The following is a 42,495-nucleotide window of genomic DNA, read 5'->3' on the forward strand; positions in this document are numbered from 1 at the left end:
GTACGCGGCTGCCCGTGTCTCCCACGGAATCCTTCTCGCCACGACTGCACCCCTTCATCCAGGGGTGTTGCATTGGCCTTCTGAATCCAAGCCGGGGACCGACGACGAAAACTGCACAACGGATTCACTCGTGTGTGATCGACGGTTCCTCGGACGGTGACGATACCGCGAGTCCCTGCGCGGCCGCGGCGGTGCGGACCGCGTCGATCACCAACTGCAGCGGCCGTCGTTGTGCGTCGGCGCCGCGATGGGCGATGGAGATCGTGCGCATCAGCGGGTCGGTCAGCGCGACCACTTCTATCCCGGGTGGAGGCAGGGTCAGCCCGAGGTCGGAGACGAGGGTGACGCCCAGGCCCGCAGCGACCATCGCGAGTGCCGTCGCCTGCTCGCCGACCTCGTGGTTGATCCTGGGCTCGAACCCGGAGCGTTGACACGCCATGCGCACCGCTCGGCCGAAATGTGAGGTGGGTCCGGCCAGCACCCACGGATGCTCGGCGAGATCCGCCAACGTCATGGTCTCGGCCGGTGCCGTCCCGGGAGGCATCACGGCGTGCAATCGCTCCACCGCGATGACCACCCGGGTCAACGCGGGATCCCACGGCATCGGATAGTTGGAGTAATCGATCACGAACGAGAAATCCAACGTCCCGACCTGGACGGCACCCGCGGTGTCCTCCGGCGCGAGCTCCTTCGTGCGGACCTCGATGCCGGGATGCTCGACCGCGAGCAACGTCAGCGCCTTCGGCAGCAGACTCGACGCGACCGACGCCCACACGCCCCCGAGCAATCGTGCGGTGACTCCGTCCTGGGTGCGTTCGAGAGCGGTCGTGGCGCGTTCCACCGAGCGGAGGATCTCCTCGGCGTGTTCGGCGAGGACGAGGCCGGCGTCGGTGAGCTGCACCCGGCGGCCATGTCGCACGAAAAGAGTTGCGCCGACGTCTCGTTCGAGTAACGCGAGCTGTTGGGAGACGGCCGAGGTGGTGTAATGCAATGCCGCGGCAGCCGCGGTCACGGTGCCTCGGCGATGTAATTCCCGAAGCATCCGTAGCCGGCGCAGGGACAGCTCCATACCGCCAGGGTAAGGGCTGTGTAGGAACCGTGAACGCAATCATTCATGTTTCGTAACTGGACGCGGGGTCGTGGATGAATGCACGCTGGCGTTGTCAGCCGATTACTCGTGGCGACGAAAATTTACTGCGGATGATTGGGGTGGCTCACTATGACCTCGACGATGGAGCGTGCGTTCGGGCAAGGACCGGACAACAGAGAACAAGGTCCCCGTGAGCCTCTCTTGAGAATGACCTGGACCGACCCGGTCACCGGAGCGCACGGCTATCTCGTCGTGCACACCTCGGTGTCCGGGCTTTCCACCGGCGGCACCCGAATGAGGGCGGGTTGCACGGTGTCGGAGGTCGAGGATCTGGCCCGCGGGATGGCGGCGAAGACCGCAGTGTTCGACCTGCCGGTCGGCGGCGCGAAGGGTGGCATCGACTTCGACCCGAAGGATCCCCGTGCGGTCGGTGTCCTGGAGCGGTTCTGCCACGCGATGCGTCCGTGGCTGGACACACATTGGGTCACCGCGGAGGATCTGGGGGTGCCTCAGCATCTGATCGACGACGTCTTCGCGCGGCTCGGACTCCAGCAGTCCTACCACGCGGCGATCGGGCGCGCCCCGGATCCGGAACGGACGCTGCAGCGCGTCCGGACGGCGCTGAACGCGCCGGTGACCGGCGGTTTCCTGCTAGGAGATGTGGTCGGTGGGTACGGCGTCGCGCAGGCGTGCATCGGCACCATGCACGCGCACGAATGGGCATTGGCCGACACGACCGTCGCCATCCAGGGCATCGGCACCATGGGAGGTGGTGCCGCATGGTATCTGCATGAGGCCGGCGTTCGCGTGATCGCTGTCGCCGATGCCGCAGGCACGCTGTACTGTGCCGACGGACTCGACATTCCGGCTCTACTGGAAATGCGTGACGCCTACGGGGAGATCGACCGCACGCGGGTCCCGGCGCACGTTCAACAGTTGCCGCGCGCGGCCGTGGTCGGTGTCGCGGCAGACATCTTCGTCCCCGCCGCGATCTCGTATGCGATCACGACGGACAACGTCGACCAGGTCGCTGCGAAGGTTGTGGTCGAGGCCGCGAATGCTGCGACGACCCCGGAGGCCGAGGTGGCACTGATCGGCCGAGGTATTCCGGTGGTTCCGGATTTCGTTGCCAATGCTGGGGCTGTCGCCTGGGCGTGGTGGGTGCTGCTCGGTCAGGTCGGCGACGATCCGGAGGATTCGTTCCTGCGGTTGCGTACCGAGATGCTGGCCAAGGTCGCGCTGCTGGTCGAGCGATGGTTGCTCGATCGGGTGCCGCCGCGACAGACCGCGGACGAGTTGGTCGCTGCTCACCACCGTGCGTCGGCGCTGGTGGATCCTGGTGCGGTGCCGGTACTGGTGATTCCGTAAACGTTCCTTCCGCCGTGCGGGTTTCCTCACGAACATGACCATCGGAAACCCGCACGACGCGAGGAAAGTCTTTCTCGTACCTGACAGGTCGTCATCGCGGATCGGTGCTCCGAGTGCACACGAGCATCGCGTTGGCACCGGCTTGGAACTCGTAATCGACGCTACGAATGTCAGTGGTGATGCCATCGTCGGCGAGACGCTGTCGCAGGGCGTCGAGATGCGGATACTCGGTCTGATCCAGAGTGACGAGAGGGAAGATGCGCACCTCGGCGGCGGCGACCCTCATGAGTTCACACACAGCATCGTGGTGGAACGACAGATCGAGCCGATCCGCGTAGCTGAACAGCAGGTGAGAGCTGAGCACCAAGTCGAACGCTTTGTCGTCGAACGGCAATCGGGGGAGTCCGCCTGCGATGTAGCGCTCGGGATGTGCGCGGCGGTCGTCCGAGAACCGACGGCCGGCTTCGCTGCGTGAGAAGGCGTGATCGTCCGGATCTGAGAAGAATGTCCATACATAATCGTCCGCATGACTGCGGCAGTACCGGTTGCCCCGATCGGATTCCCGCTGAGCCATAGTTGCCAGGTCAATGGTCGTGTACTGCCCATAGACCGGATCACACGCGGCGACGTCGCCGCCGGCGGCACACACTTCGGCAGTGAAACTTGCAGTACCGCCGGGACAGTCGAGGGTCCGTCGACGCAGGTCGTCTTCGGTGAGGGTGAACATCGTTCGGTACTCCGCCAGTGACCGTGAACTGACGAGGATGTCGCCGATCGTGGTGGGTGGATCGGATTCTGTCGGCATCGAAGGCTCCATCGAATCGGGGCCGCCTGCACTGACGTCGTCGTCCGCCTCTCAGAGCCGAGCCGCCAGCGGAAGGCGACTCGGGACACGTGTAATGGTCACGACCGCCGGAGCGGCCGCCACCAGGTACGCGCAGTGGACAACATACGGATACCGTAGCGGAAGCGGCCTTCGATTGCGGAGCCGGAACTGAGCGTCCCACCGGTTGCGGGGTTTCCGAGGGTCGCGTGTGGGAAAACCCACACGGCGGGAGGGAAGTTCACGATGTATGTCTTGGCTGTCGCCTCGCCCGACACTCTCAAATGAGATCTTTGCTCAGTGCTGCCGGTGGAACCTGCGTGTGATGTTGGAGATCGACACGCCGCGCGCCGCACGCGTCGCAGAGGACGTAGAGCACTCGACCCATCGACGTAGAGTGACTCGACTCGACTGCCCATCCGTGTTCGTGGGTGCGGCTCTGCGTATCGACGGACGTGGGATCGTTGTAGATTTCCCGTGTGATCATGCCTACCACCATGATGTAATGCCGTTATGCATCTCAACCCTTACGGCGAGTATGCAGTCGTCCTCGCCGCGTCACTGGCCAATGACTGGCCCGCCACGCGCGCTGAGATCGAGGCGCGAACCCGGGACGTCGGGATGACGATGAAATTCGACGAGGCGCCGGACGACCATGCACTCACCCGGATGGTCATCGACGAGTGGTTGACCGTGGTCGACGCGTCCGACCCGCAGGAACGCGCACGCCTGCTCAATGCGCAGATGGCGAGTGCTTCGGCGTATCCGCGGCTGACCGATCACGACGGCGAGGGGTGGCATCTGCACTACCGCGCCGAAGAGAAATCGTTACCCGACGTGCTCCGATCCGTCATCAGCGTCGGTACAGCGCTGCATCTCACCACCCGCGGGATGCACCGTCTCGGACGGTGCGCCGCGGGCCGGGTTCCGGGCGATCCGTGCTCGGCCGTCGTCGTCGACATCACCCGCAACGGTCGTCAGCGGTACTGCTCTGTGCGCTGCGCGAACCGCGATGCCGTCCGTCGACACCGGGCGAAGGCCGAACCCGGTCGCTGAGTCGAGGCAGAATCAGGAACGAGTCGCCTCGGCGAGTTCGGCGAGTCGGTCCACTGAGGCCGCAAGCTTGTCCGATGTGGTGGCACGTGCGCGTTCGAGCCGCGACTCGTCGGTCAGTTCGGTCCAGTCGTAGGTGTGCGTGACGCGGACGTGATTCTCGTCGACCGGGTCGAGCTCCCAGCGCCACAGGTGTCCGGGTGGGCGCCCGCCCTGCGGTGACGGCCGCCAGGCGATCAGACGGCCTTCCTCGTACTCCACGACGTGATTGTCCCGGATCTTGCCGTTGTTGAGGGTCATGGTGAACACGTCGCCGACCGCCTGCACTCGTTGGCCGGGTGCTGCCTGGGCGAGGTTGTCGTTGCCGTCCCAGCGTGGCTGCTGCGTCGGGTCGGCGATCAGTTCGAATACAACTTCGGGCCGGGCCACGATGACTCGGCCGGCGCTGACGACGGTGGCGATGTCGTTGTCCTCGGTCATGGTTCGATCCAACCACAGCCGCCTCGCCCCGTTCTTACTTCGGAGTAAGGTAACGGCATGGAATCTGCCCTGACATCGACATATCGAAGCTGGTTGAAGCTGCCCCGCAATGCCGTGGGTTCCGCGCTCTTCTCGGTAGGCATGTGCGTGCGCGTGCCTTTCTTCGCAACGGTGCTGCCCCGCGTCACTCAGCTCGAGCCTGGCCGCTGCGAGGTGCGAGCCCCGAAATGGTGGGGCGTCCACAACCATCTCGGTACCTTCCATGCAATCGCCGCGTGCAACCTCGCCGAAGCGGCCATGGGGATGCTCGCCGAGGCGACAGTGCCCTCGACGCATCGATGGATTCCGAAGGCGATGTCCACCCAGTACCTCGCCAAGGCAGAATCCGGTCTTCGCGCGGTGGCCGAACTCGGCTCGCTCCCGGACTTCGCATCGGTTCCCGAAGGTCTGGAACTGGTTGTCCCGGTGTGTGTCTACGACACTGCCGGAACCGAGGTCGTGCACGCGGACATCACGATCTGGGTCACTCCCCGCGGGCAGTGAGACTGGGCCGCATCTGGCTGTCCGGAATTCGACGACGGGGACAAGGTTCGCGCGCGCGTGTCGGCTTCCTGCTCCCGCGATTGCGCGCGCGGCAACACCAGGGTGGTTGCGGGAAATGGAATGCTCACATCCATGGGCCTTGACCTCGAGTGGACTCGAGGTTGCACCGTGGAGTTGTGGTTCAACACTGACAACGAGGAGCAACAACGATGCGTCAAGTACTGCCTGACCTGTGGGAAACACAACAAGACAATCCGTTCCCCGGCCTGACTACCCATGCCTACCTGTGGACCGGAAACACCAACGTGCTGTTCTACTCGGTCGCCGGCGAGGCCGACTTCGCCGCATTGGAACGACGAGGCGGATTCACTGATCAGTATCTGTCTCATCAGGACGAAGCGGGGCCGATGCTCGGAAGGATCACCGACCGGTTCGGTGCGAAGTTGCATGCACCCGCTGCCGAGGCCGACGCGATCGGCCGGCACGCACGCATCGACGTCCCGCTGGTGGAGCGGCACACCGATCACAATGGAGTGGAAGTGATTCCGACACCCGGGCACACCATCGGCAGTGTCTGCTATCTCGTTCCGGGCGCGGACGGAGCCCGCTACCTGTTCACCGGCGACACTCTGTTCGTCGGTGCGTCAGGAGAGTGGACGGCCGGCTACATCGAAAGCTTCAGCGACGCCCGTACCCTGGCCGACAGTCTGCGGCTGTTGGGCACGCTGACACCGGATGTGGTGATCTCCAGTGCTTTCCCCAGTGAGTCGGCGGTGCACAGAATCGACTCACAGCAATGGACTGCCCACGTCGACCAGGCCCTGGCCGGGCTGTCTGGTGCCGTGACGCGCTGAGGTTGTCAGACCGGGTTGAGCATGGCGGCTGCTGTGGTGAGGTCGGCTTCTGCTTGGGTGGTCAGGGCGTAGAGGGCGTATCCGATGGGGGAGGCGTCCCACAGATGTGCGGCCTGGGCTGCGAGCCCGGGGTACGTGCGCCCTCCGGCAGCAGCGTAGGAGTCGATGGTGGCGTGCAGCATCTCCTCACCGACGGCGCCGTACTGGGCGGACATGTCGCGGGCCGGGTCGTCGACACGGGCGGTGGTCCAGTCGAGGATCCCGGTGATCGCGCCGTTCTCGCCGAGCAGGACATGCGCGGGGTAGATCTCACCGTGTGTCATGACTGTCTCTTCCGGCCAGCAGCTCTCGTCCTCGAGCCAGGTCTGCCATGCCCGGCTCAGGGACGGGGCGACGGTGAAAGCCGCACTCACTCGCTCGATGTCGTCTCGCCATGACTGGCGTACCTGGGCGGGGCTGCGTACCTCGACGCCCGCGGCTTCTGCCTGCTGCGCGCCGATGGAGTGCAGGCGGGCCAATAGGTGTCCCAGGCGCCGGGCGTAGTCGGGGCTGGCAGGGTCCATGTGCCAGACAGGTTCTCCGGTGTCGGTGAGGGTCAATCCGGGCGCGCCGGGTAAGGCAGGATAGGCGATCAGCTCCGGGGCGCGGATCTGCCAGTGTGGGACGGCGATACCGGCCTCTGCCAGGACGGGGGAGACCAGGTCGAGGATGCGCATTTCGGTGGCCATGCCCGCAGAGACGTCGTCGCGGCGTGGTACGCGCAGTACCCAGCGTTGCCCCGTGTCGTCGGAAGCCATGACTACGCGGTAGTCCAGGCCGGCTTCGTTCACTGTGGCGTCCTCCACGGACAGGTGCACGCCGTGCGCAGCGGCGAGCGAGATGGCGTCGGAGGCGGCGAAGGAGGTCATGCCCCTCACGATTTCACCTATGTGAAGGCGCGGTCCAACGGTTTACTCGAATACGGTCGAGACCGCGTTTTCGGCGAGCGTCCGCTCTCTCGGCACCAACCCGATGCGAGTGCGACGATCGAGCACGTCGTCGACGTCGAGCGCACCTTCGTGGCTCACAGCGAACTCCACTTCCGCTCTCGTGATGTCGATTCCGGGTGCAATGGGCTCCATCCGGGTGAGATCGGCCGCAAGCAGCGCCGCCTCGGTTCCGTATCGCTGCACCAGTGAATGCGGCGCCGTCAGCATGCCGAGCACTGCGGAGTTCGCAGCGCCGACCACCGGCAGTTGCCGGGTGCGGCACTGCCGCGCAGTCAGGCCGGCCACTTCGATGGCCGCGTCGACGGCGTCCTCGGCCATCTTTCGGTAGGTGGTGAGCTTGCCGCCGACGATGCCGATCGGCCCGCCCTCCGTCCTGATGACCGCGTGTTTGCGCGACAGGTCGGCTGTCGAACCCCCGGTGTCGGACGCGGTGGTGTCGAGCAGTGGGCGTAATCCGGCGAATGTTCCCAGCACGTCGTCGCGCGTCAGTGGTGTCGCGAGTGCCGTATTGACCGTGTCGAGCAGGAAACCGATCTCACCGTCGCTGGCCTGGGGCACGTCCGGCAGCTCACCAGGCGCTTCCTCGTCGGTCAATCCGAGGTAGACGCGGCCGAGTTGGGCAGGTAGGGCGAACACGAACCGGTTGCGCTCGCCCGGGATCGGCACTGTGAGCGCGGCGGTCGGGTTCCCGAGCGTCGCCGCATCGAGCACGAGGTGGGTACCGCGGCTGGGTCGCAACCGGATGGTGGGATCGACACGACCGGCCCACACCCCGGCGGCATTCACGACGGCGCGGGCACGGACATCCAGGTCCGTGCCGGTGAGGGTGTCGTGGAGGGTGGCGCCGTCGCCGGTGACATCGCGGGCTTCGACGCGGGTGAGGATCCGCGCCCCGTACGCGGCGGCCGTGCGGGCGAGAGCGACGACGAACCGGGCGTCGTCGACGAGCTGACCGTCGTAGGCGAGGAGGCCACCGCGTAGCCCGGCCCTTCGAACGGCCGGGGCGAGCGCTGCGGTACGTGTCGCGTCGAGGCGCCGGGATCGCGGAAGAACGGTGGCCGGTGTTGCTGCGCTGGCGCGCAGCGCGTCTCCGGCGAGGAAGCCGGCGCGGACCAGCGCGGCTTCGGCGGCGCCCACGGACGGCAGGAGCGGCACGAGTTGAGGAAGAGGTCGGACGAGATGAGGCGCGGTACGCATCATGATGATGTTGCGCTCGACGGCGCTCTCACGGGCAATGCCGATGTTTCCCGAGGCGAGGTAACGCAATCCGCCGTGTACGAGTTTCGAGCTCCAGCGACTGGTGCCGAACGCGAGATCGTGGCGTTCGGCGAGCACGACGCTCAACCCTCGGCTGGCGGCATCGAGAGCGACACCTGCGCCGGTGACGCCACCGCCGATGACGAGGAGGTCGACGACGGTGTGCTCGCCGAGTTCCTCGAGCTCGCGGGTGCGGCGGGTGGCGTTCAGGGCGCTCGACCCGGTGGGGGTCATCATCAGTGCCTTTCGGTGGGGGCGAGGTAGGAATCGATGGCATGGCCGAGCTCGTCGAGTAGGGCTCGGTGGTCGACGATTTCGCTGATCATGCGGACGGATTGCACCGTCGATTGCGCGGTGAGCAGGATGAACGCTGCGAGCGCGTGCGGATTGCCGGCGCGGATGGAGCCATCGCTCTGGCCCTGTTCGATGGCAGTGACGAGGACATCGAGGATGACGCGCTGGCTGGTGCCGAGGCGGTCGACGATGTACGTGATGAACACTTCCGGATCGGTGCGCAACACCTTCTCGAAGATCGGGTGCGCGCCGATGTCGTAGGCGGCGGCGACGACCGCCGACACCAGAAGCGTGCGGGTGGGCCCGACACCGCGTGTGTCGGGAAGCGCGGCACGGATTTCCCTGGTGAGCAGGTCGGCGAGGACCGAGTCCGTATCTGGCCATCGACGGTAGACGGTAGGTCGGCTGACGCCTGCGCGTCGAGCGATCTCGGCGAGGGTGGTGCGTCGTAATCCGAAGTCGACCAGGCAGGAGCGGGCAGCGTCGAGAATTTTGTCCTCGATGCTGTCGCCGGGTCGCTCGGAATCGGGTGACAGCGGGTGCTGCGGGGACACCGCATCACCGAATGTGTCGTTACGAACTGGCTTCATGTGTAAAACTGTAACGCATGACTGAGAGTTTTAGTCCCCAACGACCCGATCAGCTCGCTCCGGAGATGGAGTGGGACGCATGGGGGACGGCCGAACATCGAACCGAACTGGGCCCCGAGGTGCACACCCTGCTCGAGCAGGCACTCGGAGTCCACCGCCAGCGGGCCCCGCTCGCCGAATCCGACGTCCGACTCGCCCCTACCCGACTCGCCCCGGAGTATCGAGCCGAGCTCGTTCGCCTCCTCGGTGCCGAGCACGTCCTCGACGACGACGCCACGCGCCTCCGTCGCGCCGGCGGCAAAAGCACTCTGGACCTGTTGCATCGGCAGGGCTCTGATCCGCAGGCGGCGCCGGACGCGGTGGTTCTGCCCGCCGATCACGGCGAGGTCCTAGGCCTCCTCGAATACTGTGCAGCACAGTCGATTGCGGTTGTCCCATTCGGCGGAGGTACCAGTGTCGTCGGGGGAGTCGATCCTGATTCCGGCCGCTTGTCCGCAGTGATCGCTGTGGATCTCCGCCGATTGAACGCACTCACCGACCTCGACCCCATCTCACGTATCGCCACCGTGCAGGCCGGTGCCACCGGGCCTCAGGCCGAAGAGTTGCTCGGCAGCCACGGATTCTCGCTCGGCCACTACCCTCAGAGTTTTCGGCACGCAACCATCGGCGGGTTCGCAGCCACTCGGTCTTCCGGTCAGGCCTCTGCTGGATACGGGAGGTTCGACGACCTGGTCGAACACATGACGGTGGCCACACCACGCGGCGCCATCCGGGTCGGTCACCCGCCGGCCTCCGCAGCCGGCCCGGATCTGCGACAACTCTTCCTCGGCTCCGAGGGGACTTTCGGAATCATCACCGAGGTCGGTGTACGCATCCATCCCATTCCCGCCGTGGTCGAGCACCGGGCATGGAGCTTCCCGGATTTCACTACCGGCGCGGACGCACTTCGAACTCTCGTCCAGGGCGGCCTGCCGCCGACCGTGCTCCGGCTCTCGGACGAGGCCGAAACCGGCCTCAACCTCGCACTGCACAAGGACATCGGGCGCACATCTCCTGGCGGATGTCTCGCGGTGACCACCATCGAGGGCGACGAGCGATACGTGCGCGACCGTGCGGCGGCAGTGCAGGAAATCCTCAGCGCAGCAGGAGGGGTCGACCTCGGAGCGGAGCCTGCTCGCCAATGGGAACACGGACGATTCGGCGCACCACACCTGAGGGACGCGCTGCTACAGGCGGGTGCCCTCGCGGAGACGCTCGAAACCGCGACCACCTGGTCGAATTTGTCGCGGCTGCGTGCAGCGGTGACCGAGGCGCTCACCGCCACACTCCGCGAGGGCGGCACGCCACCGCTGGTGATGTGCCACATCTCGCACACGTATCCGGCCGGCGCGTCACTGTATTTCACAATCGTGTGCGCGCAGACCGAAGACACGGTGGCGCAATGGACCGCGGCGAAGCAGGCGGCCACCGCGGCGATGGTCGCTGCCGGCGGAACCATCACCCATCATCACGCCGTCGGACGAGACCACCTGCCGTGGATGACGGACGAGATAGGGGACTGCGGCGTGGAAGTGCTCCGTGCCATCAAGAACACTCTCGATCCGCACCACATCCTCAATCCCGGAAAGCTGATCCCGTGACTGCCGGATCGATTGTCGTGCTGAGCAATCCGGCTGCCGACAAGGATGCTCATCACACGCTCGCGGTCGCCAGCGCGCGACTACGCGAACACGGGCTGCGCATCGCCCACATCGCCGCCGATTCCGTCGAGGAATCGATCGCACTCACCCGCCACGCAGTCGAGGACGGCATCGACGCGGTCGTCGCTGTCGGCGGCGACGGCATCGTCTGGCAGGCATGGCAGGCAGCCGCCACCACCGGCACGCCCGTCGGGATCGTCCCTGCCGGAACGGGAAACGATCTCGCCCGCGTCCTCGGCATTCCCGACGACCCGGCAGCAGCAGCCGATGTGGTCGCCACGGGCCGGCGACGAACCATCGATCTGGGCCGAGTTTCCTCGACCGAGGGGCCGGCCCAGTGGTTCGGCACTGTGCTCGCGGGAGGATTCGACGCTCTCGTCACCGATCGCGCCAACCGCATGAAGTGGCCGCGCGGCCGACTGAGGTACAACGCCGCCACAGTCGTCGAACTGGTGAACCTGCGACTGCTCCCGTACCGGATCACCTTCGACGACGAACCGGCCATCGAACTCGACGCAACATTGGTGGCCGTAGGCAACGCCTCCACTTACGGGGGCGGCATGCGAATCGCACCGGGTGCGCTGCTCGACGACGGTCTGCTCGACGTGGTGGTCGCCACCTCGGCGAACCGTTCTCGCCTCCTGCGCCTGTTCCCGACCGTATACCGGGGTACCCACGTCGACCTGCCCGAGGTGATGGTGCGCCGCGCACGACGGGTGCGGCTCGAGTGCCCGGGCATCACCGTCTACGCCGACGGAGAACCCCTCCGATCGCTGCCGGTCGACGTGGAGGCGGTGCGCGGCGCCGGGACAGTGCTGGTGCCGGCTGTTTGACGCGACAGAGCACCGATATCGGTACGGGCACTACCCTTCGAGACTCCTATCTCAAGCGAAGATGTCCTGGTGGAAGCGGCCTTCGGACTCGAGACGGCGTAGCGCGGTCTCGCCGTCGGCGCCGGTCCGTCCGGTAAGGATCTGTGCAAGTGCCCGTCGTACGGCCGGCGCCATGTGCAGCCCGTCTCCGCACACGTAGATGTGTGCTCCTCGCTCGAGCAGTTCCCGGATTCGGTCGGCTTCGGTGACGAGGGCCTGCTGGACGAATCGGTCCGGGTGGTCGGGCAGCGCGGAGTACGCCGTGTGCACCCGCACCAGACCGGCTGCATGCCACGTGTCGAGATCGTCGGCGTAGAGACGGTCGTGCTCGGGGTGGCGACATCCGGTGAAGAGCTCGACCGGTCCTGTGGACGCGGTGTTGGCCCGTTCTTCCAGGAATCCTCTCAAGGGGGCGATGCCGGTACCCGGCCCGATCAGGATGACCGGTGTGTCCGGGTCGTCGGGCAGTCGGAAAGCCGGTACGGGGGTGCGAACGTGGCCGTAGAAGACGTCGCCCGGGGCGAGGTCGGCCAGGTAGGCAGAGCAGGTTCCGCGATACCGGCCGGAACCCGACCATGAGGGCCCGTCGACGAGCCCGACCGTGAGCCGGACATGTTTCGGTGAAGCCAGGGGCGAAGACGAGATGGAGTAGTAGCGCGGCCGGATCGGGCCCGCTGTCTCCAGGAAGACCGCCAGTGGCAGCGTGATCGCGGTGAACCGTTCGAGCAGGTCGAGCACGCACACGCGTTTGGTCAGGATCTCCTCTGTGTAGGAGTCTGCGAGCGTTGCGAGTTGTCGGAGTGTGTCCGGGCAGCGGGTGTGGGCGGCGAGCGTTTCGAGGTCGGCGCGGGTGGCCGGCTCCTGCAGTTCGGAGAATTCGGTCAGCAGCAGTGCGGATGTGACCGGCGTGTCCACGGGGAGATGTGTGGTTCCTCGGGTGCGCAGCCGGATGACCTGGTTGTGGGAGGTTCGGAGCAGGTGCAGTGCCCGTCGGACCTGTTCGGGTTCGTTCCTGGCGAAGACGGCGAGGTGGTCGCCGGCGGCATAGGGAACGTCGTCGGGAAGTTCGGCCACGATCGAACGAACGCCGGGGCGGGGAGCTTCGAGGCTGAAGTCCCACAGTCCGGACGGATCGCCGGTGAGTTCCCGGTTCTCGACCACAGTCAGCGGGACGGCGGTCGCGGAGAGCACGTCGGGTCGAATGTCGGCTTCGGTGAGGACTTCCATGCGGTAGCGGGAACCGCGGTCCGCAGCGGTCGCGCCGTACGCCGCAGCCAACGTTTTCCACAGAGCCGAGGTCCATGCGCTGACACCACCGTCGAAGTCGCCGGCTGCATCGGCCTCGCCACGGTCGATCAGTGGAACCGCCCCGGCTGCGGTGAGTTTCGCGTAGGCGCGACGGGGAAAGGCCTGGTAGGTGGGCCATTGCGTGTCGCCGCACCCCAGCAGCGCCAATCGCACTCCCTCCAGCGACGGCATCTCGTCGAGGGAGTCGAAGAGTTGGGCGTTGTCGGGTGCTCGCCCGTTGTAGCTGGACGTGATCACTGCGAGCATCCCATCTCGAGGTGGCTCCGCGGCGAGTTCGTCGAGGGTCGTCAGGTGCACCGCGAAGCCGGATCGTCCGGCCCGCTCGGCGAGCCGTTCGGCGATGTCGGTACAGGTGCCCAGATTGGATCCGTAGGCGACAGTGAGTGCGGTGCCGGCGGTCACCGCGCCGACGGGTTCCTCATGGGTCTTCGGGTCGGTGGCCGGGGCGGGCATGGTTGCCCGCTCGTGGGGACGACGTTCGCGGACACGGATGGTGAAACCCTCGGGCTTGAGGGTGAGTGTCTGCTTCACCTGCATTCGGTAGGCGTGGGGATCGCTGATCGCGAATTTCTGCAGGATCATCGCGAGGGCCAGGCGTGCTTCGGTGAGGGCGAACTGGCGCCCGATGCAGGCACGTTCACCGTTCCCGAACGGTTTGTACCCGGCACGATGGTGCTCGTCCCTGCGCTCGGGGAGCCATCTGTCGATGTCGAATTCGTCGGGGCGGTCCCACGCCTTGGTGTGCCGATGCAGGGCGGGCAACAGCACGAAGATCTGTTGACCCGCGAGGACGCGGTATTGCCCGATCGTGGTATCGGCGAAAGGCTTGAGGATGATCCCAGGGATGGGCGACCAGATCCGCAGCGTCTCCTCGAGCACACGAGGGATCACGTCGAGTCTCATGATTGTCTCGTAGCTCGGAACGCTCCCGTCGGGAAGGAAGCGGTCCACCTCCCGATAGGCCTGCGCGAGCACATGGGGGTTGCGGAGCAGGTTGTACAGCGCGAAAGACAGCAATCCGCTGGTCGTTTCATGGCCTGCGATGAGGAATGTCAGCACTTGATTGCGTATGTTCTCCTCGGGCAACGGATCCCCGGTGCGGGGGTCTGCTGCTTCGAGCATCAGGCCGAGAAGGTCTGTCCCACCGTCATGACCGTGGCCGCGGCGCTGGTGTATGACGTCGTCCACCAACTCCTGCATGGCGTGGATGTCGGCCCGGTAGGCCTCTTCCCGCCGCGCACGCATGCGGGTGACCATCAGAGGCTGCCTGGCGCGAACCATGGCCTCGGTCAAGGCATTGCCCATTGCCTGTAGGAACGGGTGCAGTTGCGGGGAGGAGAAGGAGTCGAATCGGTATCCGAAGCCGGTGAGGGCGATGGTGTCCAGGGTCAGGCGGGTCATATCGTCTGCGACGGCAAGATCCTCGCTCTGCCGAGCCGCCCACGAGGTGGCCAGGGCTTCGGCGACCTCGAGCATCTGGGGGAAGTAGGTTTTCATGGATCGTTGCCCGAATGCGGGCATCAGGATTCGGTGGGCCTGGCCCCAGACCGGTTCGTTGCCGCGGGCGGTGAACAGGCCGTCGCCGGCGAAGTCGCGCACGATCGACAGTGGGGGCGCGACGCTCTTGTAGAACCGCGTCTCGTCGCAGACCTCGTCGACCAGGTCGGGGTCGTAGACGAACAGCGCCTGACGACCGAGGATATCCACCCGATAGATCCCTTCGGGGTGCTTGTCCGCTGCCTCGACCAGGAACTCCGTGGGCACATCGCCGGACAGTTGCAGGGCATTGCCGAGGAACGGCACCCCGCGCAGCGCGGGGATGGATCGGGTCGCAGTCATCGAGAGCTCCTTGTCGCCCGAGGCCGGTGACCGCTCACAGTCACCAGCCATACACTGTATGGCGATCGCTAGCATACGGCGTATGGCTGTGAGCGCGCATCGGGGCGCACCTCTTACCCCGGACGAGATCTATTCGACAGCTCTGCGCCTCGTCGATGCGGGCGGCGTGGAGGGCCTGTCCATGCGCAAGCTGGCAGTCGAACTGGACGTCAACCCGATGTCGCTCTATCACCATGTCGACAACAAGACCGCGCTACTCCAGAGAGTGTGCGCCCTGGTGGCCCTCCAACTGGACGTGCCCGAGGACGAGGCCCCCTGGGGGGAGCAGTTGCGTGCACTCGGCTACGCATGCCGCGCCAGCGCTCGCCGACACCCCTCCCTGTGGCTCTACGCGCTGTCGCACCCGGAAGTCACCGGAGGCGACCATCTCCTCTGGCGAGCGCTCGACCGGATCCTCTCCCGTGCCGGCGTCGACGAGGCCGAACTCGTCTACGCCCGCAAGACTCTGTTCGCCCTCCTGTCTGGGTTCATTCTCGGCGAGACGACCGGATCGTTGAACGAGCAAGGTGGAGCCGCGGATCCGGAGAGGACGTTCGAGGCCTTCCTCAACTTTGCTGTTGCGGGGCTCTCGGCATTCTGAATTCGGAGTCCGTGCTCATCACCGATGCCCGCTTCGCGACGCGTGCACGACGCGCGGCGTTCACGTTCGATGGTTCTCCTGGCCGTCGGCGGTTCATACTGGGTCTATGCGAGCATCCACCGTCGCCCACAGAACCCGTCCGTCCCAACAGCCTCGAGCGCTGTCCCCGGCCGTCCGGAGGTACGCCGCGCATGCTCAACGCGTGTCGGTCACCGGTGATCTCGTGACCGCAGACGGATTTCGACTCGGACGTTGGGTGGAGCGGCAACGGATTGCGCGCGCGACCCGAACGCTTCCTTCTCAGCGTGAACGAGAGCTCGATGCGGTCGGCTTCGACTGGCGGGTCGAGCCGATTCCTCGGGTCGATGCCAAGCGGCTACGCATGCTCACCGAACTGGCCGCGTACCGTGAAGTGCATGGCACCGCGGAGGTGCCTGTCCACTACACCACCGATGACGGTGAGCGACTCGGAGAGTGGCTGTATCGGCAGATCAAACGCTGGCGCACCGGTACGCTCGCCGGCGACGAGCAAGCCGTCCTCGAGTTGTTCGGGGTGACGCCGAATGCTCGTCGACGTGGCCCCAGGCCAGGTGTATCTGCTGTGCCAGAACACCATTCGAACGGAGGGCGCTGATACCGGTAGATCGGCGGCGCATGCGATGCGCGACACCGACCAGCCTCAGTGGTCGCCCCGGGGAAGCGGTGTGAAGGCGTTGGCGGCCGCTACGGCTGCGTCAACATCGAGTCTTCGGGCCCCGAACACCGAGTCGGCCGTGCTGCGATCGAGGGTGTGACCTCGATAGAGCAGGGAGGCGACGGTGTGAGAGGTAGCGCGGTCGTGGGGCTTCCAAGAATTCAGCAGGTCGGCGATACGCCGGCTGCAGGTGGCGTCACTCGAGAAGGGGAGACCGAGTGCGTCGAACCCGTCGGGTTCGGTGTAGTCGGCTCGACTCCACCGGTAGCCGTCGAAGCCGTAGACGAAGCCGATCCACTCACCGGTTCGACGCTGGCGTTCGATGTAACCGGACGCCGCATGTCTCCACCACGACGGAACACCAGCGAACAGATCTGTTTCGCTGCGGTCGAAATAGTCGGCCGCGGCGTCGAAGTAGGTTTCGGAGTATTCGTGGTCGTAACCGATCAAGACAGCTTCCGACCTGCTGTGCCAGCGCAGATCTGCCCAATTCCCGCCACCGTCGTCGAAATGCCAAGTCGCCCCACGCGCGTAGCATCCTTCGGCCCACCGGCTCCCCCGGGCGGCCGATACGGCAGCGTAAGAAGCCCAGCGAGGACGCATCTTCTCGGGGGAGGGAATCGCGAGAGTGCGCACGAGTCGTGATGGTACCGCCGTCGTCGCCCTGGCCGAGCAGTCCGAGCGCGTCACGTGATCGGCGCGTTCGTCGTCTAGCAGGTCCCCGATGGGCCTGTGACCGCCTGTCGCGAGCTCTGAGCGCGTCGAGAATCGTCGTGAATCACCCTTCCCGTCGGCGATATCGGCCGCCTGCTGATTGTCCCAGCGCTCGACCAATTCATCGGGTGTCATTGCGCCACACCCAGTTCGCGAAGGCCGGTGGCGAGCTGCTCGATTCCTCCGATGTTGCGGATGGACGGATCCATGGTGGTGCCTTCGAGGATGATGTAGCGCTTGTTCTGCACCGCGGTCAGACGACTGGCCACCGGATCCGATTCGAGGAAACTGATCTTCTCCTCGGCGCTGTCGCCGTCACTGCCACGGGTGAGATCGGCCAAGACGAGGACGGTGGGATCACGATCGAGGATGCTCTCCCATCCCACCTCGGGCCACAATTGTCGACTGTCGCCGAACGCGTTCTGCGCCCCGACCTCGCGCGTCATGATTCCTGGAGCACCGCAGCATCCGGCAATGTACGGACTGGCAGTTCCCGCATACCACCATGCGAGTCTCACCTCGGAGGCGTCGATACTTCCAGCAGCCGTCTCGGCCCGCCCACGCAGATCGCCGACCAGGTCATCGCCGCGTTCGCGGACACCGAACAGCGTGGATACGTCCAGGATCTCGGAGTACAGGTCGTCGAGAGTGAGCTCGGAATCCTGCACGGCGTCCTGCCCCGTGCATTCGCTCGGAGACTGATACGTCGAGATTCCCATTTCGGTGAACCGGTCGCGATCCGCAATTCCCTCATCGGTGAATGTGTAGTCGAAAGTGGTGTAGACGAAATCCGGCTCACGATCCAGCACCGATTCGAACGAGGGGAACTCCGTGTCGAATGCGTACACCTCGGAAGCCGCAGGTTCGAGCTCCGGCAGAAGCCGGTCGTCACCGAGCGCGATCCCGGAAAGCCGATCTGTCAGTCCGAGACTGAGCAGCAGCTCGACGGCCGGCTGGTTGACGGCCACTGCCCGTTCGATGGGACCGCTCGGTGAAACCGTGATCCCGCAATTGATCACACCGCGAGCGTCTACGGTATCGGCCGGGTCGTCGCTATCGGTAGAGGTGCCACACCCGGCCGCGCCCAACACCACGACGGTCGCAGCGGCGACCACTGACTTTCGAATTCTTCGGTGCATTACCCATCGAGCTTCCTGTAGCCACTGCACGCGAGCGGACCACACATCATTACCGGGTACGGCGAGCCGCCACCGGTCCAGCAGGGTATCGGGCTCGGGGTTGTTCGCCCCTCACCGTTGCGCGTCAGCTCCGGATTCCCACCGGATTCCACCTGACCCCATTGACGGGGCTACCTGGCGTGACGAATCTAGCAAAGAAGGCCGTACATCCGAATTGGACCTATCTGCCGATTCGTTCACCGACAGCGAATTCTCCGACGGCGGCTTCGCCGGTTTCCGGCGCCGCGGCGCCGCCCGGGCGGGCGATCACCATCTTGGCAAGGGATCGGGGATCTGGGTCCACTTGTCGGGTCCGAGAAGGAATTCGTCGTCGTCGAGTGTGCACTCGTCAACATCGTGATCGTGCGGGGGATGTCGAGATCGATACCGAAGAACGCGATGTCCTGACCGAACGTCAGCGGTTCGGGAGAACGGTCTTCGGTGCGGGGTCCGCCGAGCCCGATCTCGGTTCCACAGTGGTCCCACAGGATCGTCGTGTGTGGCCGGGATGCCAGCCGGCAGAAACCGGCCGAGCGGATCACCCGGCCGCCGGAATCGCCGTCGAACCCACTGCCGAGGACAGCGGTGAGTCGGTCGGGGTGGAATGGCCGGAAGTTCTGATACCGGAACGCCTGCACGCGGTGGTGCGTGACCCGCGGGGAGAATGCGTCGCTCAGCAGGTGGATCCAGCCGGGCCGGTTCAGCGTCACCGCTGCGATGTCGGTGGCGTGACCGTGTGGGCCGAGTGGCGCTTGCGGACCGAGAAGGGCAAGTGTGGCTGTGGGATTGAGGTGTCCGAGCAGAGCCACGAGTGGATGCAGGTCGGAGGGCTCCATCGAGTCCCAACCGGTCAGTACGAGCGACGACGCGTGCTCGATGTGTGCCGCCAGCGTCACGGGTGACTCGGGTGCGCCGAGATGTGGCCGTCCGAGCAGGGTTCGGGCGGTCCTGTCGGCGTCGAGGGTGGTGATGACCGAGGCCAGATCGGCCCGGAGTTCCGAGCGGCGTCGCGCGGAGTCGAATTCGGAGACGATGTGCTGCGCGTCGGTGTCGGGGCTGCACCGGACAAGGATGAAGGTCCGTTCGTCGCTGAAGTCGTTGAAGAACCAGCCGGGTTCGCAGGTCGTCCGCCGGCGCGGGCGGATCTACGGGATCAACAAGCAGAACCCGCGCTTCAAGGCGCGGCAGGGATAAACGGCCGCAGTCGGTGTCGGTCCGTGTCCGGCTGGTGATGGCCGCTCTACGTGCGCACCGAACAAGGCGGTGCTATGTGGTCGGCAGTGTCGCATCGACCAGTCGGACTTTTTCGTATGCTGAGCCCATTGTCGCCAGGGGCTTCCGTGCTCCGGGTTGAATCAGGTCCCGTTGGTTTGTTGCTCCACGCGGACCTCTCGCGGTGAGCCCCCGGTTCCGCGCATTTCCCGGATCCACAGTAGGACACCGCATGCGGGAAAGAATGCGCCGAGTACACACACGGCTCTCCACCCGCCGGTGAAGTAGGCGACGGTGGACAACACGCTCCCGAGTGACCCGGCAAGGAAGTAGCAGGTCATGTATGCGGTGTTCAGGCGGCTCCGTGCGTCCGGGCGCAACGGGTAGATCAAGCTCTGGTTACTGATGTGGGTTCCCTGGATCCCGAGATCGAGCAGGGCGACACCGACGGCCAGTGCGATGACATGGTGTTCTCCGACACCGAGCAGGAGGAAACTCGCAGCAGTGACGGCGACGAACACCCCGGTTTGCCGGCGGGAATATCCGCGATCGGCCAGAGATCCCGCCACGCGGGCAGCCAGTGCGCCGGCGACACCGAAGAGGGTGAAGACTCCGATTTGCGCCTGGGACCATTCGTAATTGGGGCCGGCAAGTAGGAATCCGATGGTGGTCCAGAATACCCCGAAAGACACGTATGTCAGTGCACCGTAAGCGATTCGCTGTCGCAATACCGGTTCGGTGGTCACCAGTCGTACCACCGAGGACAGCAGCGCCCGGTAATCGGAGTCGGTGGTAGGAGCCGATCGCGGGAGCGTATGGATCAAGCATACGGTGATCAGCATCAGAACGGCCGCGCACACGAACACCGCTCGCCAGCCGGCGATCTCGGCGATCAACCCGGCAACTACCCTGGACAGGAGGATGCCGAGCAGCAGACCGGTCATCACGTTGCCTATGACCCGCCCGCGTTCGTCGTCGTGAGCAAGCGTAGCTGCGAAGGGCACCAGGATCTGGCCCACAACCGAACCGGTGCTGACCAGGATCGCGGAGGCTGCAAGGGTTTGCCAGGTCGGGGACCAGGCCATCACCAGCAGCGCAGCGGCGGTGGCCACCAGCATCCAGCGCAGGAGCCGCCGCCGCTCGACCATGTCTCCTACCGGTACCAACAATGCGAGTCCGAGTGCGTAGCCGACCTGCCCCGCGGTGACGACGAGGCCCACCTCGGACGTCGAAGCGTCGAAGCTCTCGGCGATCGCGCCCACGAGCGGCTGGGCGTAATAACTGTTGGCTACCACCAGGCCGGACGCGAGCGCCATCACAGCGACGAGACGTCGATCCAATCGGGGGGACGTAGTGGGGGTGCGGACCATGATGTCGATCGTGGAGTCATCTCGGCTATCTGTCCAACAGGACATTTTCATCGGATTGAGAAGTAGAATCGGTTAATGGAGCTTCGTCAGATTCGACATTTCGTGGCTGTGGCCGAGCACGCCCATTTCACCCGCGCCGCCGAGTCGATGCACCTGTCCCAATCGGCCCTCAGTTCCTCTGTCCGGGCGCTCGAAGGTGAACTCGGCTCGGCTTTGTTCGAGCGCACGACTCGATCCGTGCTTCTCACAGCGGCCGGCCAGGTGTTCTTCCCCTATGCGAAGCGGATGCTCCGAGAGGCAGCGGACGCCGGCGCGGCTGTCGGCCGCCTCCGGACCGGAGAGGCAGGCACGTTGGCGTTGGGGACGGTGCAGACTTTCACCGCGGTGGATCTCCCCGCGTTGCTCGCTCGGCTGCATTCCGGATATCCGGGGATCGAGGTGACGCTTCGGGAAGCGACCACTGCAGAACTGTTCGAGGCTGTGGCCGCCGGCGAACTGGACTTGGCATTCGTCGCTCTCGACGCGCGACCGCTTCCCGCCGGGCTCACCGCACTGCGTAGCTATACCGAGGAACTGGCCGTTGTGGTGGCCCCGAGCCATCCGCTCTCGGCATCGGACGACATCGACCTGGCAGGCCTGCAGGCGTACCCCTTCGTCGACTTCCAGGCCGGAACAGGTCTGCAGACCACCATCGAATCGTTGTTCGTCGCCGCAGGGGTGAACCGACGGATCACGTTCCGTGTGAGCGACATCGATCGAGTGCTCGAGCTGGTCCGGCACGGCCTCGGCGTCGCGATCGTCCCGGACACGATCGCACGGCGCAGCGGTCTGCGACGGATTCGGGTGCGCCCGAATCATCCCCGGCGGATTCTGGCTCTGGTCGGCCGGGTACCGGCCCCCACAACAGTGGCCGCAGAGCATTTTCTCGAGCTCCTCGCCGCGAGTTCGTCGGCTGTTCCCACGGGCGGGCAGACAGGTGAATGAAACCAAAACTGTATGTCGGGAGATCGGGCGCCGAGGATGGCACTTCGAACACGGCCTCCCACTGCTGTCCGGACCACACAGCATCGGCAGTGTCACCGGGAACGCCGTGGCATCGTGGATACATGACCATCGCAGTTCGAGCGGCCTCAGTGTTCGAGGATGTCCGTACCCTGCTCGGTCCGAAGTCACCCGGAGCCAACGTGTGCTGGTGCTTGAGTTACCGGGTTTCCTCCAAGCTCAACAACGAGCTTCGCGGACCGGCCCGCGGCGAATATGTCGCCGAACTGTGCCGTGCGACGCCCGCTCCGGGGGTCCTCGCCTACGACGGTGACGAACCGGTCGGCTGGGCCGCAGTGGCGCCGCGCTCGGACACGTCCTTCGCGCGCAGCCGTAGGATCCCGCATGTCGACGACCTGCCGGTCTGGTCGCTGTGGTGTATCCGTGTTCGTCCCGGTCATCGCAAGCAGGGGATCTCACATGCTCTGATCGCCGGCGCGATCGAGTTCGCCCGTGCGCACGGCGCACCGGCGATCGAGGCGTACCCGCTCGACAGTGGTGAGGACAAGGTCGATATGACGATGGCCTACGCCGGGATCCGAAAGAACTTCGAGCGCGCCGGGTTCACCCACGCTGCCGACACCACCTCTGTTTTGGCCGGCCATCCCCGAGTTCTGATGCGGCTCGACTTGCGCTGACGGTGTTGGCCGGTGTCGTAATGCGGCGGTGGTCATCGGCAACGGGCCGATGCGTCCCCGGATACGTCCGCATCGGCGGATGCGTCATTCGAGATCGCATCCGGGGCAGCCGGGGGTTGCGGGCCGAGGCCTGACCGGCCGGCTTCAGTCTCGAATCGGACTCGTACGGCCGCGACATACGTGTGAGAAGCGGGATTCGGGAGGGCTATCGGGCCCGCCGCCGCTTCTTGCGCGTCTTCCGCTTCTTTCGGCTCTTGGTGTTCTTGGGAGACGGTGAGGGGGTGGGCTCGTCCACGGACTCGTCCTCGGACACTGGGGGCGCGACCATCTGTTCTTGAACCGACCGCTCCATCTCTCGACGCAGACTTGCCATCAACTCGGGGGAACGCAGGAGGAAGGAAGCCTCCTGCAGAGCGAGGTACCGCGCCTTCGAGATCAACACCGCGGTGTCGCGTTTACCGTCGATCTCGACCGCGACCGTATCGCTGTTGACCCTCCGAACCAGATCCCTCAGTTGCGCGCGGGCTGCCTTCACTGTGATTGATGGCACCCGCGTGAACTCCCTTCGTCTGCTCGACCGACCCCGCGCATCATCCCATCGTCGGGCCGATTTCGGGCACAAACGCGACCCGCGTGTCAGCGCGCGTTACGGCAAGCGGTCTCGGTCTCATGCGCGCCGACTCTGTCGGCGGTGTGAGCCTGACGAGACGGTCGAACACGCATCGTGAGGGTTTCGCGTCGAACGTGTCAGAGCAATGACCGGACCGAAGCGGGTACCGGCACGGTGGAATCGGTCAGCGGTGACGGTTCAGGAATGCCGGCGACAGTGCGCAGCGGCACCACTCCGGCCCACGCCGACCGATTCTCGCCGTCGTCCGGATCCTCGCCGGGACCGGCTGCACGCATCTTGACGCTGACCTCGGCCAACGGGATCTCCAGCACGCTCGTCCCAGCGAGCTCCTTGGCGGTGAGCGGGCGAACCTCGTCCCATCGCCCCGGCATGAGGTGCTCGGTGACCGCGCAGGGCATTCTCCTTGTCGGCTTCGGGCACCGGCGTCGCGAGGCCGAAAATCACTGCGCTGCGGTAATTCATGGTGCTGTCGAATGTCGAACGGGCGAACACGAGACCGTCGAGGAGAGTGACGGCGACCGATACCTCCAGCCCGGTACGTGACGCGAGGAAGGTGCCGGCGCCCGTGGAGCCGTGCAGAAACAACCTGTTGCCGTACCGGCCGAACGCCATGGGCAACACCACCGGATAGTTGCGCCGTATGAATGCCACGTGAGCGGCCCGCGCCTCGTCGAGGAGACGATGGAGCACCCGCCGCACGGCTCCAGGGGCAGGAGGTCGCGATCCGCTCTAGTGTCGTGGCTTCGTCCGGCGCAGAGCGCGGAACGGCGCTGGGGAGATGTCATCAGTGCACGTCAGGCCCTACCTCGTCGCGGATCGCGATGCGGTTTTGAGCGACGCAGTACAGAACATCGGCTCGATCAACACCGACGGTCTCGGACAACTCGGATCGAAAGCGGTGTTCGAGCGCTGCGCGGGCATCGTGCGACAGCACATCGAGTTGTTCTGTGTACATTCGTTCATGCACGGCCCAGGCGCTCCCGAGATCGGTAGGGGTGAAGTGCACCTGTTCTTCGTGTATCTCGACGATGCGGAGACCGGCACGTTCGATATGTTCGCGGCACGCACCGGGTGTGCCGAGTGGTGCGCTGGGATCATCGATCATGATGCCAGTATCGGCGGTGAGGCGGCGGAAGAGTTCGGCAGCGGGTGGGTTTCCGGTCGCCATCGACGAGAACGCAATCCGGCCACCTGCGCTCAGGACTGAGGACCAGTTCGACAGTGCTTCTGTGATCGGTAAATACAGCAGGCCGGCCGAACACACGATAAGGTCCACATCGCCTTCGGTGATGACATCGGAGAGAGATGTGGCGTCGCCATGGACGAATCGAATATTCGTCAGGGATTGATGGACGGTCTCGTGGCGTGCACGGTCGAGCATCTTCTGGGACATATCGACTCCGACTACGCGGATCGTCGGGTCGAGGCGGGCGATCGCGCGCGCTGCCATGCCGGTGCCGGTGCAGGCATCGATGACCGTCGTATGCGCGGTGACGTCGGCGATCTGCACGAGCCGTTCGGCGTAGTCACGGTGCCAGTTGCTGTGGCGATAGGTGTCTGCGCGGTCGTTGAATGCGTGTTCGACGAACTCCGGTTGGTGGGCTGACATCGTGTGGCCTCCGGTTCCTTTGGTTGTAGCGGTTCGACTCACCGCAACCATGACAGTCGCGGGGCCGTGTCATCATTCAAGGCTGGAACGGTGTCGGCAGCTCGTCGTACGCGTACGCGTTGAGTACCCGGCGGGACAGAGACGACCTGCCCGAACGTCGGTTCGCTGCCCTCGGCTTGGTCAACAGGATCTGGCGATCACGCGGGCGGCTCTATCGCGATGGCTTTTCGTGTGCGGCTGCATCGGGTGACGTAGGGCAGGGCGATCTCGTCGCGGCCGGCGAGGTCGGGATGCCTGTCGACGAGAGCGTCGATACGCGCGAGCACCTTCGCGCGTGACACCGGATCCATCGTGATGATGTAGCTGCGCGAGGCGACCAGATCGAGCAATCCCGAGCGGGTGAGGCGGAAGGTCCATTCGAAGTCTGCGCGTTCGAGTTCGGCGAACGGGGGACCTACGTTGGGGCGATCGGTGCGCATGTCGATCTCGTCGCCGGTGCGCATGATCTGGCCCAGTTCGGCGACCCAGTCCACGCGCTCGTCACGGATGTTCCAGAGTAGGCCGAGTTGCCCACCACTTCGTAGGACCCGAGCCACTTCCGGTACTGCGAGAACAGGGTCGACCCAATGCCATGCTTGGGCGACCAGCACAGCATCGACGGACTCGTCGTCGAGTGGGATGCGTTCTGCGGATCCGGCATGCACCGGAGTATCAGGAAGGGCGAGTGTGAACTCCTCCCGCATGCCGACGGATGGTTCCACGGCTACGACGTTCGGAATGTGCTCGATGAGGCTTCGGGTGAGCTGACCGGATCCGGCGCCGAGATCGAGCACCCGGTCGGCCCCCGTCGGCAGTAGCCATTGCACCGCGTCCGCCGGGTATGGGGGCCGTCCTGCCCGGTATATGGATGCCGCCGCACCGAAGGAATGTGCCTGCGCCACCGAGTTCACACCGGTCTCCGTTTGCTCCATGTTGACGAGTATCCACTGGCCGCTCAGGTCAACGTTGCTGCGGTACCGTGCTTCTGGGTGCCCACGGACTGGTTGAATCGACGCGAGTCGAAGGGCCGCCCGGTGATCGTTCCGGCCGCACTGAATATGGTGGTCGACCATGGCACCGCAGAAGCGTTCGACCTCACGGGTTCTTCTCGTCGATGACTGCGATCGGCTGCTGTTGTTGTGTGGCCGCGATCCACGTACACCGGGGGCGCGGTGGTGGTTCACGGTCGGGGGCGGTGTCGAAGCAGGTGAAGATCACAGACAGGCCGCTGTCCGGGAGGTCTGGGAGGAGACTCGGTTGACGATTCCGGCGTCGCGTCTGGGTCCGGTGGTGTGGACTCGGCAGACGCTGTACAGCGTCGATGGTCTCCGCTTCGACCAGTATGAGGAATATCGACTTGGCCGTGTCACTGCAGCTGAGGTTGCTCGGATGCAGATCGACACCACGGAAGCGCGGTACGGTCACCGTTGGTGGACGGTGGACGAGCTGGCCGGTACAGGTGAGACTGTGCGGCCGAAGATGATGGCGCAGTTGCTGCCCGAGGTTCTCACCGACGGCGGCAGAAGTTGTGTGGCTGTGCATCTGGGCGACTTCAACGAGGACACCGACCTCGATTAGCAGCGAATTGCGGTTGTAGATGCTCGCCCGGCCGCGGTGCCTCCGAGGCGGCGCCCTGCCCGGGCGTTGTGTGTCGCTGGTGCCCGCTACCGTGGGCGAGTGAACGATCGCTTTCAGGTGGTGCCGGCCGTCTATGTGCTGTTCCTTCGTGAGTACGGCGATCGTGAGCAGGTCCTGCTCCAGTTGCGGGAGGGAACGGGCTACCTGGACGGGTATTGGGCTCATGCAGCGGCGGGACATGTCGAGCGGGGTGAGTCGGTTTTCGACGCTGCTGTTCGTGAGTGTGCCGAGGAACTCGGAATCGCGGTCGATCCGGGTGACCTCGTGGCGCTGACCACGTTGCATCGACAGCAGCGTCCCGGTCTCTCTTACAAGGACCACCGGGCGGACTTCTTTGTCGAGTGCCGGCACTGGTCATCCGAGCCGAGACTGATGGAACCGGAAAAGGCAGCAGCTTTACAGTGGTTCGATGTGGAAGACCTTCCGACTCCGATGGTCCCGCATGAAGCGTTCGTGCTCGAAGGGCTGCTCGAAGGACGGTTGGCGCCGATTCACTCCATCGGCTTCTGAATCGACAGCCGCGATGCCGTCCGGCGACCTTGCCGCAGGGTAGGTGATATGTCATATTTCGCAGTTCACCGTGCGTTCTCGAGGTCCGGGGTGTGTCCGAACGCTGATCAGGTGGAGGGCCGCAATGTCGTCGAGCGGAACAAGCTCCTGTAGTGGCGCGGGATCGCGATGCGCAATGAGAAGCTCGCGCGCAGCTACCACGCTGGGCGCTGCCTCGCTCCCACATTCCACTGGCAAAGGGTGGGATCGCGCAGTCCTACAGTGGACTGCGTGTCATCGATCAGGAACATCTCGGTAGGGCTGGCCATCCGCTCGGGGCGTGTTCTCGTGCTCGATGGTGTGGACCGGGTGACGGGCGAGGCGTTTCACCGCGCGATCGGGGGCGGCATCGAATTCGGTGAGACTGCCGAGGCGGCGCTGAGACGGGAGTTCACTGAGGAACTGGGCGTCACACTCGGAGCTGTCGAACTACTGGTAGTGGTGGAGAACATCTTCGAGTACGAGGGCAACCCGGGACACGAGATCGCCCACGTTTTCGCGGTCGAGTCACCCGAGATCGATGCGATTCCTCTGGATGCGCGGTTACGGGTGCTCGACGAAGGCAGCCCGGTCCGATGGGTCTCGATAGGTGACGCGCACGGTCCCTTCTATCCGACCGGCGTCGCGGAGATCCTGGACACGCTTGTGGGTCGGGCCGATCGGACGGCAACGGTGTCGAGCAGCACGTCCGAGGGTGTGTAGCAATGGGTGAGACCGTCATGATCATCGCAGAGAAGATCCTGCGGGCTTTCCCTCTGGTTGAGCGTTCATCGCGGTCGATGGCGTCGATGGGAGCGGTAAGAACGTCTTCTCGGCACTGCTCGTGCATCAGCTGCATCCGCGGCTCGCCGTCGTGTTGCATGCCGATGACTTTCTCAATCCCGCGTTGAGGGCGTACGCCCTCGATCGGCTGCGGCCTGATGGTGATGGTTGGTACCGCCCGGCCTCGTACGATTCGGAAGCCGACACGGTCACCTGCCCGATGCCGCTGTATGCCCCTGTTGACGCGCCCGTGCTGGTCGACGGTCTGTTTCTTCATCGCGACGAACTCGTGGACTTGTGGGACATGTCGATCTTTCTGGACGTGCCGTTCGCCAGGCAGGCGCGCGCGAGAACGAGGCCCGGACTGCCGCGCTGAGTATGTCGGGTATTTCGGACATGTATTCGGTGGCGAATGTCGAACTCGGGTGCTCGTCGACATCCACGGTGGGGTGATGTAGAGGCGGCGAAGGCGTTCGCGCGGGGATCCGGTTGTTCGGCGCCTTGGCGTTCATCGCCGAAGCACTCGGAGCTGCGCTCCCGAAAGAACTTCGCGTCGCCTACGATTTCTTCGTCGACGACAGTGCCACGAGGTTGCTGCTCGACTCCGGGCGGACCCAGCTCGCTCCCGATCCCATGCAGAGGTCGGCTGATGATGTTGTCGTCCGCTGCGGTGCGCCTGTGCTTGCCGCGATCGTCGGCGGTCGTATCGATATCGCCGACGCGACACGCGACGACCACGTGCACGTCGAGGGCGAGCCCGTCGCTGCGCAGGCTCTTCTGTCGCTGATCCAGTCGAGGTAGGTCCGCCGCGGTAGCAGCACATCCCGCATTGCGGACTTGCACGGGTACCCGTGCGACACGGCGAACGGCTTGGATTTCTTCGCTACAACACGCACGCCCATCCAGCAGTATCGCTCTCACTCGGGATTGCCATGATCGCATGCCCCACAAACACGAGAACATCGAACCAGTGCGCCTCGGCAGGACTGAGGGGCCATGCGGATTCGTATCCGGCGCGCAGCATGTGTCTTGCCGCTGGCGGTATCGGCCGCCAGTTGGTGAATCGTGTCCCGAGGTAGACGCTGGCCTTGGCCAGGTCGCTCACGCGGTGCTCACATGCCACTTCGTCGAAATCGAGCACCCCGACAACCTGGGAATGCCGTATCAGGATGTTGGCTGCGCGAAAATCGTTGTGCACCAGCTGAGGCTCGTCCTCGAGCTCGAGAAGCCCCGACAGGAGAGTCTCGAGTCGGCGTGATGCGTCCGGTGCATATCCGCGATCCTGGGTGGCGAGCCACTCCTCGATCCGCTCCCTTATAATCGCGGGGTGCGGCGACGCCAGTGCAGGGTCGTGCTGAACGCTACCGAGTACTCGATGGATGTGGGCCAGGCATGCTCCCGCCGAATGGACCGCGCTCTGGTCGTTGATGTCCAACCGGTCTCCGGACAGTTCCGGAACGACGGTGACCGATAGTGCACCTGTCGGACCGTCGAGATCCAGTTTTTGGCTGCGGCGAAGCTGTCGAACCCGAATCGTGTCCGGAGCGCGGTCTGCGGGTCGGCCGTTTCCCACAGCATCGACAATCCTGGTGGCAGCATCGTTCGACTGTGACCAGGCGCGTCGGCGCCGTCCGCGCGGAGAACGATCTACTCGAAGTCCGCGCCGCAGGCCCAATCAACAAGAGACCGCGATCCGCTCCACGTTCGCGACCGCATCCGGTGCAGTCGGAAATCGGCGGCAGCCAGGACGTGTCATCAGCGCAGATCAACCCCTGAACTCTCGCCGGTGCTCCTGGGTCGTCCGTGGCCACGGCTATCGTTCGTGGTGTATCTGCGACGACGGAGGTCCGATCGTGTGTGGCCGCTATGCAAGCACCAGTACCCGAGCTCATCTGCTCGCCGCCTACGACGCCGTCGAGACGGTGGGGGAGGAGTTGCCGCCGGCGTACAACATCGCCCGACCCAGCACGTGAACGTGGTGCTCGAACGCGCGCCGCGCACCGCACCGGACGCGGATCAGGTGCGGATGGTGTCGTCTCAGGTCAAATGGGGTTGGTGCCGTCGTGGGCGAAGGACCCGAAGATCGGGTCGCGGATGATCAACGCGCGGTCGGAGACGATCACGAGCAAACCGGCGTTCAAGGCGGCCGCGGCCCGCCGACGCTGCGTGTTGCCGGCGGACGGGTACTTCGAGTGGATGAAGAACGACGGCGGCAAGAAGATTCCGTTCTTCCTCCACGGTGACGGGCCGGTGTCGATGGCCGGCCTGTACGAATTGTGGCCGAATCCGGATCTGCCCAAGGATGATCCCGATCGGTGGTTGTGGACGTGCACGGTGCTCACGCGGCCGGCGACCGACGTTGCCGGCCAGGTGCACGACCGGTCGCCGGTGATCCTTCCGGATACGTTCGTCGGTCCGTGGCTTGATCCGGCGTTGATCGATCGTGACGATGTGGATGCGTTGCTGAATTCGGTTCCGGAGCCGCATCTGGATCTGTATGAGGTGAGTACGGCGGTGAACTCGCCGCGCAACAACGACCCGGAGTTGTTGCGTCCTGTGCACCGGTGAGTGCATAGGGGATATGTCATCTGACCAGGTGAGCATGAAACTGCTTCAGAAGCCATCCGGGAACCGCGTAGACAAGGCGATGAAGAGCCTCGAAAGCGAGGCAGAGGCGGCGCGTTTCGAGCTCGGGTGAGGTGCACGCCGATCCGGACGGCCCGCTCGGCGTATCTGCGCCCGGCCGCCGATCGGGCCTCGGATGAGAAGGGCAGGAACGTTGTCGGGGGTGACGAACAGGCTGAGCCGCGAGGTGATGGCGCTGACGTCGGCGAGGAATCACCTCGACGATGTGCGCCGCACTGTGTGACAGGTCCCCGGCCGGAGATATTGTCAAGATCTGTGGATCGCCCATCATCGCTCGCGGTGGATTCCGTGCTTTGTGGTGAGGTTTTGGGATACTGCGGGTATGGCGTTTCGTGACGATCCCGGTGGTGACCAGTTCTTTGCGCTGCGCACGTTCCGACGAGACGGTTCGGCGAGGACGACGCCGGTGTGGCTGGCATCTGCCGGTGGCCGCTGGTATGGGTATACGCCCGCTCGCTCGTGGAAGGTCGAACGGATCCGGCGCAACCCTCGGGTTGAGATCGCGTCGTCGACCTTCGATGGAACCCCGACAGGACCGTGGCGGTCGGGCTCGGCGCGAGTGCTGCCCGCGCATGAGTTACGCAACGCGAAGCGGGCGATGACCGCGAAATATGGCAATAAGTTCCGTGTATTCGTGATCACCACGCTGTTCGGCAGCCCTCGGAAACACGGTGGACGGGCGGTTGGGTTGGAAATCAGCCTCGACGCCGGGCCGTCGGCCATGCCTGCGACATGAGGTGCGCCGGGTCGTTCCGGTCGCCGATCAACCTGAGGTCGCCTGGCGGATGAAGTGTGACCGCAGTACGTCCTTCTTCTCGCAACTCGTTGGTGCGAGTGCGACGAGCGTGGTGATTCGCAAGTACGTCCCGTAGCTCGATGAGGCAATCGAGGAGACGGCATGGTCTTTTGTGCTCTGTGTGCTGCTTTGCAGATTGGATATTGCTGTGGCCTTCACTGACGGTGAGATTCCCTTGTTCCGGCTTGCCGGGTAGATCCAGCCCGGATTCGCAGCTCGACGCTCACTCCGCCGTTGGCTACCGATCACACCTACGCTCAGTGCATGGTACGTAGCGCGTTGTTCGACCCGACCGACCACGACCTGTTCAGCGAGCAGCGACAACGCTTCGACTGGAGTTTGCTGCAGAACGGCAACGTCTTTCGGTACGACACTTTCTTCGAGCTCGATAGCGCCTGCGGTCGGCTCACTGGCCTGGGGTATCTCGTGCATCGTATCGACGCACACGCCTGGACCTCGGTCGAGGACATGTACGACGCCTTTGCCGAAGCAATGTCCTACCGCCGTTCCTACGGCGGTGGCCTTGGGGCGTTCAGCGATGTGTTCGCAGACGTCGGTACCTACGTCTTCGGCAGTGATCCCGAGACCACCGGCACGGTGTTGGCGATCGCCGGGTTCGACACGCTGATGGGTGTCGATGCCCGCACTGCTCGCGTGATCCTGGATGTGTTCGCCCGGGAGGCGAGGTTGGCGGGCTTGTACGGTCACCCGATGCTGTGTCTCGTCGAATCGACTGCCACCGACCTCGGACCGGTCGGAGGAACGGACGTCTACCGCGGCAGCGTCTGGGTCGTCGAACCGGATCCACCAGACCCTTTTCGCCTCGATGATCTGGTCGAGCACACACTTCTCGTGTTCGTCACCGACCCTGCCGACTACCTCGCCGATCTCCGTCCGCTGCTGACCGATCTTCTCACCCCTATCGGACGGTGGCAGGTCCTCGAGCCGGTCCTGATTACCGACCCGACCGCGGTGAGCAATGGCGGGCGCAATGCCCGGCATCGTCCCGAACCGCTGCCTCAGGACGCGGGGTTGTGGCAGTTCTCCATCGGGATCAGAGGGGAAGGCGATCACAATGAGCTGGGCGACCAGTTGGTACGCGCTCACCATGACGCGGGGTTGCACTTCGAGGGAATGTTCTCCCGGTTCTACGCGGCCGGCACCGAGGAACACGGCCACGCGCTCGACAAGTACTCCGAACTTCGCGACGGAACCGGCATTTGAGGAATGTTCACGGTAAGCGGCCGCTCCGATTGGGTGGGGAGGCGGCGAGGCGCATCGACGGTCTTGGGTTGCGTGACGCTATCTGTCAAGCGCCTCGGGCTCCGGTAACTGGGCGACGGCGTCGGTATCGACATCGGTCAGGACTTCGAGTGCATCGGCTCGCGCGGATGGTTCGAGGTAATTGCTGTCATTGTCACCGTACCGATGATCATCGGGCCGGCTCCATCATGGGAGCGTGACCATCTGGTTGCATCCCCGCACCGTGCTCGAGCGTGCCGACACGACCACCTACGATTCTTCGGTGACCGATTACCACGACTTCGACATGTTCGGCGGCCTCGATCCCTCCACGCTGCCACTCCGCCAGCAGCGGATTCTGGCAACGATCCGGGATTGGGTGGCTGCACACGGATGCGCTCCCAGCACCCGTCAGATCGGGGACGCGGTGGGCCTGCGGTCGGCGTCGTCGGTGTCCAAGCATCTGAAGAGCCTCGAGGAGAAGGGCTTTCTCCGAAGGGGTACTTCCATGGCCCGTCAACTGGATGTGCGCCCGTTCCTCGCAGGCACCGAGCACGGCCGTTCGAACGACAACAATGTGGCAGTGCCGGTGGTCGGCGACATCGCGGCCGGTGCACCGATCCTCGCCGAGGAGTATGTCGACGAGACGCTGACGCTTCCGCGCGAGCTCGTCGGGTCCGGCACGGTGTTCGCGCTGCGGGTATGCGGTGAGTCGATGATCGACGCCGCGATCTGCGACGGCGACGTTGTGGTGGTGCGTCGCCAGGACGAAGCGCATTCCGGCGAGATCGTCGCCGCGATGATCGACGGCGAGGCCACGGTGAAGGTGCTGCGGCGCCGCAACGGTCACGTCGTCCTCGAGCCACGCAACCCCGCCTACGCCGAGATCAACGGCGACGACGCGGTCGTCCTGGGCAAAGTGGTTTCGGTCATGCGCCGGATCTGACGACGTATCGAGTCCACGAGAATGTCGTCCTCGACTATCGACGGAGATGCTCCAACAGTACCGGGATCAAGCGCTCCTCCATCACGGCCCTTCCCGACGTCTCCAGTGCCTGCGCGAGTTCGGGATCCCACGGCGACTCGGCTCGCGTATCGGTCGACTTCAACATCTCGGAGTCGCCTCGGTCGAGCGCCTCACGATACGTAGCCGCATCCATCAGCCAGGGCAGTGCGCCGAACTCGGTACATGCGCGACCGGTGGTGCGTAGTCCGGTCCAATCGAAATCACCGCGCCAATGCACGGCGCCGCGGGCTGTACGGAGCAACTGACGGACGGCCTCGGACGGCACTCCCTCTGTGCACAGCAACGGCCTGCACCGGGCTCCGAGCTCACGTTCGGCCGCCTCGACGACAGTCGGGTTCTCGCACACATATACCTCGCCCGCAGCCAACGTCGCTGTCCATGCGCGCAACTGAGCGAGCGTCCACACCTGATGAACGCCGGCGTCCGCCGCCGCTCCGGAAATCGTGGCGGCCGCGGGATGTCCCTCGAGGCGCACGCCGAGTGTCAGCACGCGGCTGGCCAGCCCACTGTCGATCACCCCGAATTGCTCCCACATCGCGGCGCGCTCGGCACCGGTGGACGGTTCGTCGACACCCACCGCTGCCGCGAGGAGGCGTAGAACCCATCGACGCACCGGCGTGTCGGTCAGCGCCTTGGTGTCGCCGAGGACACGCTCGGAGAGCTCGACCGGCGATTCTCCCTCGGCGGGGAGGACGGCGAGTATGCGAACGGCATCGAACACCGTTCCCGACAGCAGATCGGGTGCCGTGACCCGCGCGGCGTCGATGAGCTCGAGCCACTGCCGATGCTCAGGCGCAGCGAGGACCGTGTGGACCTGTTCCCGCGCCCTGTCCACGGCGTCGTTCTTGGCAGACCTCTCGGCGGGTCGGTCGACGAGTGGTGACTCTGCGTCGAGCACTTCGAGCAGCGAGCGACCGCCGTTGAGGGGGCGTTGCAGCCAGGAGTCGAGGGATTGCACGTAGATGGGCACCTTGGTCGAGGTGCTGTCTACCTTGACTCTGCGCATCGCGAGAGCCAACCGATACAGATCGGGGGTTTCCGCGGTGACCGGCACCGTGATCTTCCCGGTCACCTGCAGTCCGTTGCTTACGACATGCCGACGGGCCCTGTCGAGCACCGCACGCAGTTCGTTGCTACCGGACCAGCTCATCAACTCTCCTAGAATCCCGCGCCGGTCAGGCGAACTCGAACGCACCATCCACCGGATGCACCACCCGCCGCGTACCCGGCGACCCCAAGGCCGTCGCCAGATCCGACCCGTCGTGCTCGGCCAGCAACTCGCCACCGGACCACACCAGCAGCGTCGCCGCGACCGTGTGCTCGGCCACCGAATGCGACAGGTCGTAGTGCGCACACCCGGGCACTCCGCCGTAGGTGATCCACAGATCGAACCCGGTCATGAACAGGTCGAGGTCGAACTGCACACACAGGCCCAGCAATTCGCTGCGCCCAGTGTCGTCGACACCGGCGAACGCCTCGTCGAGCGCGAGTAATCGTGGCGCGTGCGGATCGGCCGAATCGAGCATCACGTGCGCCGCCGCGAACAACGGCAGATGCAGCGACACCGATTGCTCACCACCGGACAACGCCGAATGCCGCGCCGGCGTCAACCGGTCCTCACTGCCGTCCGCGCCGATCAGGCTGAACGAGAACACCCGCCACCGCCGGTAATCGAGCGTCGACGCGAGGATCTCCGGGTACGACCGCTCCGGGTGCGCCGCGCGCTCGGCGCGGATCCGCGATGCGAAATGCGCCCGGATCCCCGCCAGATCCTCCGGCGACAACGCCGACGCATCCCGATCGAGCAGCTTGCACACCGCCCGCGCCCGCTCGTCGAGATGATCGGCGAGCACCCAGTGCACCCCGATGGTGGTGCCCGACGACATGCGCCGCTGCCGCATCTCGGTGCCCATCCGCCCGATCAGATCGCGGGCGTCGACGGTGCGTTCGTGGATCTGCTGCGACAATCCCGTCAACAGTGCGTCCTCGAGGATGCGGCGCTCGGAGTCGGTGAGCAACGCCTCCTGGTCCTGCCGGGCCTGCGCGATGCGCGCCGCGAACCGCCCGACCGAGCTGTAGCCCTGCTCGTCCTGCACCTGCACCACCGTCACCCCGTCGGGAGCATCCCAGGTCAGGCGATAGTCGCGTCCCCGCGCGAGCTCGGCATCGAAATCCTGCAGCGCCGACGTCAACGCAGATCCCGTCGACTTGCGCGCCGATTCCCCGGCCGACACCGACTGTGTCGCCGCCTCCAGCGACCGGAACAATCCGGTCACCTCGACGGGCAACACCTCGACGGCACCCTTGGTGTCCGGCGCGTGCCGGATCCGGTAGAGCACCTGCTCGGCATCGAGCCACGCTGCCTCACTCGCCGGCCATACGTGCTTGCTGTGCACCTCGAGCAGCGCCAACAGGTCGCGGTGCGCGAACGGGGCCAGCTTGCGGGCATCGACGTGGCATTCCACCAGCGCCGACCGCAACGTCTGCTCCGCCGCGGTGTGCGCCGCTTCGGCTTTGCCGATCTGCTCGAGCGCCGACTGGAACGCATTCCGGGCCGCACGCTCGGCCGCCTTCGCCGACTCGATTCGCCCCCGGGCCTCCTCGAGTTGCGCATCGATGCGCTCGGCACTCGCTCCGATCGACTCCCGCAACGTCTCGAGCAGCTGTTGCTGATGCGCCAGCGACTCCGCTGCCTCGAGGGACCGTTCGGCGGCCTCGTCCGCCGCGACCCGCGCCTCATCGTGCCGAAACTGCGCCTCCCGCAGACGCTCGGCGGCGTTCGCCTGATCACGCAACGCCCGCAGCAGCGCCTGACCCTGCGTCCGGAAATGCCGGATCGCGGCGTCGAGGCTGTCCAGCTCGGCGGCGGTGAGCGGGGTGCGGTGCCGCGCCGCGGCCGCACGCAACTGCTGTTCCTTGACCGACGCATCGGCGATCGCCTGATCGAGATCCCGATCGGCCGCGGCCGCCGATTCCTGCGCGGTGCGCAATGCACCCGCACACTCGGTGACCTTCCGCAGCGCCGCGAGCACCGTGCCGGTGCGGGGGAGGGCCTTCACCGCACGGTCGAGGGCAGTGAGTCGATCTCCGAGTGAGTGCTCCTCCTCGCGCAGGGTCTGCACCTCGGCGCGGGATTCGGCGATGGTCGCTTCCAATTCGGCGATGCGCAGCAGCCGGCGCCGCGCCCGCGCTGTCGCTCCGATGAACTCGGCATGATCCTTCACATGCCGGCCGAGCTGCACCCCCTGCCGATAGCCACCGCGCACATCCACCGCGACACCGATGCCCGGCTCCGGCTCGGCCGTCAACGCGATCGACGCCAGCACCTCCGCGACCCGCGACTCCGGAACCGACGTATCCGATTCGGGCACAAGAACATCAGAGAGTGTCGGGCCGGAAGGTCGTTGCTCGGGTGGCGACGCCACCAGCACCTGATCCGACTCGAGATCCGGCACCTCGCCGGTGCCCCCGACGAGCCACCCGTCGAGCAGATTCGCCGCCTGCAACGCCGCCTCGACACCCGCAGCGTCGTCCGCGGACACATCGTCCCGGAACCGCACGAGCTGCCACAACGGAGCGCCGGCCCAGCCCTCCCGCGACCCGCAGCGCGCAGGGAACGGTGGGGGAGCGTCGTCCCGCTCCGCCGCCACCGCGGCACGTTCCTGTTCGAGCTCACCGATCCGCACCCCGAGCGCGTCGATCTCCGAACCCATGGCGCGGCGCCGGAACCGGATCTCCTCGACAACCGGGCCGGTGTGCTCGGCCAGCGCCGCAGCCGGCGCGGTTGCATCGTCCTCACCGACCGCACTCAATGCCGCGTCGAGCGCCTCGAACACTGGAGTCGACAACCCCACCGCAGCAAGGGTGGTCGTGTGCTCGGTCCACCAGTGACGCAGTTCGTTCGCTGTCTCGTTGCGGGCCAATTCGACGACGGTCTCCGCGGCTTCGACCGCCGCCAACGCCGTGTCGCGCTGACCGCGGCTCCGTGTCGCCGCCGATTCCGCCCGCGCGCGCGCCGCGGCCGCCCCCTCGACCTTCGACAAGGCGCTGCGCACCGCCCGCACATCGGCGTCGCGTTCCTCGGCGTTCGCCTCGATCGTCGCCACCAGCTGCTCGGTCCGGTCGATGTGCTCCACACCCGACCATGTGATCGACGCATCCTCGGCCGCGGCCTGCATCGCATCCTCGGTGCGGCGCCGCGTCGACGTCGCGGCCGTCACGATCTCCTCGGCGCGGGTCTGCTCACCGATCCGGTCGGCCACCGCGGCCTGCGCCCGCCCGGCGTTCTCGGTCTGCGCGGACGTGGTGCGTTCGAGATTCGCCACCACCGACGCGAGATCGTCGAGTTGCTGCTTACCCTCGTACGCGCTCGACCGTTGCAACGCATCGAGCGTGGTGCGGGCCTGTTCGTGCTCCCGCTCGGCCCCGGCGAGCCTCTCCTCCGACTCGGTGCGCGCGACCGTGGCCTCCTGCTGGGTGGTGGCGGCCTGTCGCAACGCGAGTACTGCGGCGTCGACGGCATCGAGCCGTCCCGACACCTGCTCCACCGCCACCCGCGCCTGCTGCCGCACATACTTCGAATAGACGGTGACGAACCGCTGCGCTGCATCATCGGCCGCTGCGAGTGACTCCAGCGTGCGGGCGACTTCCTCCATGTCGGAGAACGAGCGGGCGGCCTCGACGACGAGCTCGTCGTCGAGCGGCCGCAACCCGTCGGTCAGGGCCTGCGACAAGCCCTTCGGATCGAGATTCTTCGCCAGCTGCGGACGCCGCAGCGTCAGGATCAGATTGATCAACTGGTCGTACCGTTGCGCACCGAGACCGAACATCCGCGCATCGATCGCCGCCCGGTACTCGATCGGGCGCTCGGTGATCGCATCGGCACCGACCTGCTCGATCAGCTGCTTCTTCGTCAGCGGACGATCCTCGTCGTCCAGTAGTGAGAAGTCGACACCGACCCGACCGTCCACCACGAAATGCCAGCGGGTGACCTTGTCATTGCCCTTGGTCGCGCGCATCCCGACCCCGACCGTCACCGCCTCCGGGTCGTCGCGCTGCCCGCGGCTGAACTCCATCCACACATACGAATGCGCGCTCTCCTGCCCCTGATACAGCAGATTCGAACGCATGGTGCGTTCCTCACCGGCGAACGGGTTCAGACGACGCGGCTCGATGCGCCCGTCCAACACGAACGGGAACAACACCTCCAGAGCTTTCGTCTTCCCGGAGCCGTTCGGGCCGCGCAGCACCAGACGACCGTCCGCGAACGAGAACTCCTGATCGCGGTAATCCCACAGATTGATAATCCCGGCACGCGTCGGGCGGAAACGGGCGCTGCTCATGAGATCTCCGTGTGGATCGAGTCGGGAACAGTGGACGCTGAGTTACTGGAAGGATCGAGATCGCTGAACTCTGTTTCACCGGCCGGTGGACCGTCCGGCGGAGACGAATCGAGAAACAGATCGATCTCCGGGTCACGCTTGCGCACACTGACCGTCACACCGCGGAACCGCGCCAGCGCAGGCAACGCCAGGATCCCGCCGGGCGCCCGCACCACCAACCGCATCTGCGCGAGCCGCTCCGTCGCCGCCTGCGCAAGCCCCGCCGGATCCGCCTGCCACTGCGCGGCGAACGTCCGCCCATAGGTGTGGACGAGCCGCCCGATCGTGCCCGCAACCCACGAATCCTCGATCAGCGGATGCGTCGGGGCCGGACGCTCGGACGCGCCCTCGACCCGTTCGACGAGATCACCAGATGTCGCGGACGCCAACGGGGTGAACAGCCCGGACCGCGGAATCGCACCATCGATGGCCGCCACCAGCGCATCATGCCCGTCCGCGGGCAGCGGCATCCGCTCCGGGGGCGGAGCATCCGGATCCGACACCCGATCGCAGATCTCCCCGGCCAGCAGCAACGCCACCTGCGCGACCGTCCCCGTGTTCGGGAACCGCACATCCGACAACCGGCCCGACGGATCGACCAGCGCCACCCCTTCGGCGCGCCGCTCACACACCAGACCCGTCAACAACTCCACCTCCTCGGTGGTGCGTGGCAACGCCAACTGCAACGCCTCGTCGTCGGACAATTCCTCGGCGTAGACCACCGGCTTCTGCACCAGCGCGCGGCGCACCCGCCGCCGCACCTCACCCGTATCACTGTGCGGCACCGACGAACCGAGCAGCGCCCGCACCGATGTCAGATGCTGCAACGCCCGCGGGGGACGGAACACCGCGGCCACCACCGCACGATCGATGTCGTAGAGCGCCTCCCCATGCCCCGGGTCGCTCGCCCAACCACCCGCATCTCCATCGGCGAGCGTCAGCGCACCCCGCGCCGTCAACCACGCCACCGCATCGACGAACGCATCCCGGTCCGCGGCGCGCGCGGTGTCGAGATCGACCCCCTCCACCCGGCTCGCGTCCGTCGCCACATGATCGGCCAACTCCGACAACGTGATCTGACCACCACCGCGCCCCAACGCCGCGATCGCCAACGCCAGATACGCATATCGGCGACGATCGAACGGCCGACCCGTCGCCGTACTCGTCCCCGCCCCCGGATCCAGCCGATCGGCGACCGTGAACAACCGCGCGGTGGTCTCGGTGACCTCGAGCCGATACCCGAACGTGGCGAGCAGATCCTCACGTAACTCCGTCGCCCACCGGCGCAGCGACGACAACGCCGACCGATCCGGGAACGTCGTCGTCACCAGATGATGCGTCAGGATCAATCGTGCCGCACGTTGAAACGAATCGAGATCGACCGACGCAATCGAACGCGCCTTCACTGCACCTCCACCGACAGATGATCCAAATACAGACTGCCCCGCGCGGTGCGCACCACCATCGACTCCTCACTCGGCCGCAACGTGAGTTTCACTCCGTTCTGCGTCCCGGAGGTCCCTTCATCGGGTCGCACCCTGCCACTGACCGGCACCCGCGCCGACAACGCCGCATCCAGCAGACTCAACAACACCTCGGCCTCCGGCTCCGAGAGCTCCCGCTGCCGCACCCCACCGGCCGCGAGCGATTTCGCGGCCTGCGCGCGGCGCCGTTGCGTCTCGAGTTGCTTCTCGCGCAGCCTGCGCACCCCGGCATCGTTGCGCTGGATTCGCCCGGGCGCACCCGCGGCGGGGCGGCGGCCGGTCTCGGCGAGCGTGCGGGCGATCTCCACCGGCGGCGCCTCCCACCACGAGCGGGTGACGGGAATGACGTCCGCGTCAGGATGCGGGATCGAGAAATGCCGAGGCCGGCCGAGGTCGAACACCGCCCCGAACAGCGCGTGCGCGGCGTCCTCGGTGGGCGCGTTCGCGAACCACCCGGCCAGGTGCCGCAGCTGCGATTCGCGGCTGACCCCGCCGCGCCGTTGCTCGGTCAGGCGTCGCAACAGCGACAGCACCGCCGAGATGGCATTGATCGTGGCGCCGCGCAGCCGTTCCGATTCGCTCGGCGCCGACCCCACACCGACGAACCAGTGCTCGACGCCGCGCCAGCGCATCCGCCAGTCGGCCTCACGTTCCTCGAACGAGAGCAGCACCCGCTCGTCGTGCTGCGCCGCGAGCGTGGGCAGTGTGTCGGAGCCGGTGGCATGCACACGGTCGAGCGCGGCGGTGAGCTTCGGGGCGTAGCGGGCAAGATCGGAACTGAACTCGCGCATGTGCGTGAGCAGCGCGTCCTTCTGATCGAGAAATACTTCCGGAGTGATCTCCGTGGTGCGCACCAGGTCGCCGAGCACCAGGTAGAACCGGGCAGCCCGTTCGGCCATGTCCGACAGCGTCGCGTCGAGCCGGCTCAGTTTGCGGTAGACGAGTTCACCATCACCGGCGGCGTTCGCGTCGGCGAGTTCGGTGAGGTCGGCGAGCAGATCGGCCAGCGCCAACCGCGACAGGGACACGTCTTCCCCGCGCGCCGAGAGCACATCCTCGACCGCGCGGAACGCCCGGTAGCCGGCCTGCCCGAACTGATAGACGTAGTGGCGGTTGCGGTACTCGGCGAGGGTCGCGGCGCGGGTGCCGTCGTAGCTGCGTTCGAGCACACCCCATGCGTGGAGTTGCTCGAGCAACGCCGGAAGGTCGGAGGCCTCGGGTACGTCGCCGGGACCGTCTGCGGCGATGCGGTTCAGAACGGTCTCGACGTCGCCGGCGTGCAGCAGCACCGTGTAGTTGCCGCGGGCGTGGTCGAACGCGCGCAGAACCCACAGGTAGTGAGTGCGTTTCTCGGCGGTGGCGAACGAGAACAACCGCAGCCGGTCGTCCCGCACCAGCGGGTCCTCGACCGCTCCGACGTGGGATCGACCTGTTTCGTTCACTGTGACAGGGTAGGCGGACCACGGCCTTGCGCCTGCATCACCCACGGTCCGTGTCGGCGACCGGCGCACGCGTTCGACCCCTGTGCAGGTTGCGCGGGCGGTAACGTCGGAGGCCATGAGGCGACCCGTGCGTGGTGTGCTCGCGGCGATCGTGATCGCCGGGTCCGTTGCGGTGCCCGGATGGGCCCACGCCACCCCCAGCGAGGGAATCTCGGGCGTGACATGGGTGGACATCGAGATACCACCGAATCTTCTGCCGTTCGTCCCCGACGGGGTGCACGCGGTGGCGCGGGAGATCACCATCGATCCGGGCGGAACCACAGGTTGGCACTATCACGACGGGCCCGTTCTCGGCGTCGTCCGGGCGGGCACGCTCACCCATCCCGGAGCGGATTGCGTGCCGGTGGTCTACGACGCAGGAGAGCTGATCGACGAACCTGCGGGAGCCGACCACGTGCACGAAGGCCGCAATGTCGGCACGGTGCCGGTGATACTCGACGTCGTGTATCTCACGCCGATCGGGGCGCCGCTGTTCGAGGATGTGCCTGCGCCCGCGTGCGCCACGATCTGAACCGGCCGTCGACGGCGTCCGCGGCCTGCCCCATGGATCTAGTGGTGTGTCTCTCAAATAAATGATTGTTAGTCCGGTAGGATTCCCGCATGAGAAAGCCGGTACCTGCCCTGGAAATGACCCCGGGGCAA

The 42,495-nt window shown here is 65.7% G+C and carries 41 protein-coding genes, 2 pseudogenes and 1 riboswitch; of the genes and pseudogenes, 21 read left to right on the forward strand and 22 right to left on the reverse strand.

Going from position 1 to position 42,495, the window contains the following annotated elements:
* Positions 1-124 precede the first annotated feature (124 nt).
* A complete protein-coding gene (locus EV641_RS27705; protein ID WP_132476551.1) occupies positions 125-1,069 on the reverse strand; it encodes a LysR family transcriptional regulator in 945 nt (314 codons plus the stop codon).
* A 150-nt stretch (positions 1,070-1,219) separates the two neighbouring features.
* Between EV641_RS27705 and EV641_RS27710 the strand changes: the two genes are divergently transcribed.
* Positions 1,220-2,458: a Glu/Leu/Phe/Val dehydrogenase dimerization domain-containing protein gene (locus tag EV641_RS27710; RefSeq protein ID WP_054716612.1), complete on the forward strand. Its 1,239-nt coding sequence runs from the start codon at positions 1,220-1,222 to the stop codon at positions 2,456-2,458.
* A 91-nt stretch (positions 2,459-2,549) separates the two neighbouring features.
* Here the strand turns inward: EV641_RS27710 and EV641_RS27715 are convergent, their stop codons facing one another.
* Both EV641_RS27715 and EV641_RS27720 read right to left on the reverse strand, forming a co-directional pair.
* Positions 2,550-3,263, reverse strand: a complete 714-nt coding sequence (locus EV641_RS27715) for a hypothetical protein (protein WP_054716615.1) — start codon at positions 3,261-3,263, stop codon at positions 2,550-2,552.
* A 298-nt stretch (positions 3,264-3,561) separates the two neighbouring features.
* Positions 3,562-3,768 (reverse strand): hypothetical protein, encoded by a 207-nt coding sequence (locus EV641_RS27720; protein WP_054716626.1) that lies wholly within the window; start codon positions 3,766-3,768, stop codon positions 3,562-3,564.
* 26 nt (positions 3,769-3,794) lie between these two features.
* Here EV641_RS27720 and EV641_RS27725 point away from each other — a divergent pair, with 26 nt between their 5' ends.
* Entirely contained in the window at positions 3,795-4,337 is a 543-nt protein-coding gene (locus EV641_RS27725) for a CGNR zinc finger domain-containing protein (protein WP_054716621.1), read from the forward strand.
* Between the two features lie 12 nt (positions 4,338-4,349).
* Here EV641_RS27725 and EV641_RS27730 read toward each other — a convergent pair whose 3' ends face one another.
* Complete coding sequence (locus tag EV641_RS27730; protein ID WP_132476554.1) at positions 4,350-4,814, reverse strand: SRPBCC family protein; 465 nt, start codon at positions 4,812-4,814, stop codon at positions 4,350-4,352.
* 57 nt (positions 4,815-4,871) lie between these two features.
* Here EV641_RS27730 and EV641_RS27735 point away from each other — a divergent pair, with 57 nt between their 5' ends.
* Both EV641_RS27735 and EV641_RS27740 read left to right on the forward strand, forming a co-directional pair.
* Positions 4,872-5,357: a hotdog fold domain-containing protein gene (locus EV641_RS27735; protein WP_132476557.1), complete on the forward strand. Its 486-nt coding sequence runs from the start codon at positions 4,872-4,874 to the stop codon at positions 5,355-5,357.
* A 209-nt stretch (positions 5,358-5,566) separates the two neighbouring features.
* A complete protein-coding gene (locus tag EV641_RS27740; RefSeq protein WP_054716623.1) occupies positions 5,567-6,211 on the forward strand; it encodes an MBL fold metallo-hydrolase in 645 nt (214 codons plus the stop codon).
* 5 nt (positions 6,212-6,216) lie between these two features.
* Here EV641_RS27740 and EV641_RS27745 read toward each other — a convergent pair whose 3' ends face one another.
* From EV641_RS27745 to EV641_RS27755, 3 genes are read right to left on the reverse strand one after another with little or no spacing between them, the layout of a single operon-like run.
* Complete coding sequence (locus EV641_RS27745) at positions 6,217-7,119, reverse strand: macrolide 2'-phosphotransferase (RefSeq protein WP_132476560.1); 903 nt, start codon at positions 7,117-7,119, stop codon at positions 6,217-6,219.
* Between the two features lie 42 nt (positions 7,120-7,161).
* Positions 7,162-8,691 carry a glycerol-3-phosphate dehydrogenase/oxidase gene (locus EV641_RS27750; RefSeq protein ID WP_132476628.1) on the reverse strand — a complete coding sequence of 510 codons (1,530 nt, stop codon included), beginning with the start codon at positions 8,689-8,691 and terminating at the stop codon, positions 7,162-7,164.
* A gap of 2 nt (positions 8,692-8,693) precedes the next feature.
* Complete coding sequence (locus EV641_RS27755) at positions 8,694-9,341, reverse strand: TetR/AcrR family transcriptional regulator (RefSeq protein WP_132476563.1); 648 nt, start codon at positions 9,339-9,341, stop codon at positions 8,694-8,696.
* A gap of 17 nt (positions 9,342-9,358) precedes the next feature.
* Here EV641_RS27755 and EV641_RS27760 point away from each other — a divergent pair, with 17 nt between their 5' ends.
* Complete coding sequence (locus EV641_RS27760) at positions 9,359-10,981, forward strand: FAD-binding oxidoreductase (protein ID WP_132476566.1); 1,623 nt, start codon at positions 9,359-9,361, stop codon at positions 10,979-10,981.
* Between the two features lie 11 nt (positions 10,982-10,992).
* Complete coding sequence (locus tag EV641_RS27765; protein ID WP_132476630.1) at positions 10,993-11,874, forward strand: diacylglycerol kinase; 882 nt, start codon at positions 10,993-10,995, stop codon at positions 11,872-11,874.
* Between the two features lie 51 nt (positions 11,875-11,925).
* Here EV641_RS27765 and EV641_RS27770 read toward each other — a convergent pair whose 3' ends face one another.
* The gene (locus EV641_RS27770) at positions 11,926-15,060 is read right to left on the reverse strand and encodes a cytochrome P450 (RefSeq protein ID WP_132476569.1); all 3,135 of its coding nucleotides are present in this window, start codon (positions 15,058-15,060) and stop codon (positions 11,926-11,928) included.
* Positions 15,061-15,142: 82 nt separating this feature from the next.
* Between EV641_RS27770 and EV641_RS27775 the strand changes: the two genes are divergently transcribed.
* Positions 15,143-15,700, forward strand: a complete 558-nt coding sequence (locus EV641_RS27775) for a TetR-like C-terminal domain-containing protein (RefSeq protein ID WP_158289228.1) — start codon at positions 15,143-15,145, stop codon at positions 15,698-15,700.
* Between the two features lie 106 nt (positions 15,701-15,806).
* The gene (locus tag EV641_RS27780; RefSeq protein WP_132476574.1) at positions 15,807-16,334 is read left to right on the forward strand and encodes a helicase associated domain-containing protein; all 528 of its coding nucleotides are present in this window, start codon (positions 15,807-15,809) and stop codon (positions 16,332-16,334) included.
* Between the two features lie 45 nt (positions 16,335-16,379).
* On the opposite strand, the gene EV641_RS27785 is transcribed toward EV641_RS27780, so the two are convergent.
* From EV641_RS27785 to EV641_RS27795, 3 genes are all read right to left on the reverse strand, one after another.
* Positions 16,380-17,243, reverse strand: a complete 864-nt coding sequence (locus EV641_RS27785; RefSeq protein WP_241997518.1) for a hypothetical protein — start codon at positions 17,241-17,243, stop codon at positions 16,380-16,382.
* Entirely contained in the window at positions 17,240-18,076 is an 837-nt protein-coding gene (locus tag EV641_RS27790) for an ABC transporter substrate-binding protein (protein WP_241997519.1), read from the reverse strand. The genes EV641_RS27785 and EV641_RS27790 overlap by 4 nt, the downstream gene beginning before the upstream one ends.
* A gap of 233 nt (positions 18,077-18,309) precedes the next feature.
* Positions 18,310-18,439, reverse strand: a riboswitch (cobalamin riboswitch).
* A 44-nt stretch (positions 18,440-18,483) separates the two neighbouring features.
* A complete protein-coding gene (locus EV641_RS27795; RefSeq protein ID WP_132476580.1) occupies positions 18,484-19,182 on the reverse strand; it encodes a GTP-binding protein in 699 nt (232 codons plus the stop codon).
* Between the two features lie 175 nt (positions 19,183-19,357).
* Here EV641_RS27795 and ykgO point away from each other — a divergent pair, with 175 nt between their 5' ends.
* Entirely contained in the window at positions 19,358-19,480 is a 123-nt protein-coding gene (ykgO, locus tag EV641_RS27800; RefSeq protein WP_054713829.1) for a type B 50S ribosomal protein L36, read from the forward strand.
* A gap of 161 nt (positions 19,481-19,641) precedes the next feature.
* Here ykgO and EV641_RS27805 read toward each other — a convergent pair whose 3' ends face one another.
* Positions 19,642-20,868 carry an MFS transporter gene (locus tag EV641_RS27805; protein WP_132476584.1) on the reverse strand — a complete coding sequence of 409 codons (1,227 nt, stop codon included), beginning with the start codon at positions 20,866-20,868 and terminating at the stop codon, positions 19,642-19,644.
* Between the two features lie 75 nt (positions 20,869-20,943).
* Here EV641_RS27805 and EV641_RS27810 point away from each other — a divergent pair, with 75 nt between their 5' ends.
* Positions 20,944-21,852, forward strand: coding sequence for a LysR substrate-binding domain-containing protein (locus tag EV641_RS27810; protein ID WP_132476587.1), 909 nt, complete (start codon positions 20,944-20,946; stop codon positions 21,850-21,852).
* A gap of 122 nt (positions 21,853-21,974) precedes the next feature.
* Entirely contained in the window at positions 21,975-22,547 is a 573-nt protein-coding gene (locus EV641_RS27815; RefSeq protein WP_132476590.1) for a GNAT family N-acetyltransferase, read from the forward strand.
* A gap of 205 nt (positions 22,548-22,752) precedes the next feature.
* On the opposite strand, the gene EV641_RS27820 is transcribed toward EV641_RS27815, so the two are convergent.
* The 5 genes and pseudogenes from EV641_RS27820 to EV641_RS27835 all read right to left on the reverse strand — a co-directional run bounded on the left by EV641_RS27820 (position 22,753) and on the right by EV641_RS27835 (position 25,758).
* A complete protein-coding gene (locus tag EV641_RS27820; protein ID WP_241997520.1) occupies positions 22,753-23,097 on the reverse strand; it encodes a type II toxin-antitoxin system prevent-host-death family antitoxin in 345 nt (114 codons plus the stop codon).
* 197 nt (positions 23,098-23,294) lie between these two features.
* Positions 23,295-23,576: a pyridoxamine 5'-phosphate oxidase family protein gene (locus EV641_RS30045; RefSeq protein WP_241997521.1), complete on the reverse strand. Its 282-nt coding sequence runs from the start codon at positions 23,574-23,576 to the stop codon at positions 23,295-23,297.
* 46 nt (positions 23,577-23,622) lie between these two features.
* A pseudogene (locus EV641_RS30050) lies at positions 23,623-23,877 on the reverse strand (pyridoxamine 5'-phosphate oxidase family protein); the annotation flags it as partial.
* A gap of 85 nt (positions 23,878-23,962) precedes the next feature.
* On the reverse strand, positions 23,963-24,787 hold the full coding sequence (locus EV641_RS27830) for a class I SAM-dependent methyltransferase (RefSeq protein ID WP_158289230.1): 825 nt from the start codon (positions 24,785-24,787) through the stop codon (positions 23,963-23,965).
* 197 nt (positions 24,788-24,984) lie between these two features.
* Positions 24,985-25,758, reverse strand: a complete 774-nt coding sequence (locus EV641_RS27835) for a class I SAM-dependent methyltransferase (RefSeq protein ID WP_132476596.1) — start codon at positions 25,756-25,758, stop codon at positions 24,985-24,987.
* Positions 25,759-25,897: 139 nt separating this feature from the next.
* On the opposite strand from EV641_RS27835, the gene EV641_RS27840 reads away from it, so the two are divergent.
* The 5 genes from EV641_RS27840 (at position 25,898) to EV641_RS27860 (ending at position 28,576) form a co-directional block, all read left to right on the forward strand.
* Entirely contained in the window at positions 25,898-26,404 is a 507-nt protein-coding gene (locus EV641_RS27840; RefSeq protein WP_132476599.1) for an NUDIX domain-containing protein, read from the forward strand.
* 99 nt (positions 26,405-26,503) lie between these two features.
* Entirely contained in the window at positions 26,504-26,974 is a 471-nt protein-coding gene (locus EV641_RS27845) for an NUDIX domain-containing protein (protein ID WP_132476602.1), read from the forward strand.
* A 270-nt stretch (positions 26,975-27,244) separates the two neighbouring features.
* Entirely contained in the window at positions 27,245-27,715 is a 471-nt protein-coding gene (locus tag EV641_RS27850; protein WP_158289231.1) for an NUDIX domain-containing protein, read from the forward strand.
* Between the two features lie 121 nt (positions 27,716-27,836).
* Positions 27,837-28,151 carry a hypothetical protein gene (locus tag EV641_RS27855; protein ID WP_132476608.1) on the forward strand — a complete coding sequence of 105 codons (315 nt, stop codon included), beginning with the start codon at positions 27,837-27,839 and terminating at the stop codon, positions 28,149-28,151.
* A 113-nt stretch (positions 28,152-28,264) separates the two neighbouring features.
* Positions 28,265-28,576, forward strand: coding sequence for a hypothetical protein (locus EV641_RS27860; RefSeq protein ID WP_132476611.1), 312 nt, complete (start codon positions 28,265-28,267; stop codon positions 28,574-28,576).
* A gap of 82 nt (positions 28,577-28,658) precedes the next feature.
* Here EV641_RS27860 and EV641_RS27865 read toward each other — a convergent pair whose 3' ends face one another.
* Entirely contained in the window at positions 28,659-29,348 is a 690-nt protein-coding gene (locus EV641_RS27865) for a phosphotransferase (RefSeq protein WP_241997522.1), read from the reverse strand.
* Between the two features lie 280 nt (positions 29,349-29,628).
* On the opposite strand from EV641_RS27865, the pseudogene EV641_RS27870 reads away from it, so the two are divergent.
* From EV641_RS27870 to lexA, 4 genes and pseudogenes are all read left to right on the forward strand, one after another.
* A pseudogene (locus EV641_RS27870) lies at positions 29,629-30,343 on the forward strand (SOS response-associated peptidase).
* A gap of 400 nt (positions 30,344-30,743) precedes the next feature.
* Positions 30,744-31,157 (forward strand): PPOX class F420-dependent oxidoreductase, encoded by a 414-nt coding sequence (locus tag EV641_RS27875; RefSeq protein WP_132476613.1) that lies wholly within the window; start codon positions 30,744-30,746, stop codon positions 31,155-31,157.
* A gap of 324 nt (positions 31,158-31,481) precedes the next feature.
* The gene (locus tag EV641_RS27880; protein ID WP_241997523.1) at positions 31,482-32,441 is read left to right on the forward strand and encodes a barstar family protein; all 960 of its coding nucleotides are present in this window, start codon (positions 31,482-31,484) and stop codon (positions 32,439-32,441) included.
* 301 nt (positions 32,442-32,742) lie between these two features.
* Complete coding sequence (lexA, locus tag EV641_RS27885) at positions 32,743-33,405, forward strand: transcriptional repressor LexA (RefSeq protein WP_132476642.1); 663 nt, start codon at positions 32,743-32,745, stop codon at positions 33,403-33,405.
* A gap of 34 nt (positions 33,406-33,439) precedes the next feature.
* Here lexA and EV641_RS27890 read toward each other — a convergent pair whose 3' ends face one another.
* Genes EV641_RS27890 through EV641_RS27905 form a run of 4 tightly spaced genes read right to left on the reverse strand, consistent with a single transcriptional unit; the run spans position 33,440 to position 41,730 of the window.
* Positions 33,440-34,636, reverse strand: coding sequence for a DUF2399 domain-containing protein (locus EV641_RS27890; protein WP_158289232.1), 1,197 nt, complete (start codon positions 34,634-34,636; stop codon positions 33,440-33,442).
* A 25-nt stretch (positions 34,637-34,661) separates the two neighbouring features.
* Positions 34,662-38,828 carry a TIGR02680 family protein gene (locus EV641_RS27895; protein ID WP_132476619.1) on the reverse strand — a complete coding sequence of 1,389 codons (4,167 nt, stop codon included), beginning with the start codon at positions 38,826-38,828 and terminating at the stop codon, positions 34,662-34,664.
* Complete coding sequence (locus EV641_RS27900) at positions 38,825-40,273, reverse strand: TIGR02678 family protein (protein ID WP_132476622.1); 1,449 nt, start codon at positions 40,271-40,273, stop codon at positions 38,825-38,827. The genes EV641_RS27895 and EV641_RS27900 overlap by 4 nt, the downstream gene beginning before the upstream one ends.
* Positions 40,270-41,730, reverse strand: a complete 1,461-nt coding sequence (locus tag EV641_RS27905) for a TIGR02677 family protein (protein ID WP_347238252.1) — start codon at positions 41,728-41,730, stop codon at positions 40,270-40,272. The genes EV641_RS27900 and EV641_RS27905 overlap by 4 nt, the downstream gene beginning before the upstream one ends.
* 178 nt (positions 41,731-41,908) lie before the next feature.
* Between EV641_RS27905 and EV641_RS27910 the strand changes: the two genes are divergently transcribed.
* Positions 41,909-42,364, forward strand: a complete 456-nt coding sequence (locus tag EV641_RS27910) for a cupin domain-containing protein (RefSeq protein WP_054717576.1) — start codon at positions 41,909-41,911, stop codon at positions 42,362-42,364.
* Positions 42,365-42,495: the final 131 nt, after the last annotated feature.

The organism is Rhodococcus sp. SMB37, from assembly GCF_004345605.1.
In the GTDB taxonomy this organism is placed as follows: Bacteria; Actinomycetota; Actinomycetes; order Mycobacteriales; family Mycobacteriaceae; genus Rhodococcus.

Excerpts from the sequence above, each read along its gene's own strand:
- EV641_RS27715 (WP_054716615.1), bottom strand. The coding sequence starts at position 3,263 with ATGCCGACAGAATCCGATCCACCCACCACGATCGGCGACATCCTCGTC.
- EV641_RS27745 (WP_132476560.1), bottom strand. The coding sequence starts at position 7,119 with ATGACCTCCTTCGCCGCCTCCGACGCCATCTCGCTCGCCGCTGCGCAC.
- EV641_RS27815 (WP_132476590.1), top strand. The coding sequence starts at position 21,975 with ATGACCATCGCAGTTCGAGCGGCCTCAGTGTTCGAGGATGTCCGTACC.
- EV641_RS27760 (WP_132476566.1), top strand. The coding sequence starts at position 9,359 with ATGACTGAGAGTTTTAGTCCCCAACGACCCGATCAGCTCGCTCCGGAG.
- EV641_RS27750 (WP_132476628.1), bottom strand. The coding sequence starts at position 8,691 with ATGACCCCCACCGGGTCGAGCGCCCTGAACGCCACCCGCCGCACCCGC.
- ykgO (WP_054713829.1), top strand. The coding sequence starts at position 19,358 with ATGAAGGTCCGTTCGTCGCTGAAGTCGTTGAAGAACCAGCCGGGTTCG.
- EV641_RS27830 (WP_158289230.1), bottom strand. The coding sequence starts at position 24,787 with ATGTCAGCCCACCAACCGGAGTTCGTCGAACACGCATTCAACGACCGC.
- EV641_RS27735 (WP_132476557.1), top strand. The coding sequence starts at position 4,872 with ATGGAATCTGCCCTGACATCGACATATCGAAGCTGGTTGAAGCTGCCC.
- EV641_RS27775 (WP_158289228.1), top strand. The coding sequence starts at position 15,143 with ATGGCTGTGAGCGCGCATCGGGGCGCACCTCTTACCCCGGACGAGATC.
- EV641_RS27710 (WP_054716612.1), top strand. The coding sequence starts at position 1,220 with ATGACCTCGACGATGGAGCGTGCGTTCGGGCAAGGACCGGACAACAGA.
- EV641_RS27880 (WP_241997523.1), top strand. The coding sequence starts at position 31,482 with ATGGTACGTAGCGCGTTGTTCGACCCGACCGACCACGACCTGTTCAGC.
- EV641_RS27805 (WP_132476584.1), bottom strand. The coding sequence starts at position 20,868 with ATGGTCCGCACCCCCACTACGTCCCCCCGATTGGATCGACGTCTCGTC.
- EV641_RS27810 (WP_132476587.1), top strand. The coding sequence starts at position 20,944 with ATGGAGCTTCGTCAGATTCGACATTTCGTGGCTGTGGCCGAGCACGCC.
- EV641_RS27910 (WP_054717576.1), top strand. The coding sequence starts at position 41,909 with ATGAGGCGACCCGTGCGTGGTGTGCTCGCGGCGATCGTGATCGCCGGG.
- EV641_RS27770 (WP_132476569.1), bottom strand. The coding sequence starts at position 15,060 with ATGACTGCGACCCGATCCATCCCCGCGCTGCGCGGGGTGCCGTTCCTC.
- EV641_RS27895 (WP_132476619.1), bottom strand. The coding sequence starts at position 38,828 with ATGAGCAGCGCCCGTTTCCGCCCGACGCGTGCCGGGATTATCAATCTG.
- EV641_RS27785 (WP_241997518.1), bottom strand. The coding sequence starts at position 17,243 with ATGACACCCGATGAATTGGTCGAGCGCTGGGACAATCAGCAGGCGGCC.
- EV641_RS27720 (WP_054716626.1), bottom strand. The coding sequence starts at position 3,768 with ATGATCACACGGGAAATCTACAACGATCCCACGTCCGTCGATACGCAG.
- EV641_RS27890 (WP_158289232.1), bottom strand. The coding sequence starts at position 34,636 with ATGAGCTGGTCCGGTAGCAACGAACTGCGTGCGGTGCTCGACAGGGCC.
- EV641_RS27840 (WP_132476599.1), top strand. The coding sequence starts at position 25,898 with ATGGCACCGCAGAAGCGTTCGACCTCACGGGTTCTTCTCGTCGATGAC.
- EV641_RS27875 (WP_132476613.1), top strand. The coding sequence starts at position 30,744 with ATGGCGTTTCGTGACGATCCCGGTGGTGACCAGTTCTTTGCGCTGCGC.
- EV641_RS30045 (WP_241997521.1), bottom strand. The coding sequence starts at position 23,576 with ATGCCCTGCGCGGTCACCGAGCACCTCATGCCGGGGCGATGGGACGAG.
- EV641_RS27755 (WP_132476563.1), bottom strand. The coding sequence starts at position 9,341 with ATGAAGCCAGTTCGTAACGACACATTCGGTGATGCGGTGTCCCCGCAG.
- EV641_RS27725 (WP_054716621.1), top strand. The coding sequence starts at position 3,795 with ATGCATCTCAACCCTTACGGCGAGTATGCAGTCGTCCTCGCCGCGTCA.
- EV641_RS27780 (WP_132476574.1), top strand. The coding sequence starts at position 15,807 with ATGCGAGCATCCACCGTCGCCCACAGAACCCGTCCGTCCCAACAGCCT.
- EV641_RS27705 (WP_132476551.1), bottom strand. The coding sequence starts at position 1,069 with ATGGAGCTGTCCCTGCGCCGGCTACGGATGCTTCGGGAATTACATCGC.
- EV641_RS27740 (WP_054716623.1), top strand. The coding sequence starts at position 5,567 with ATGCGTCAAGTACTGCCTGACCTGTGGGAAACACAACAAGACAATCCG.
- EV641_RS27730 (WP_132476554.1), bottom strand. The coding sequence starts at position 4,814 with ATGACCGAGGACAACGACATCGCCACCGTCGTCAGCGCCGGCCGAGTC.
- EV641_RS27835 (WP_132476596.1), bottom strand. The coding sequence starts at position 25,758 with ATGGAGCAAACGGAGACCGGTGTGAACTCGGTGGCGCAGGCACATTCC.